The following is a 57,671-nucleotide window of genomic DNA, read 5'->3' on the forward strand; positions in this document are numbered from 1 at the left end:
GCAGCACCCGAGAAACGAGAACGGCACGCCATGTCTGCCTCCCGCGCCCCACTTGCCGCGGCCCCCACGGGGCCAGTATCGGTCCCCGCCGCCGTGCGACACATCGCGGCGAACGATGCAATCACGCCCGTCTGGCAAAATTCACTGGGCGGCACCACCTTTCAGCTCGCGGCTTCGGGCGGTGGACCCGGCGACATCGACCGGTTTGTGAAATGGGTGCCCGCGGGCACGCCCGAGCTCGAACTCGCCGACGAGGCGCAGCGGCTTGCATGGGCGCGTGCCCACGGCGCTCGCGTGCCCGAGGTCATCGATTACGCGTCAAGCGATGCCGGATCCTGGCTGGTCACTCGCGCCGTCGGTGACGGCGCTCCGGGCCCGGCACAATTCGCTGCACAATCCGCGGTGTCGGACCGGTGGCGCGATTCTCCGCGACGGGCGGCCCGCGTCCTGGGTGAGGGGTTGCGGGAGCTGCACGAGCGACTCCCCGTTGCGGAGTGCCCGTTCAGCTGGTCCGTCGAGGACCGTTTGGAACAGGTGCACGAACGCTTTCGCAGGGGCGACGGGCCTGAAACCTGGTCACCCGAGTACCGCGGGCTGTCCCCGGAGCACGCGTTTGCGCTGCTCGCCGATGCGCCGCCGATGACCAGCCCGGTCGTATGCCACGGAGATGCGTGCGCCCCCAACACGTTGCTAACGCACACGGGCGGCTTCGCGGCGCACGTCGATCTGGGCGAGTTGGGTGTCGCAGACCCCTGGGCTGATCTCGCGATCGCAGCCTGGAGCACGGAATGGAATTTCGGGCCCGGATTCGAGGCCGAGGTGTACGCGGGCTATGGGGTGGCTCCGGATCACGATCGCATCGCGTACTACCGTCTGCTCTGGGACCTGAGCTGACGGGGTTCCGTCACCAGGTAATCGGCACCGTCTCGCCGATGAGGCAGATGTTGTTCTCGGGACCGACTGCGGCGGCCGTTTCTGCAACAAAGCTGCGGTCCGAGGTCACCACCTGACCGAGCAGGCAGTTCTCCCCCAGCAGTACTGAGACAAAAATGTTGTCGGCCTCGAGCCCGGTCTCAGAACGGTCGAAGCTCACCTGCATCAATGATTTGTCGAACCCGGCATCTATGACGGCGCGCGACACGGGCTCGCCCTTGATCGCTCCCTCACCTGCGGTATAGCCGCGCAGCACCTCGGTGAAGTACGGCAGGTTTTCTTCTGCGGTACCTCCGGCGATCAGCTCAGGCGCGACCTCGGGGATGGCGGGAGCCTCGCGCTGCGGAATCTCGGGAGTCGGCCCCTCAAGGATGGCGCATCCCGAGAGCGCGAGGGTACTGAGGGCAAGCACGGCGAGGGCGGCGGCTCGCGGCCAGCGCCGGGGCGTCGACGATGCGATGCGATAAGTCACGGGAGCCAGTCTATGCAGGGTCTCCTGTGCCTTCCGCCGCGACTCGTCCACAGGTCACCAATTTCAGCCATTTCCCAATTTCATCCACAGATTCGCTTTTCCAGCCCCGAACGGGACGCCTCTGGCTCAGGCTGGGGGTGAGCGGAGAACCCGGCACACGCACGGCCCGGGTTTTCCGCTCACCGGGCCGCTGCTGGGTGTCCCGGATCAACAATGATCGCAAGGGAGCGATAGTCATGCACACTCAAGTCTGCGTTGTTGGCACGGTGGCCACCGACCCCAAACTCACCAAGTCCGCAGGGCGAGCCGCATTCTGCTCGTTCAGATTGGCCTGCAACGAGCGTCGGTACGACACGGAGAAGCAAGATTGGGTGGATTCGGACACGAATTGGTACACAATCAATTCGTTTCGCGGGCTCGCTGATCATGCGGTGGCCTCGTTCGCCAAGGGTGACCGAGTGATGGTCACCGGCCGGCTTCGCGTACGTGATTGGACGAACGGCGAGAAGACCGGCACCTCGACCGTCGTTGAGGCCGAAGCGCTCGGACATGATCTGCGCTGGGGCACGAGCGTGTTCACTAAGTTGACCGTCGCGCAGTCGCCGGAGGAGTCCGATCCGCAGCCGACATCAGAGACTGGTGACGGGGCCGACGCTGAGCAAGTAGACACCGAACAAAGCGTCGCGTTCGACGCTGCGGCGCCCAGCGGCAGTGCATTCGGTGCGGACGGCTTCACCCCGGAACAGGCGTACTCGGCCGCTTAGTCAGTCGTGAGCCACGCCAGACGTGGCGTGGCGAGGCGAGGCGAGGCGAGCGCAGCCTACACGTCGAGGTACGTTGCGAACTTCGCTCGGATCTTGTTGACCTTGGGCACCGCGACGGCGAGGCAGTAGCCCTGGGTCGGATTCTTCGCGAAGAAATCCTGGTGCTGTTCTTCGGCCGGGTAAACCGTGCCGAGCGGCTGCACAGTGGTCACGATGTCGCCGGGCCACCAGTCCCGGGCTCGTTCTAGGGCCGCCTCAAACAGGGTGCGCTGCTCTTCGTCGGCGTAGAACATGGCCGACCGATATTGGGTGCCCACATCGTTGCCCTGCCGGTTGAGCTGGGTGGGATCGTGCATCGTGAAGAACGCATCGAGAATGATCTCGGTGGGCACCACGTCGTCGTCGAAGGTGACGGCCACCGCCTCGGCGTGACCGGTATGGCCGGTGCAGACCGACGCATAGCTGGGGTCGGTCGTGCTGCCGCCGGTGTAGCACGAGAGCACGTCACTCACCCCACGCAGCGCTCGGTATGCCGCGTCCAGACACCAAAAGCAGCCGCCCGCCAAAACAAATGTGTGCTTCATCGTGTTTCCTTCCACCACAGATCATCGGGCGACACCGGGGGCCTGCGCTTGTGTTCGCTCCCCAGGTATCGTCGCTCTACGTTTTCACGGGTCTCGCCCGACACCGGGTCACCCTGCAAGTACGCATCGAGCTCGGGGTAGCTCACTCCCAGGCTGTCCTCGTCCGACTGCCCCGGCTGATCGTCGAGCAGGTCGGCGGTCGGTACTTTCTCCCACAGGCGATCCGGTGCGCCGAGCTCTCGCAAGAGCGCGGCACCCTGCCCCTTGGTGAGTCCCGCGAGCGGGATCAGGTCGGCAGCCCCGTCACCGAACTTCGTGAAGAAGCCGGTGACTGCCTCCGCGGCGTGATCCGTGCCGACGACAAGCAGCCCACGGTCGCCAGCAATCGCGTACTGCGCGATCATGCGCATGCGCGCCTTCACGTTTCCCCGATTGAAGTCGCTGAGGTTGCCTCCGCGGGCATCGACGGCTCCCGAGGTGGCCACCGAGGTGGCAAGCGCGTCGGTGGCCGGCGCAATGTCGACGGTGAAGCTCTCGTCGGGCGCGATGAATTCGAGCGCGAGCTGGGCGTCGTCCTCGTCGTGCTGCACGCCGTGCGGCAACCGCACCGCCACGAAGGTGGCGTCGTGCCCGGCCGCGCGCAGCCGCTCGACGGCGAGCTGCACGAGACGGCCCGCGAGTGAGGAGTCCTGGCCACCCGAGATGCCCAGCACGAAGCCGCGCACGCCCGGGATACTCTGGGCGTAGTCACACAGAAAAGTCACTCTGCGTTCGATCTCGGCGGCCGGGTCGATGCTCGCCCGTACGCCGAGAGTGTTCATGATGTCCTGCTGCCGCGTAGTCACGATTCTCACTCTACTCCCGGTGCGGCAAAACCGGCCGGGAGCGGCGCGAGCGAAGCACGCAGCGGTGTGTGCGGCACAGAGCTGCAGCACACACCGCTACCACCACCGCACCGCGCACATCGCTACGCGATGAGCTCCGCGAGCGGCAGCAGGCAGCGCGGCCCGAGGAGCCCTTTAAGCTCGCCGAAGAGATCGCCCGTGATGCGCACCTGCAGCGGCACTTCAAACACGCGCACCGACGTCGAGGTCAGCAGGTTCAGCCGCACCTCGCTGTCGCCGCGGTGACGGGCGAGGGTGCGCTTGAGTTCCTCCATCAGATCTTCGGTGGCCTTCGTGTCCGACAGCGTCAACGTGAGCATGGTGGCGTCGTCGTGCACCGCGGCATCGATGGGACGCACACCGTAGGCGTGCATCGACATGCCGTCGTCGCGGGATTTCAGCTTGCCCCGCAGCGCGACGATGGTGTCGGCCTGCAGCAGGCTGCCAAACTCCTGGTACGACTTGCCCATGAACAGCGCCTGAATCTCGCCCGAGAAGTCCTCGACCGTGGCCATGCCGTAGAGATTGCCCGACTTCGCCGTGCGGTGCTCAACACTCGTGAGCAGGCCCGCGACCGTCACAATCTCGCCGTCCATCGCGGCAGCGGCATCGGGGTTCGTGATCTGGGCAACGGTGGCCGAGGCCTCCTTGGCGATCGCCTGCTCAAGGCCGCGCAGCGGATGGTCAGAGACGTACAGTCCGAGCATCTCGCGCTCGAAAGCCAGCTTGTCCTTCTTCGTCCACTCCGGGCGATCGGGCACCTGCGAAACCGGCTCGGGCTCGCCACTCTCCTCTGCAACCTCCGCGAAGAGGCTGTCAAAGTCGAAGCCGACGTTGCCCTTTTCAGCATCGCGCTTCTCCTTGACGGCGCTCTCAATGGCGGGCTCGTGAATCTCGACGAGCGCGCGCCGCGTACCGCCGAGCCCGTCGAACGCGCCAGCCTTGATCAGCGACTCGATCGTGCGTTTGTTGAGCGCCGGGATCGCAACCTTTTTGAGGAAGTCGTGGAAGCTTTCAAACGCGCCGTCGGCCTCGCGCGCGTTGCGAATCGCCTCGACCACGTGTGTCCCGACGTTGCGGATCGCGCCCAGCCCGAAGCGGATGTCCTCCCCCACCGCCGAGAAGTCGGCGAATGAGTCGTTGACGGCGGGCGGCAGCACCTTGATGCCCATGTGGCGGCACTCGTTGAGGTACAGCGCAAGCTTGTCCTTGGAGTCACCCACACTCGTGAGCAGCGCCGCCATGTACTCGGCCGGGTAGTGGGCCTTGAGGTAGGCGGTCCAGTAGCTAATCACGCCGTACGCTGCCGAGTGGGCCTTGTTAAACGCGTAGTCCGAGAACGGCAGCAGAATTTCCCACAGCGCCTTCACGGCGGCGTCGGAGAAGCCCCGCTCGTGCATACCCCCGGCGAAGCCTTCGTACTGCTTGTCGAGCTCCGACTTCTTCTTCTTACCCATGGCGCGGCGCAAAATATCGGCCTGGCCCAGCGAGAAGCCGGCCACCTTCTGGGCAATCGACATCACCTGCTCCTGGTAAATGATGAGGCCGTAGGTGGTGCTGAGGACTTCCTTGAGCGGTTCCTCAAGCTCCGGGTGAATCGGCGTGATCGGCTGCAGCCCGTTCTTACGCAGCGCATAGTTTGTATGTGAGTCGGCACCCATGGGGCCCGGTCGGTACAGCGCCAGCACAGCCGAAATATCCTCGAAGTTGTCAGGCTTCATGAGGCGCAAGAGGCCACGCATGGGGCCGCCGTCGAGCTGGAACACGCCCAGCGTGTCGCCACGAGCGAGCAGCTCATAAGAGGGGGCATCATCGAGTTCGAGCCGCTCGAGATCGAGCTCGATGCCCTTATTGAGACGAATGTTCTCGAGCGCATCAGAAATGATCGTCAGGTTGCGCAAGCCCAGGAAGTCCATCTTGATCAGGCCCAGGTTTTCACACGTGGGGTAATCAAACTGGGTGACGATCTGGCCGTCCTGCTCACGCTTCATGAGCGGGATAATGTCGATGAGCGGGTCGCTCGACATGATGACGCCGGCGGCGTGCACGCCCCACTGACGCTTCAGTCCCTCGAGACCGAGCGCGGTGTCGTAGACCTGCTTCGCCTCGGGGTCGGTGTCAATGACGGCGCGGAACTCGGCCGCTTCCTTGTATCGAGCATGCTTCGGGTCGGTAATCCCCGAGAGCGGGATGTCCTTGGCCATCACGGCCGGGGGCATCGCCTTCGTGAGCTTCTCACCCATCCCAAATGGGAACCCGAGCACCCGCGACGCATCCTTCAGCGCCTGCTTCGACTTAATCGTGCCGTAGGTCACAATCTGCGCCACGCGCTCGTCGCCGTACTTGTCGGTCACATACTTGATGACCTCGCCGCGGCGACGATCATCGAAGTCGACATCGAAGTCGGGCATGGAGACACGATCGGGGTTGAGGAAGCGCTCGAAGATGAGGCCGTGCTGCAGCGGGTCGAGGTCGGTGATGCGCATGGCGTATGCAACCATCGATCCGGCGCCCGAACCGCGGCCCGGGCCGACGCGAATGCCGTTCTCCTTCGACCAGTTGATGAAGTCGGCCACGACGAGGAAGTAGCCGGGGAACCCCATCTGGGTGATCACGCCGATCTCGTACTCGGCCTGCTTGCGCACGTCGTCGGGGATGCCGCGCGGGTAGCGGTAGTGCAGCCCCTTCTCGACCTCCTTGACGAACCAGCTGTCCTCGCTCTCCCCGGCGGGTACCGGGTAGCGCGGCATGTAGTTGGCCGAGGTGTTGAACTCGACGTCGCAGCGCTCAGCAATGAGCAACGTGTTATCGCAGGCCTCGGGAAGCTCACGGAAGATATGCCGCATTTCTGCGGCGCTCTTGAGGTAGTAGCCGGATCCACTGAACTGGAATCGGTTGGGGTCGTCGAGGCGAGAACCCGACTGCACGCACAGCAGCGCCGAGTGTGCTTCAGCGTCGGCCTCGTGCACGTAATGCAGGTCGTTGGTCGCGACGAGCGGGATCTTGAGATCCTTCGCGATGTCGAGCAGGTCCTTCTTGACCCGGCGCTCGATGTCGAGGCCGTGGTCCATAATCTCGCAGTAAAAGTTCTCTTTACCGAATAGGTCCTGGAACTCGGCGGCCGCCTCGCGGGCCTCCTTCAACTGGCCCAGGCGTATGCGGGTTTGGATCTCGCCCGAGGGGCAACCCGTCGTCGCGATGAGGCCCTTGCTGTAAGTCTGCAGCAGTTCGCGGTCCATGCGGGGCTTGAAGTATTGCCCCTCCATCGAGGCGAGGCTCGAGAGGCGAAACAGGTTGTGCATGCCCTGCGTCGTCTCGCTCAGCAGCGTCATGTGAGTGTACGCGCCACCACCGGAGACGTCGTCGCCACCACCGGAGCCCCAGCGCACGCGCGAGCGATCACCGCGGTGCGTGCCCGGGGTGACATATGCCTCGATGCCAATAATCGGCTTCACGCCGTTATCTTGCGCGGTGCGCCAGAAGTCGAACGCCCCGAAAATATTGCCGTGGTCGGTCATTGCGACCGCAGGCATGCCCTGGGCGGCAGTCGCCTTCATGAGCTGCCCGACGCGTGCTGCGCCGTCCAGCATCGAATACTCGCTGTGCACGTGCAGGTGCACGAAGCCGTCATCAACCGCCACTACTTGAGCCCCTCTCGCCGATACTCCAGGGTACCGCGAGCACGCTGTCAACACGCGCCAAGTGTCGAGCTTCGCGCCCGGATCCAGGGGGTGATTCCGGATCCGGACACTCAAGTTACATTAGGCGTCGAGAATGTCGAGCGCGTGCTGCAAGTCGGCGGGATACACGCTTTCGTACTCCACGAGCGCTCCCGTGCCGGGGTGCCGGAAGCCCAGGCGCATGGCGTGCAGCCACTGCCGGGTAAGCCCAAGGCGCTCGGTCAGCTTCGGGTCTGCACCGTACATCGCATCGCCGACACAGGGGTGTCGCTGCGCCGACATGTGCACGCGAATCTGGTGCGTGCGGCCGGTCTCGAGCTGGACTTCGAGCAGTGTCGCGTAGGGAAACGCCTCGAGCGTTTCGTAGTGCGTGATCGAGTGCTTGCCGTCGCTGACGACCGCAAACTTCCATTCGTGGCCGGGGTGACGGCCAATCGCGCCCTCGATCGTGCCCGCGAACGGGTCGGGGTGTCCCTGGACGACCGTGTGATAAATCTTGTCGACCTCGCGCGCCTTGAACGCGCGCTTGAGGGCCGAGTATGCGCGCTCGCTCTTCGCGACGACCATCAGGCCGCTCGTGCCGGCGTCAAGCCGGTGCACGATGCCCTGGCGCTCGGGCGGGCCCGAGGTGGCGATCCGGAACCCGGCCCCGGCGAGTGCGCCGAGCACGGTCGGACCATCCCAACCCAGCGAGGGGTGCGCTGCCACACCCGCGGGCTTATCGATGACGACGATGTCTTCGTCGTCATGCACGATGCCGAGTTCGGGGAGGTGCACGGGGACCACTTCGGGGCCGCGCTTTTCTTCCCACGACACCTCGAGCCAGCTGCCGGCCGAGAGCCGGTCTGACTTCGCGAGTTCGCGACCATCGAGCAGAACTCCGCCCGCCTGCACGATCTCGACCGCGAAGCTTCGCGAGAAGCCGAGCAGTTTGGCGAGGGCGGCGTCCGCGCGTTCTCCCGCGAGTCCGTCGGGGACGGGGAGGCTACGGTGTTGCATGAGTTCCTTCTGGAAATTCGCCTGCATCGTCGCCCGTGTGTACGGATTCAGAAGACTTCTTACGACCCGACCCATTGATGGGAATATCCACGAGCGTGATCACGATGAAGAGGATCATGCCGGTAACAATTGCAATGTCAGCAATGTTGTAAATCGCCTCGGGGAACCACAGCCACATCCACGGTGTCGAGATGTAGTCGATGACGTGGCCCTCGGGGAAGCCGGGTGCGCGCGTCAGGCGATCAGTCAGGTTTCCGAGGACGCCGCCGAGCAACAGTCCCAGAAACACCGCCCACGGCACCGAGCGAAGCCGACGCAGCTGCGTCAGGATGACGACGACCACCGCGGCCGCCAGGATCGTGAAGATCCAGGTTGACCCGCTGGCCATCGAGAACGCTGCGCCGGGGTTGCGCACAAAATGCCACCGCAAAAAATCGCCGAGCACGGGCACGGTCTGCCCCTCGACGAGGTTTGCGACGACCCAGTTCTTCGCGAGCTGGTCAGCGAGAAGCACTCCACCCGCTATCGCGACGAGAACGAGCGGAACCGCCCATCCTCGCCACGACCGCGTGGTCGGCTGAGTTTCGGTCACTCTCCGGGCTACTGCAGGCCCTCGGGAGCACCCGCGGGCTCGGGCGAGCCGTCAAGGCCGCGCAGCTGTGACTGAATGTACGAACGCAGGGTCGAGCGGTACTCGCCCTCGAACTGACGCAGATCCTTGATCTTGAACTGCAGGTCGCTACGCTCGTCGCCGAGCACGCGCAGCTCTTCAGCGCGCTGCTCCTGTGCGTCCTGCACGAGCTGCTTGGCCGTACGCTCGGCGTCACCGATCATCTGGTCGCGCTTGCCCTCGGCCTCGTTGATGAGGCGATCACGGGTGGTCTCACCCTCGTGCACGTGCTTGTCGTGCAGCTCGAGCGCGAGCTGCAGCATGGCGCTCGACTTGATGGCGTCGGGCTGAGCCGGGGCTACCTCTGCTGCCGGGACGGGAGCCGCGACGACAGGAGCTTCGACTACAATGGTCTGCTCGGAAGCCTCGACGGCGGGGGCCGAGTTGCCACCCTCGCACTCGGCCAGCTTCGCGGTCAGCTCGGCGATTTCTTGCTTGAGCGCCGACGTTTCTTCGTCGTGCTCGCGCAGCATCTCAACGATCTGATCGAGGAAATCATCGACCTGGTCGAGATCGTAGCCGTCGCGGAACTTGGTAATCGTGAATTTCTGATTCACGACATCTTCTGGAGTCAAGGCCATCGTTACGTCTCTTTCGATTCGGGACCACCCGCGTGGTCTAAAACTACGCTAGCAAACAAAACACCGATTGCGTACGGTGCGCTATCAGAAGCCTGGGATGATCGCGAGCAAAATCCAGCAGCACACGAGCGTGAGGATCCAGCCCAGATCAATGGCGATCTGCCCGATCCTAATGGGAGGCAGCAGCTTACGGAACATCTTAATCGGTGGATCTGTAAGACTGAAGACGAGTTCCACCGCCACTGCCAGACCGTTGCGCGGCCTGAAGTCCCGTTTGAACACCATCACCCAGTCGATGATGAGCCGCGCCCAGAGCACCAAGATGTACAGGCGGATAGCCAACCGAATGATGGTGGTTATCGCGTAAATTACCTCCACAGATTACGCCGTGGGGGTCACGAAGAACGAGCCGTTCTCATCGCGAACGGTCTCCTCCCCCGCAATTTCGATGTGCTCGGGCGTGAGCAGAAACACCTTGCTCGTGACGCGTTCGATGCGTCCGTGCAACCCCAGGGTGAGGCCGCTCGCAAAGTCAATGAGGCGCTTCGCGTCGCCCTCGACCATGGCCGAAAGGTTCATGATGACGGGGACTCCCTCGCGAAAGTTTTCAGCGATCACCGTAGCGTCGCTGTATGCGGTGGGCCGCATCGTGAAAATCTCACTGAGCGGCTGCGGAGCGGCCTGGCGTGTTGGGGTGACCCGGCGCAGCGGTGTCACCGCTGCGGCGCGCGGCTGTGCCGGGCGCGCTGCCTCGGCAGCGGGATTCGAGACCGCCGCGGGCGTCGTGGCGCGCTGCACCGGCGCAGCGGCGTTCTGCTCCTCGAGGTCCTCCTCAGCGAGGCCAAGGAACACCATGGTCTTCTTTAGGGGGTTACTCATTTTTATCTCCCAACGGTGCGATGGTTCGAGACTACCGGGGCTCCGGTCGTTTCCCTGTGATTGCGCTGCCGATCCTCAGGTGTGTCGCTCCGGCTGCGATAGCCTCGGCGAAGTCGTGGGTCATTCCGGCAGAGATGTCCGTGGCGGCGGGGTCGATCGCGCGCACCTGCGCGGAATAATCGGCGAGCCGCGCAAAGGCGCGCGCCGGTTCTTCCTCAAGCGGCGCAACGGCCATGACGCCTCGCAGTCGCAGCGCGGGCGCGGCGGCGACGCGCTCAGCGAGCCGTTCGAGCTCTGCGGGGGCGACCCCACCTCGACCCGGATCGTCGGTCATATTCACCTGAACGAAGGCGTCAATAGCTCGGTCGCCCTCGGCGAGCGCGTCGACCAGCCGCTCGCGGTCGATCGAGTGGATCGCGCTCGCGTAGCGTGCCGCCTGACGCGCCTTCTTCGTCTGCAACTGGCCGATGAAGTGCCAGTTCAGGTCCAGATCGGTCAACTCGGCGGCCTTGTCCTGCGCCTCCTGATGCCGGTTTTCACCCACATCACGCACACCCAGGGCGGCGAGTTCGCGCACCAAGCTTGCGGGATGAAACTTGGTCACGACAATGAGCGTGGTGCTCTCTGGCTTACGATCTGCGGCGCGACATGCCTCAGCAATGTCGCTCCGGATCTGCGCAAGCCGATCACCCAGCCCCGGGTATGCGGGCGAAACCAGTTCGGTCATCGCTGGCTTACCTCAGGAATTCGGGGATGTCGAGATCGTCGTCGTCATCGCCGTCAAACGCGGGGTCGGGCAGCTGGGCCTCGACGGGCGGGTTCGACAGCACCTCACCGAACTGGCCGGTTGCGGGCGCCTTGGCATCACTGTCGCGCTGCTGGCTCGCCTTAAACCCGGGGAAGCCGAGTCCGGTTGCCTCGCTACCGACCGCGGCCGGCACATCCTCGAGACGCTCGACGTGGCTGCCGCGGCGACCACGCTCGGGCACTGCCACGGGCTGGGGCGATCCGTCATCATCAAACCCTGCGGCGATGACGGTGACGCGCACCTCGTCGCCCAGGGTGTCATCGATGACGGTTCCGAAGATGATGTTGGCTTCGGGGTGTACGACGTCTTGCACGAGGGTCGAAGCCTCGTAGATCTCACTCAGCGCGAGGTTGGAGGAGCCCTGAATCGAGAGCAGAACGCCGTGCGCGCCCTCGACCGAGGCCTCAAGCAGCGGCGAGGCAACAGCGAGCTCGGCCGCCTTGATCGCGCGGTCTGCACCGCGCGCCGAGCCGATACCCATGAGAGCCGAGCCCGCACCCTGCATCACTGACTTCACGTCGGCGAAGTCCAGGTTGATGAGACCGGGAGTGGTAATGAGGTCGGTGATACCCGAGACACCCGCAAGCAGCACCTGGTCTGCCGCGGCAAACGCTTCGATCATGCTAATGCCCGGCTCACTGATGTCGAGCAGTCGGTCGTTGGGAACCACGATGAGCGTGTCGACCGCCTCGCGCAGCGTGTGCACGCCCGCGTCGGCCTGTGCCGCACGGCGCTTGCCCTCAAAGCTGAAGGGGCGAGTGACGACACCGATGGTCAGCGCGCCAATCGACTTTGCGATCCGGGCCACCACGGGCGCGGCGCCAGTACCGGTGCCTCCGCCCTCACCTGCGGTCACGAAGACCATGTCGGCGCCCGCGAGCGCCTCCTCAATCTCCTCCGCGTGGTCCTCTGCCGCGCGGCGACCCACCTCAGGGTCGGCGCCGGCGCCGAGGCCGCGGGTAAGTTCGCGCCCGACGTCGAGCTTGACATCGGCGTCGCTCGCGAGGAGCGCCTGAGCGTCGGTGTTGACGGCGATGAATTCAACGCCGCGCAGGCCGAGCTCGATCATGCGGTTGACGGCGTTCACGCCGCCGCCACCCACACCGACGACCTTGATCACCGCGAGGTAGTTCTGGTTCGCTGACACGTGAATCCCCTCCAACCCTCAACCTCAACCTGAAGTTCAGAGTTAGTATAGCCGTATACGTTTCTGGCCTAACGGTATGGCTTTCCGCCGCTCCACCGCTCCAGACACGCCGCGACGCGTGACATTATCGAGACTTTTAGGCCCAAGCTCACTGAAACACGGGCGCGTCTGGCGACGAGACGTCAATGCGCTCGAGTGGCCGCTCCCCCAGCGCCGACAGCATCGACTGCAGCACGACCGACTTTCGCGCGATATCGACGTCGCCACCCCACAGCACCTGAAGCCCGTTATCGAGGGTCAGTGTGACATCCTGGGCGCTCGTCGCGGTCACCCCGGCCACACGGGCGCGTAGCTCCTGTGGCATGTCGCGCACCGTGCGAGCCGCGGACGCAAACGCTGGCGAGGCGAGGTCGGCGACCGATCCCGTGCCGACCGGCACGCCGGCGGGCGCCGCGTCTCCCGCACCAACACGCACCCCGGCTGCGTCAAACTGCTCGAACGTTCCGTTGCGTTCGATCGCGATGACCGGCACGCGCTCGGCGATCTGCACGACCAGGGTGTGGGGCGGGATCCGCTCGACCTGGTAGCGCTGGATGAGCGGAAACACCTCGAGGGCGCGATGCACCTGGGTGTCCTCAACGAGCGCGAGGGGCACGCCTTCAAACCGCTGGAGTGCGCGCACGAGTTCGTCCTCGGGAACGGCCTGCGCCCCCTCGATCCGCACATCGCGCACGGCGGTGAGCGGGGTGAATGCGGTTACCGCGACAAACATCGCCAGGGCTAGGACTGCACCCCCGGCGATCAGCCAGCCGCGGCGCTGCCTGCGCAACTGGGCGGCGAAGCGAAGCCGCTCGCCACGCTCGCGGCGACGCCGTGAGTTCGCGGCCCGCCGTACCCGGCGGTCGGCGGCACGCACCGGGTCCTTCGGCGCCCCCACCCCGGCCCAGGCGAGTGCGCGCGTCATCGCGGCGCGCGGCACCGCCAAAGCGTTGCCCGCCGATTTGGCGTTTGCGGCGCCCGCGAGCGCGGCATCGTCAATAACGTCGGTGAGTTGCACGTCGGGGTCGTGAGCGGGGGCACCAAACCCCTCGGGCAAACTGCCCGCCACTGCGCCTGCTGCCGCGTCCGCCGTCGGATCGACGCGAAGCGCACGCGCGATGCGTGCCGCCGGATCAATCCGGGGCACCGAGTTGCCGCGCGGTGCTGAATCAGCCTGCGATGCCTGATCAGCACGATGCGCCGGATCGACCCGCGAGGCAGCCTCGGGCTCGGGGGCGTGATCGGCCTCGCGGTCGAAGCCGCCCGGGCGTTTCACGCGCCCTCGGGCTCAAATCGCGCGCGTAGCGCCTCGACCACCTGCGGAATGATGCGGTAGACCGAACCACAGCTCATCGTGACCATAACATCGCCGGGGCGCGCGATCTGCGCGAGGTACGCGGCTGCGTCGTCCCACTCGGGGACGTAGGCCACGTGATCCGGGTTGGCAAAGTCATTCGAGACGAGAGCGCCGGTGATGCCCTCGACCGGGTCCTCGCGCGCGCCGTCAACGGCGAGCACGACCGTATGGTCTGCGCCGGCCTCGAGCGCCTCGGCGAACTCGCGGTGGAAGAGGCTCGTGCGGCTGTACAGGTGCGGCTGGTGAATCGCGATCAAGCGCCCCTCGCCCACGACCGCGCGGGCACCACTGAGCAGCGCCGCGACCTCGGTCGGGTGGTGTGCGTAGTCGTCGTAGACGCGCACGCCAGCGACGTCTGCGTGAAACTCGAAACGGCGCTTGGTGCCGCCGAACTCTGCGATGGCGGCGAGGGCTTGGCCCGCGTCGAACCCGAGGCCCGTCAGCACGGCGAGCGCGCCCACCGCGTTGATCGCGTTGTACCGGCCGTACACGGACAGCTGCGCTTCGTGGCGCTCGAGCTCGCCCCCGGCGCCCACGAGCTCGACCGTGAACTTCACGGGGCCCGAGTCGTCCACGGCGACCAGGCGCACGTCGGCTGTTGGGTCCTCGCCAAAGGTGCGCACGGGAACCTTTGTGCCCTTCGCCCGCAGCGCCGCGAGCACTTCCTGCGCGCCCGGATCGTCGCTCGAGATCACGATCTGCTCGCGCGCGCCCTCGGCAAAGTCAACGAAAGCCTGCATGAACGCTTCGCGCGAGCCGTAAAAGTCGAGGTGCTCGGGGTCGACGTTCGTGATGAGCGCGATCGACGTGTCGTACAGCAGAAAGGACTTGTCGGATTCGTCTGCTTCGATCACGAACAGATCGTCGGTGCCCGGCCCCGCCGAGACGCCGAGGCTCTCGATGATGCCGCCGTTCACGAACGAGGGGTCGGCGCCCGCGCCGAGCAGACCCGTCACGACGAGTCCGGTCGAGGTGGTCTTGCCGTGGGCCCCGGCGACGGAGACGACGCGCTTGCCCCTGGCGAGCCAGGCGAGCGCCTGCGAGCGGTGCAGCACGGGCAGCCCGTGGGCGAGCGCGTACTGGTACTCGGGGTTGTCCTGCCACAGCGCGCCCGTGACGACGAGTGAGTCTGCGTCGTCGACGTGGGCGGCGTCGTGCCCGATGAACACCTTGATGCCAATGGCTTCGAGTGCTTCGGTCGAGTAGTTGGCGCTGCGGTCAGAGCCCGTAACGGTGACGCCGGCCTGGTGCATCATGCGGGCGATGCCGCTCATGCCCGAGCCGCCGATCCCAACGAAGTGCACCCGACCAAGTTCGTCGGGAATTTCCATTTCGAGATCGGGGTAGATCATGTGCGCTCCTAGCGGGTCGGCTGACACTCCAGCGTACCGCGCTCACCCCGCGAGTCCGTTCAGCCACGGGCAGATTTGTCCCGCTAGCCGCGAACCGCCTCGTGCACCAGGGCGAGCAGCCGCTCGGTGCCGTCGAGCGATCCCGCGCCGCGGGCACGCTCGGCCATCTGGGCGAGCTTCGCGTCGTCGGTCACGAGCGGGATCAGGGTGTTGCGCACCCAGGCCGGCGTGAGCTCGTCGTCCTCCACGAGCAGCGCACCCCCAGCTTCGACGACGCTCGCCGCGTTGAAGCGCTGCTCGCCGTTGCCGTGGCTGTAGGGCACGAACACCGCGGGCACACCGAGACCGGCCAGCTCGCTCACGGTCGTGGATCCGGCGCGAGACACGGCGAGATCGCAGGCCGCCAGCGCGAGATCCATGCGGTCGCAGTACTCCAGCACCCGGTACCCATCGACCCCGGGGTCCTCGATCTCGGTTAGGCCACCCCAGATATGCAGCACCTGCAGCCCCGCGCTCGTCAGCTCGCGCGCCGAGCCAGAGATGCCGCGATTGATCGCGCGGGCGCCGAGCGAGCCGCCCGTCACGAGCAGCGTGCGCTTCGCCGGGTTGAGCCCGAAGTGCTCCCGCGCGCTTGCCGCGAGCCCGGCGCGATCGAGCCCGGTAATCTCGGGGCGCAACGGCATGCCGGTCACTCGCGCGTGCCGGATCGGGGTGCCCGGGAACGTGACGCCCACGTACCGGGTGGACCGGGCGCCCAGCTTGTTGGCGAGGCCCGGCTTCGCGTTGGCCTCGTGGATCACCACGGGCGTGCCTTCCTTGGCGCCCGCACGATAGGCGGGGGCGGCGGCATAGCCGCCGACGCCCACGACTACGTCGATGTTTCGTTCCCGAATGAGCGCGCGTGCCTGGCGCACCGCGCGTGCGAACCGGGCTGGAAACTTGAGCGCTGCCGCGTTGGGGCGGCGCGGAAACGGCAGCCGTTCAATCGTCACGAGTTCAAAGCCGCGTTCGGGAACGAGCCGGGCCTCGAGCCCCTCGCGCGTGCCGAGCACGGTGATGGTGGCATCGGGTTCGGTCGCGCGGATCAGATCAGCGAGCGCGAGCAGCGGGTTCACGTGACCCGCGGTGCCACCGCCAGCGAGCAGGTAGTTCGTCATCGGGCCGTTAGGTCCTTCCGTTGGTCTGAGCGAGCTCGTCCTGATACACAGCGGCATCACGAGCGATTGAAATAACAACGCCGATGGCGATGAGACACGCGATCAGCGCGGTGCCACCGGCGCTGATGAGGGGCAGCGGGACGCCCAGTACCGGGAACACCCCGATCACAACACCAATGTTTACGAACGCCTGGCCGACGATCCACACGAGGATGCCGCCGACGACGGCCTTGCCGAACCGGTCGCGTGCGCGAGCGATGACCCGCAGCATCACCACGGTGAGGGCCACGAACAGCACGATCACGAGCATCGCACCGATCAGCCCGAGTTCCTCGCCAATAATCGCGAAGATGTAGTCGTTGTCTGCCGCGGGCAGCCACGACCATTTGGCCTTGGAACCGCCGAGCCCCACCCCGAACACGCCACCGCCCGCGAGGGCCCAGAGCCCGTGCAGGGGCTGCCAGCCGAGTCCACTGTAGTCGGCGTTGCCGCCAGCGTGCCCGAGCAGGCGCTCCATCCGGTTGGAGCTCGTGACCACGAACAAGATGACGCCGAGCAGGCCTCCCGCGGCGACGACGCCGAGCGACTTGCCACTGATCCCACCGAAGAACAACGCGCCGATGACGATGCCCGCCATGATGAGCACGGTGCCGAGATCGCGGCCCGCGAGCACGATTCCGAGCACCACGAGGGCACCCGGAACCACCACGGGGATCAGCTCGTGTTTCATCTGGTGCAGCAGTGGCTCCTTGCGCTGCAACACCGCGCCGATCCAGACGATAAGCGCAAGCTTGAGCGCTTCAGAGGGCTGACCGCTAATCGAGCCGATCTGCACCCAGTTTCGGTTGCCGTACTCCTCAATGCCGAGCGGGGTGAATACCAGCAGCTGGAGCACAATTCCAAGCCCGAGAAATCCCCAGGCCCACTTCTTCCAGAACGAGATGGGCAACGCCGCGGCGAGCAGCATCATCGGCAACCCGATCAGGGCGAAGGTGGCCTGCTTCCAGAACCCGCCGAAGAATCCCTGATCGCTGAGATACGAGGTGATCGACGACGAGGACAGCACCATGATGAGGCCAATGCCCACGAGCAGCAGTGTGAGCCCGTAGAGCGCAGCCACCGTCCGGTCGGAGCCGGGCTTGAGCGCCGCACCCAGATGGATGCGCGCGCGCCAGCCGGCGGACTCCGTGGTCGACATGACGAACTATCCCAGGGCGCGCACGGCAGCTTGGAAGCTGTTGCCGCGCGCCGCGTAGTCGGTGAACTGGTCCATTGAGGCTGCCGCCGGCGAGAGCAGCACGATGTCACCGGGCTCAGCGAGCTTGGCAGCTGCCTGCACTGCGGCGGTCATCACCGGGTCCCCGGAGGGCTCGGTGATCTCAACCACCGGCTTCTGCCCGAGGTGCCGGGCAAGCGCCGCGAGCACCTCGTCGCGTTCGGCCCCAATGACGACGGCCCCGCGCAGGCGATGCGCGTGTGTCGCGACCAGCGCGTCAATGTCGACGCCCTTGAGCAAGCCGCCCACGATCCAGACGACGCCCTCGTGGGCGCGCAGCGACGCGTCGGCGGCATGCGCATTCGTCGCCTTCGAGTCGTCGATGTAGGTCACACCGGCGACCTCGCCGAGCCGCTCGGCGCGGTGCTGGTCGGGGGTGAAGCTCAAGATGGCGCTGGCGATCTCGGCGGGCTCGGCACCGCGTGCACGCGCGAGCGCGCTGGCGGCAAGCATGTTCTGCACCATGTGCGGCTGGGCGATGTGTCTGCCCGCAAGCTCTTCGAGCGTCACCAATTCGAAGGCCTCCTCGCGTCGTTCTGCGTGGTAGCCGCGGTCGAGGAGAATACCGTCGACGACGCCGAACCCGCTGATCGGCGGGGCGTCGAGGCCAAAGCTAATGGCACGCGCGCCGTCGATGACGTCGGCATTCTCGACCATGCGTTCGGTCTCGGCATCGGCGCGGTTGTACACGCACGCCACCTGCGTGTGTTCGTACACGCGAGCCTTAGCGGCCCAGTACGCTTCGGCGCTGCCGTGCCAGTCGAGGTGATCGTCTGCAAAGTTCAGGCAGGCGCTCGCGTAGGGAGAAATCTCGCCCATGCGCTCCAGCTGAAAGCTTGAGAGCTCGACGACCAGCACGTCGTACCCCTGAGGGTCGCGCAGGGCGTCAAGGATCGGGGTTCCGATGTTGCCCGCGGGGGTCACCCGCAACCCGGCCGCCTGCAGCATATGTGCGGTGAGCTGGGTGGTGGTGGTCTTGCCGTTCGTGCCCGTGATGCAGATCCAATCCGCCACGCGCGCGGTCTTGTCCCGCAGGCGCCAACCGAGCTCGATGTCACCCCACACAGGCGCACCACGCTCGATCGCCCACGAGGTGAGCGGGTGGTCCGGGCGGTAGCCCGGCGACACGATGACCAGCTCCGGATCAAACGCCCGCAGGTCGGCGAGCTGTGCCTCGTTGTCGCTGGCGACGAAGCGTTCAGCTCCGATTACGTCGAGCAGCCGTTCGCGATCGGAATCGGGAGCGCCATAGATCACGCGTACCCGCGCACCGAGCTCGACCAGGGTGTCTGCGACCGAGAACCCGGTCACCCCCAGGCCGAGTACAGCAACGCGCAGCTCGCTCCAGTCGTGGTGCCAGCTGGTGAGCTGCGCCACGCGCTCCCGCGTCACGTCAGAGAAGGGAATTTGCGATGTCATATTGTGCTCCATCACTGCTGCAGCAGCCATTCAGCGTAGAAGGCGCCCACGCCGACCACGACAAAGAGTCCGGCGATCATCCAGAAGCGCACGACCACCGTCACCTCGGCCCATCCCTTGAGCTCGAAGTGGTGGTGGATCGGGCTCATCAAGAAGATGCGACGACCTTTGGTGAGTTTGAAGTAGATGCGCTGCGTAATCACGGAGCCCGCTTCGATGATAAAGAGGCCGCCGATGAGCAGCAGCAGCAGCTCCGTCTTCGTCAGGATTGCAAGCGCGGCGATCGCGCCGCCGATCGCCATCGATCCGGTGTCGCCCATGAACACCTGGGCGGGGTTCGTGTTCCACCACAGGAACCCGGCGAGCCCGCCGAGGAATGCCGCCGCGATGACCGCGAGGTCCATCGGGTCGCGCACCTCGTAGCAGCCCGCCTCGTAGGCGGTCGCGAAACAGCTCTGGGCCGCCTGCCAGAACCCGATAACAAGGTAGGCACCGAACGCGAAGATCGCGGCTCCAGTGGCGAGACCATCCAAGCCGTCGGTGACGTTGACCGCGTTGGTCGTCGATGTCACGATCACCATGATCCAGATGATGAAGAGCGTGATTCCGACAATGGGACCCAGCACCATGAAGTCGATGGACAGGTCACGGAACGCCGAGATGTGCGTGGAGACCGGAGTCACTCCTGCGTCATTCGCAAACTGGATGCCGAGCAGTGCGAAAGCCACGGCGATCGCCACCTGGCCCACGATCTTGGCCCAGCCGTTGAGGCCAGCCGAGTTCTGCTGCCGCGCCTTCATGAAGTCGTCAAGGAAGCCGACCAGGCCCGCGCCGACCGCCATCAAGATGACGAGCAACGCTGACGGAGTGGGGGTCTCCCCCATCACGAACTTGCCGACGAAGTACGCCAGCACTGATCCGGAGAGAAAAATCAGGCCGCCCATCGTGGGCGTTCCCCGCTTGACCTCGTGGTTCTTGGGGCCGTCGACGCGAATCGGCTGACCCCACTTGAGCCGGTTGAAGCCGCGCACAAAGAGCGGCGTCAGCAGCAGCGAGTACAGCAGGGAGAAGCCACCCGCGATTAGTAGCGCGATCATGCGTAGGTCTCCCCCAGTCGGTCACCCAGGCGTTGGAGGCCCGCGGCGTTTGATGATTTCACGATAACCGTGTCGTCGGCGCGCAGCGAGCTGCTGAGGTAGTCAAAGGCTTCGTCCTGGGTCTCGAAGAACACGCTTTCGCCGTCCCACGAACCCTCGTTGATGGCGCTGATGTGCAGGTGGCGGGCTTCCTTCCCCACCACCACCAGCTCCGAGATGCGCAGGCGAACCGCCTGCAGCCCCACCTGGATGTGCTCCTGGATCGTGTACTCGCCCAGCTCACTCATGGCACCCAGCACGGCCACCGTGCGGCCCTCGGGCTTGCGGATCTGTGCGAGCGTGCGTAGGGCGGCGCTCATCGAATCCGGGCTCGCGTTGTATGCATCGTTGATGATTGTGATGCCGTCGCGCCCGCCCAGCACCTCCATGCGACCTGGCGCCGCAAGCGTCGCAGCCTCGAGCGCCGCAACGATGTCTGCCAGCGACAGCCCCAGCTCGGTGCCGACGGCAGCCGCGGCGAGGGCGTTCATAACGTGGTGCTCTCCGAGCACTCGGAAGAAGACGGGCTGGCTCTCGCCGGCGATGTTCAGGGTGAAGCGGGTGCCCGCGGCCGACGAATCGATGTCGGTGGCGCGCACCTCGGCCTCGGGGTGCAGCCCAAACCAGCGCACGCGGGCGCTCGTGAGCTCCGCCATCTTGGCGACGCGCGGATCATCGCGATTGAGCACTGCCACAGCCGTCTCGGGCAGGTCGCGCACCATTTCGCTCTTGGTGCGGAACGTCGCGTCGATGCCGCCAAACTCACCGGCGTGCGCCAGCCCCACCGACAGCACGACCCCGATCTGGGGCGGCGCCATGGCCGTGAGCCTGGCAATCTCGCCCTCGGCGCTCGCTCCCATTTCGGCGACGAGCGTGCGCGTGTCAGCATCGACGCGGAGCATCGTGAGCGGGCCGCCGACCTCGTTGTTAAAGGATTTCGCCGAGGCGACCGTTGCACCCACGCGCTCGGCCATGACCGCGACGAGATTCTTCGTGGTGGTCTTGCCGTTGGAGCCCGTGATCCCGACGATCGTGAGATCGCCCGCCTCGCGGACGCGTCGCACGACCTCGGTGGCGAGTGCGCCGAGCGCCTCCGTGGCCTCAGCCACGACAATCTGCGGCACGCGCGAGTCCACCTCGCGTTCGACCACGAGGAGCGCTGCCCCCGCGTCGACGGCCTTGCCCGCGAACAGGTGCCCGTCGGTGTCTTCGCCGCGACGGGCGAAGAAGATGTTGCCCTCGGTGACCTCCCGCGAGTCGGTCTGCGACTCCCCGCTCACGACAGTTGCGGGGGTTGCCCCACTGTCACCCGCGATCAGTCGTCCATCGATCGCTTCAGCGATCTCCTGAAGCGTAAGTTGAATCACTTGAGCAGTCCTGCCTCGCGGAGTGCCGCGCGTACCTCGTCGCGGGCCGAATACGGTAGTTTCTGGCCCGCTACTTCTTGATAGTCCTCGTGTCCGGGACCGGCATACAGGATAACGTCGTCGGGCCCCGCGAGCGAAATGGCGAGCCGCACAGCCGCACGGGGATCTCCCTCTTCGATGATCTCCGCGCGGTGCGCGGTGCGCGCGCCCGCAATGAGCTGGGCCCGGATCGCCTCCGGTGGTTCTGAGCGGGGGTGGTAATCACACACGATGAGCGTGTCGGATCCTGCGGCGGCAATGCGCCCCATCTCCTCACGCTTCGTGGTGTCCCGGTCGCCGTCGGCGCCAAACATGAAGATCACCTTGCCCGGGGCCACCTCCCCAAGCGCGTCGAGCATCGCCTCGAAGGCTCCGGGGGTGTGCCCGTAGTCGACGAAGAAGCGCGGTCCCGTGCTCTCGGGCGTCGTCATCTCCTCGAGACGGCCGGGAATGTACACCGGGATCCGGCCCTTGGCCAGCCCCGCCTCGATCTGTGCGAGCGGCACTCCGGCCTCGTGCAGCATGATGAGCGCGAGGGCCGCGTTCTCGGCCATGAACTTACCGAACAGCGGCACGCTGCCGCGGAAGTGGGCACCGCTCGGGCCCTGCAGCACAAACGACACCGCATCAAGCGTCTCCCGCGTGACCGCGAGGTGCCAGTCGGCCTCCTGGCCAAACTCGGTGGCGAGCTTGGTCACGGGGATCTGTGACTCCCTGGCGAGGCGCTGGCCGTAGGGCGAATCAACGACCACGACGCCACGCTTCGCGTGTTCGGGAGTGAAGAGCGCGAGCTTCGCGGCAAAGTAGGTCTCGAGGTCGCCGAACTCGTCGAGGTGGTCCTGCGAGAAGTTGTTGAAGGCCACGACGTCAAAGTGCACGCCGTCAAGTCGATGCCGCACGACCGCCTGCGCGGAGACCTCGATGGCCACTGCGTTGACATCGCGCTCGGCCATGCGACCCAAGAGGCCGTGCAGCTCACACGACTCGGGGCTCGTCAGGTCTGCAGGTATGACCTCGTCGCCGACACGGCGCTCTGCGGTCGAGCTCAGCCCGGGCACGAGGCCCGCCGCGCGCATCAGTTCCGCGAGTACATAGACCACGCTGGTCTTGCCGTTGGTGCCGGTGATGCCAAACACGCTGCCCGGATAGTTGTCCGTGCCGTAAACGACGGCAGAGACGTAGCCCATAATTTCGCGGGGATGGCGCTCCGTCACGAGCACTGGAAGTGCCACGCCAGCAGCGAGCTCTGCGCCACGGGCGTCGGTGAGCATGGCCACCGCGCCGCTGTCGGCTGCGGCCTGAGCAAACTCGGCACCGTGGCGGTTCGCGCCCGGCATCCCGATGTACAAATCGCCCTCGCGCACGTCGCGAGAGTTGAGCGAGACGCCCGTGGCGGTGGTGCTCATCCACGCCGTGTCGGCTGGGCCGCGCAGCTCGAAGCGCTGCGCCAAGTCCCCAAGGGGAACGGGCGACGGTTCGTGCGGTCGGATACTGAGCGCGTTACTCACGAAGGTGTGCCTCCTGCAGGCTGAATCAATACTCCGTGGGAAGGGGAGTGAACTCCCCTGTGGAGGGCGGGATTTGGAACGTTCGAATAGTGGCCTCGGCCACTTCTCGGAAAGTGGTGAGCGCTGCGACGCCTCCGTCGCCAGCGGTGGGGTACGCAATCGATGTTACCGCGACGTACTGGGGATCGTCGGCAGGAAAGACCCCGGCGAAGCTGTGGACAAAGTCGCCGCGGTACCCGCCCTGGCCGTCCGACTGCTCGGCGGTGCCCGTTTTGCCCGCGATCCGGTAGCCCGGTATTGCCACGATGTCGTGGAACCAGCCCTGGTCAACCACGGTTTCGAGCATCTGCATCACCTGGGCGGACGTGTCCTTACTGACGGCGGTCACGGTATCTGGCGCATCCGGTGTGGTGAGTTTGCCGTCGGCGGCTTCGCAGCCCTTCACCAGCGTCGGGGGCACCCGCACGCCTCCGTTCGCAATCGCCTGGTAGGCGCCCGCGGTCTGCACAATGGTGGAGGAAAGGCCCTGGCCGAAGGTGGTGTTGTAGGAGGTTTGGCGGTCCCACTGGTCGGGTGGATAAAGGAGTCCGGTGTCTTCCACCGGGAGCCCCGCAGTGGTGCCGACACCGATGCCGAAGCGCTGCAGGTAGTCATAACGAACGTCTGCGCTCAGCTGTGTGCCCAGCATCGCGGTGCCCACGTTCGAGGACTGCGTCAGGATCCCGGTGAGCGTCCACGGCATGGGTGCGTGCGAGAACGAGTCACCAAAGCGGACCCCGGGCTCGGGCTCCAGGTAGTCGGGCGTCATGTTCTGGGTCGCGGGCGAGGCAATGCCCTGGTCGATGAGCGACGCCGCGGTGATCATCTTAAAGGTCGAGCCCGGCTCATACGGGGCCACAAAGGATCGCGCCTCGCGCTTCGCGGGATCGGAGGCGTCAACGTCGTTGGGGTCTACCGAACCGTCCTCAGCCACCGCGACGAGCTCCCCGGTCTTCACATTCATGACCACGGTGAGTCCCCAGGCGGCGCCCACGTCCTGCACCTGCGCGTTGATCGACTGCTGCGCTTCCCACTGCAGGTCGCGGTCAATCGTGAGTTCGACGTCGCCGCCGTTGACGGCCTTGCGGGTCACCACCACGCTTCCCGGCAGGGCGACGCCGTCGGCACTTCGCTCGTAGGTTTCCATGCCGTCGATACCGGTGAGGCAGTCCGTCTGGGAAACCTCGATGCCGGCCTGCGGTACCTGATCCACGCCTGAGAACCCGATGAGATTGCCGGCCACCGCCCCGTTCGGATAGGTGCGTTTGTGGTTGTACTCGAACGTTACCCACGGGATGTTGAGTGCCTTGAGCTTGTTGAGCTGCACCAGATCGATTGAGCGCTTGACGGAGGCGAAGTCCGACTTCTTGTCTTTGGCAAGCGCGTCGTCGACGATCTTCTGAATCTCAGCGGCGGATTGCCCCGTCACTTTGCCGATCTGCGCGAACGCCTCGGCGGTCGTGACCTCGATCGTGCCTGCGCCGCGTTCAATATCGGGGCCCCAGAACACGCCCCCGTTGAGGGTGGTGTTCTTAGGCGACAGATTGACGTCGTACCGCTCATCAGTCGTGGCGAGCACGACCCCGTTGCGGTCAACAATGTCGCCTCGCAGGCTGGGAACGGTGACCGGAACAGCACGCTTTGCGAGCGCATCTGAATTGAGTTCAGCGGCCGAGGCCACCTGCACGTCGACGAGGCGTACCAAGAACACCAGGCTCATGATGATGATGATCCCGAGTGCTACCGTGCGGCGCAGCCGATTGCCGCGTGCGCTCAGCATCCCGTTGTTCCCATTCGTGCGTCTCCTAGTGGGTGTTCGGGGCAGGCAACTTGCCCTTCCACCGTACTGGCGCGGCACTCGATGCAGCCTGAGTATTCGCGCCTCGGGGCACGAGGAGGCCCTCAGCGTCTACGACGGGCATTGCGTCGAGGGAGGAGTTAGGAACGATGTTGCCGCGCGGGTCGCTCGTCACCGATTCCAGGGCCCCGAGCACGACACCATCGCTCAGCCGGAGGGTAGCGGGACGAGCGTTCTGCACCATCCCCAGCGCGGCGGCGTTCTCAGCAAGGTTCTGGGGCGAGGAGAGCTTGCCGACGTTCTGCGACAGCACGCGCTCCACGCGGCTCAGATCCCGCTGCTCCACCTCAAGTGCGCGCGCCTCGTACGCCCCCTGAGAGATGGCGATACTGAGGCCCAGCTGTGTCGCGAGAATCACGAGAACCACGCCCACTGCGACGAGGGAAGCCACGACCGGGCTGCGGCCCAGCTTGCGTCGCGCGGCGGGTGCAAGCCGCAAGTGGCGCGGCTGTGACTGCTCGTCACTCAGCGGTCCCGGCGAGACCGAACTGGAAATGCGCTGGATCGTGGCGGTCTGCGCACTCATTGGGTGTCCCGCAGCCGCTCTGCGGCGCGCAGCCGGACAGGGATGGCGCGCGGGTTGCGGGCGCGCTCTTCTTCGTTCGCAAGCTCGGCACCGCGGGTGAGGAGCTTAAACTCGGGTCGATGCTCGGGGAGCTCAACCGGCAGCCCGGCTGGAGCGGTGGACTTGCTGCGCCGCACGAGCTCACGCTTGATCGCACGGTCCTCGAGGGACTGGTACGACATTACGACCGCCCGCCCGCCGACCTTGAGGGCCCCCAGTGCCGCGGGAATTGCGCGCTCAAGCACCGTGAGTTCGCCGTTGATCTCGATCCGGAGCGCTTGAAACACGCGCTTCGCCGGGTGACGCTGGTCGCGCACTGCCGCGGGGGTGGCCTCTTGGAGCACATCGACCAGCTGGCCGCTCCGTGTGATCGGCTGCTCGTTCCGTGCCGCGATGATGGCGCGGGCGTATCTGCCGGCAAGGGGTTCCTCGCCGTAGCGCTCAAAGATCGCGCGGAGGCGTCCTTCGCTCGCGCTCGCGATCACATCGGCGGCTGTTTCACCACGCGTCTGATCCATGCGCATATCGAGCGGTGCATCTTGAGCGTATGCGAAGCCCCGGTCGGCATCGTCCAGCTGCAGCGAGGACACGCCCAGGTCGAAGAGCACGCCGTCGACTCGGGGGAAACCCGCGTCTGCGACCGCTTCTGCGATCTCGTCGTACACGGCGTGCACGCGAATCGCACGGTCGCCAAAGCGTTTCAGTCGCTCCCCCGCAAGCCCGAGGGCCTCGGTGTCGCGGTCAAGCCCGATAAGGGTCAGGCCGGGGTGCGCCGCCAACAGAGCCTCGCTGTGCCCGCCCATTCCGAGGGTGGCGTCAACGACCACCGCGCCGTCGCGCGAGGCGACCGGAGCGAGCAGCTCGAGGCACCGCTCGAGTAGTACGGGAGTGTGCAGCGCACTCGGATCCCTAGTTTCGTGTGTGGTCATGTGGTCCCGGGCTAGAACAGTCCCGGAATCACCTCCTCCTCGATCGCGGCGAATGCCGCCTCTTGCTCACTCAGGTATCGCTGCCAGGCTTCGGCATCCCAAATTTCGGCTCGGGATCCCGCTCCGATCACGGCGAGCTCGCGGTCAAGCCCTGCGTACTCACGCAGCGCTTGCGGAATAGTGACTCGGTGCTGCTTGTCTGGTGTCTCGGCGTGAGCACCAGAAAGGAACACGCGCATGTAGTCGCGCACCTGCTTCGAGGAAACAGGTGCAAGTCGCACACGCTCGTGCATTTCTGCGAAGTCGCCCTCGCTAAACACGTAGAGACAGCGTTCCTGACCACGGGTGATCACGAGCCCCTCGGCGAGTTCCCCGCGAAACTTCGCGGGGAGTATCAGTCGCCCTTTCTCGTCGAGCCGGGGCGTAAAGGTTCCAAGTAACACGGATCCTCCCATCGGCTCGACTTGGATTCACACATTACTCCACTTTCATCCACTTCACGCCAAATTTCACCAACATTCGCACACTATCGCGCGCGCGGCCGCGCAAAGCGGCCGCATGCCGCCTCACTGGCCGCCCCGGATTCACCCCAACTTCCGCATAATTCAGCGGATCACGTACGAAACAAGGGCTCGGGGAGGGAAAGGGAGCGCCAGGGACACGCGAGTGGAGGAAGACCCGTGCCGGTGCAGCCCCGCCGACAATTCAATGCACACGCGAGTTTTGGGCACGAAAAAGGGCCGCGGTGCAGTGCACCGCGACCCTTAAGCCTTCGTCTTCGAGGAGTACTCGCTCAGCGACCGTCTAGCGGTCGCCCTCCATTCGCTCATCCCAGCGTCGCTCCATGCGCTCACTGAATGACTCGCGCGGAGTACGCTCCTTGTGCGAGCCGCCCGATTTCCCGGTCGGCCGCGCAGAGGGCTCAGCTGAGTCAGCCGCGCCCGGGGTGAACATCAGCAACACCCCTCCCAGCATCGCTGCAAAGCCGATGAGCCCGAGCCACAGCTGCTGTGCAGCGACTCCTCCCACCAGCACACCAATGCCCACTAGCGCGAGGATGATGCCCAGCACTAGCGATCGATAATTCACTCGGCGACGACTGCCCGAGGCCGTTTGCATAACGTCGGCCTCGCTTTGATAGAGCCCTCGCTCCATCTCGTCAAGCAGCCGCTGCTCGTGTTCTGACAGCGCCATGACGACCCTCCCGACCGTGACAATATTTTCTATGTACAGTCTACGTTGCTCGCGCCGAAGTAGGCTAGCTGCGTGCACGAAACGACTCGACTCGCAGGGCTTCTTCAGGAGCGCATTAACGACACGCTGGAGCAACATCGCGTAGCTCTCGCCCCTCTCGGCCCAGATGCCGCCGCCATGCTCGATGAGGCATCTCAATTTTTGCAGGGCGGCAAGCGGTTCCGCGCCCAGTTTGCACTCCTCGGCTACCGTGCCGTACAGCCGCTCGATGTTGCCGGCGAGGTGGACGCCGAGTTCGGTGCAATTCTCGATGCGGCCTGTGCTCTCGAGCTGTTTCACGCCGCGGCGCTCATTCACGATGACATCATTGACCGCTCGGACACGCGACGCGGTCGTCCGTCAACCCACCGCAGCTTTGCGGCCCGCCACCGGGACGGGGGCCTCAGGGGCGATCCCGATCACTTCGGCGTCGCCTCAGCGCTACTCGTCGGCGACCTGCTGCAGTCGTGGGCCGACGAGCTCATGCAGGCCGCCTGCGCAGCCGTCGACCGGGAGCGCGGCGACCGCGCGCGCACCCACTTCAACAGAATGCGCAGCGAGGTAGCGCTCGGCCAGTACCTCGATGTGCTGGAAGAGCAGCAGCCCAGCTTTGCTGACCACAACGAGCAGCTCGAACGCTCCACTCGGGTGCTGGTGTACAAGTCTGCGAAGTATAGTGTCGAGGCCCCGATGCTCGTGGGTGCCGCTCTCGCGGGCGCGCAGGCCGAGCACGAGGCACCCCTGGCCGCCTTCGGCTTACCGGTGGGCGTAGCGTTCCAGCTGCGCGACGATCTCCTGGGCGTGTTTGGCAATGAGCAGGTGACCGGCAAGCCCTCGGGCGACGATCTTATTGAGGGCAAGCGCACGGTGCTCGTGACGCTAACCCGTGACACGCTGCCACAGACACAGCGCAACATCTTTGATGACATGCTCGGCACCGACCTCGACGAGGAGGAGGTGCGCATGCTGCAGCGCACGATTCGCGACAGCGGTGCCGTCGAAGAGCTCGAAACCATGATTACGCGCAACGTCGATCGCGCGGTGACCGCTCTCAAGGGCGCGCCGATCCGGCCCGATGCCGCGCACCTCCTGGCGCAGCTGGCCGAGCGCGCTGCGCAGCGCAGCGCCTAGCTCGCCCAGCAAAAACACCGCGCAGCAACATAAAACGCCCGGGCTCTGGAATTTTCCAGAGCCCGGGCGTGATCCGGATCGCGGCGGAGTCTAGAAGGCGAGAGCCTGGGTGGCGCGGCGAACGGCGGCCTTGTGGCCGCGCAGCAGTGAGTCGATCGGGCGTTCGCCGAGTTCCTCGTTGTTGCTCATGATCCAGTCGAACGCCTGCTCTTCTGAGAGGCCCGCGTCCAGCAGCACCAGAATGGTGCCGCGCAGGGCAGGCAGCGGTTCGTTGCCCTGTACGAACACAGCGGGGACGCTGAGCACGCCGTTGACGCGCACCGCTGCGAGGTAGTGATCCTCGATCAGGCGGTGGATTCGGCCGGGGGAAGCGTCGAAGAGCTCCACCAGATCGGCGATGGTGAGCATTTCGGTTTCTGAAGCGTTGCTGTCTGACACGCCCCCAACTCTGCCAGGGCGGGCGTACCCGCGCAATCGGCAGGCCGAAAAGATCCGCTGAGAATGTCCGATTCCGATGGGCTGCGGCGCGCGCCGGGCGCGAGGTCAAGTTTGTTTCGTAGACTCTTGGGGTGACCCAAGCGCCTACCGACCCGATGATCGGGCACACGCTCGACGGCCGTTACGCGATCCGGTCGCGCATCGCCCGTGGCGGCATGGCGATGGTGTACCTCGCCAATGACCTGCGGTTGGAGCGTCGCGTCGCGGTCAAGATCATGCACGCGCACCTCGCCGACGACGAAAACTTTCGGCGCCGCTTCGATCAGGAGGCCCGCAGCGCGGCGCGGCTGTCCCACCCGAATCTGGTGAATGTCTTCGACCAGGGTTTCGACGCCGATCGCAACTATCTCGTGATGGAGTATCTGCCCAGCATCACGCTGCGCGATCTCCTCAAGCAGCAGCACTCGCTCACGCGCGAGCAGACGCTCGAAATCAGTGAAGCAATTCTCGCGGGACTGTCGGCCGCACATCACGCGGGCATTGTGCACCGCGATCTGAAGCCCGAGAACGTACTACTTGCCGACGACGGGCGCATCAAGCTGGGCGACTTCGGCCTGGCCCGGTCGGTGAGTGCCAACACCACAACGGGGCAGGCGCTGCTCGGCACGATTGCGTATCTCTCCCCCGAGCTCGTCACGCGCGGCATCGCGGGCGCGCGTAGCGACCTCTACGCGTTCGGCATCATGCTGTACGAAATGCTCACGGGGGTGCAACCGTTCACGGGCGAGCAGCCCATGCAGATCGCCTACCAGCATGCGCACTCCGATGTGCCGGTGCCCTCGCTCGTGAGCGATGAGTCCACTCCCGAGCTCGATGACTTTGTGCGGTGGCTGACTCGGCGCGACCCCGAGGACCGTCCCCTCGACGCGGGTGCCGCACTCGTGCAGGTGCGCGCCATTATTGACGGCACGGCGACGGCAATCGCGCCCCCCGCCGCCACGACGGTGCTTCCCAGCCTCGCCGCAACCACGAGGTTCACCCCCTCGACGGCGGTGCTGGACGACGCTCAACTCGATGCGCTCGCCGGAAGCCCCGGTGACACCACCACGCTTGATGCTGGCGAGTCCGAAGCCGCCGAGACCCCCATCGACCGCGCTGCCGACGCCGCGCACCGCCGCAAGCGACGCGGCCTGTGGCTCGCGGCGATCGCGGTGGTCGCGATCGCCTTGGCTGCTGGCGCGGGCTGGTGGTTTGGGCAGGGACCCGGATCCCAGGCCACGGTGCCCGATGTGGCCGGCGCGAGCATCGAGGAAGCCCTCACCACCCTGAGCGCCATGGATCTGACGGGCGAGGTCACCCAGTGCTCGAGCCTCGATATCGAGGTGGGTTTGGCGGTGAATACCGATCCCGAGGCCGGATCGCGGGTCGACCGGGGCACTACCGTGCAGCTGTGCGAATCCTCGGGGCCCGAGTTGTTGAGCGTCCCCACCCTGGTCGGGTTGTCACAGGACGATGCTCAGACCGAGATCGAGCGCGCTCGCTTCACCTTCGGCTCGGTGGTAGAGGAACGCTTCTCAAGCGAGGAGGCGGGCCTCGTGCTCGCGGCCCTCGGTGAGAACGGTGAACCGCTCGGTGAGACGTACCCCGAACAGGGCACAGTGGACCTCGTCGTCTCGGCGGGTGCACTCCCCGATGTGGTCGGCCAGAAGCAGGGCAAGGCCACGGCGACACTCAAGTCCGCCGGGCTCATCGTCGACGAGGCACAGATCGGTGAGGCTCACGACCCCGAGATCCCCAAGGGCAGCGTGATCGCGGTCGTGTACACGACCGACCCGGTGCGCCCCGGCGACACCGTCGGGCTGACCGTGTCGATCGGCCCCGAGCTGTTCCCTGTGCCGGACGTCGCAGGGATGGGTTTGCAGGAGGCGATGGATGCGCTCGCGGCGGCGGGCTTCGCCCCAACCACCCTCGTGCCCGATGCCCTACGCAACCTGGCGAAGGCGACCGGCACCGACCCGGAGGCCGGCGCCGAGCTCCCCGCGGGCGCCGAGATTCGCGTCAAGAGCACCATCTCGCTCTAGCGTGGCGCACCCGTCACGGCCACCACCCGTAGGCTCCTGTCACCGAGGAACACAAAAGCGGCGAGGGGTGTGCCCCTGCCGCCCGCGCTTCGGGGCCGCGTGGCGCGAAGCGACACGCGGGGGTACCCCGTTCTTAAGCGGGCGGCGGGGGCACACCCCTCGCCGCGTCCAGCCGGTGCAGACGATCTAGCGCGTCTGCTTGAGCTCCTGAGCGACCTGGAAGGCCAGCTCGAGCGACTGCATGTGGTTGAGGCGCGGGTCACACAGCGACTCGTAGCGGTTCTCCAGCGCCTCTTCGTCAATGTTCTCCGAGCCGCCGAGGCACTCGGTGACATCGTCACCGGTGAGCTCCACGTGGATGCCGCCGGGGAACGTGCCCACCGCGCGGTGCGCCTCGAAGAAGCCCATGAGCTCGTCCATCACGTCGTCGAAACGACGCGACTTGTAGCCGTTGGCAGTCGTGATGCCGTTGCCGTGCATCGGGTCGGTGACCCACAGCGGGGTCGCCCCCGCGTCGCGCACACCCTCGAGCAGGCCCGGGAGCACGTCGCGGATCTTGCCAGCACCCATGCGCGTGATGAAGGTCAGGCGGCCCGGCGTGCGCTCGGGGTCGAGCTTGTCGATGAGACGCAGCGCGTCGTCCACCTTCGTTGTCGGCCCGAGCTTGACCCCGATCGGGTTCTGCACGTGCGACAGGAACTCAACGTGTGCGCCGTCGATGTCGCGGGTGCGCTCGCCGATCCACAGCATGTGGCCGGAGGTGTCGTACAGGTTGCCGGTACGCGAGTCGATGCGCGTCAGGGGCCGCTCGTAGTCGAGCAGCAGCGCCTCGTGGCTGACGTAGAACTCGGTCTGCGTGAGCGCCGAGTGATCGACACCGCACGCATCCATGAACTTGAGGGCGCGGTCGATCTCGGCGGCAAGCGACTCGTAGCGGCTTCGTGCGGGGTTTGATACGAAGCCCTTGTTCCATTCGTGCACCTGGCGCAGGTCAGCGAAGCCGCCCTGCGTGAACGCGCGAATGAGGTTCAGCGTCGAAGCCGACACGTGGTAGCCCTGCACGAGGCGCTCGGGGTTGGGAGTGCGCGACTCGGGCGTGAAATCGTAGCCGTTGACGATGTCGCCACGGTACGCGGGCAGTGTGACGCCCTCACGGGTCTCCGTGTCGCTGGAGCGCGGCTTTGCGAACTGGCCGGCCATGCGACCCACCTTGATGACGGGCATCGAGGCACCGTAGGTGAGCACAACCGCCATCTGCAGCATCGTCTTCACACGGTCGCGAATCTTGTCGGCCGTCGCGGCGTCAAAGGTCTCGGCGCAGTCGCCGCCCTGCAGCAGAAAGGCCTTACCCTGTGCCGCGGCGGCAAGCCGCTCACGCAACTGGTCAGCCTCGCCCGCGAACACGAGCGGGGGCTGCGTTGCGAGTGAAGCCGATGCGGCACTCGCTGCTGCCTGATCCGGCCAACTCGGCTGCTGCTTGGCGTCGAGCACGCGATACGCATCAAGCTCGGCAAATACCTGTTCAGCAGTCTTTGTGGCTTGGCTCGTCATATCTACGTCCTCTACGTTGTGGAAAAGGCGTGGCAATCACTCGCCACGCCTCATCCAGCTTACTACTTGTGCTGTGGAGATTAGCCGCGTGCGCGTACGCTCGACGCGTACACGTCGACGTACTTTTGCCCGCTAAGCTTCTGAATTTCCAACATGATTTCATCGGTCACGCTGCGCAGCACGAAACGGTCTGCACTCATGCCACTGAAGCGGCTGAAATCGAGTGGCTTGCCAATGACCGTGCCGATCCGGCGAATGCGCGGGATCTTGACACCGATCGGCATGGCTTTCTCCGTGTCGATCATAACCACGGGAACGACGGTCGCGCCCGACTCGAGCACGAGTCGGGCGACGCCCGTGCGGCCGCGATAGAGCTGCCCGTCGGGGCTGCGCGTACCCTCGGGATAGATGCCGAGCACGTCGCCGCGATCGAGCACCGAGAGTCCCGTGGTGAGCGAGGCCTCAGAAGCCTTGCCGCCGGATCGGTCGATGGGCAGCTGCCCCACGCCCAGCATGAAGTTCTTGACGAGCCACCCCTTCACCCCTTTGCCGGTGAAGTAGTCGCTCTTGGCGAGAAAATAGACGCGCCGATCAACCATTACGGGCATAAAGAATGAGTCAATCACCGAAAGGTGGTTGCCAACGAGAATCACGGGCCCGGTCGCGGGGAGGTTCTCGGAACCTTCCACCCAGGGGCGATAGATCGTCTTCAAGAGCGGCCCGATAATCAGGTGTTTGAAAATCCAGTAGAGCACGGGGTGAGGTTTCCTCTCGTCATTCTCAGAATAGCCGAGCCGAGTCGCAACGTCGGTATGCGCGGCGGTGCGTATACTCTGGAACCACACCTGGGCGGCATCTTTCGCCGCACGCCTACGACCTGTGAAGGTATCAAAGGAGCTGCCGTGAAACAGTCAGAAACTCCCATCCTGATCCCCGCGATCCCCGCCGACAACATCACTGATCTGCTCGAACAGCGGGTGGCAAAGACGCCAGACCGCATACTTTTTGCTCTTCCCGAGGGGGACGGCTGGCGCGATCTGAGCGCGACCGACTTTCACCGAGACGTCATAGCCCTCGCGAAGGGCTTCGCCGCGGCCGGGATCGCCCCGGGAGATCGCGTCGCGTTCATGTGCACCACGCGCTTCGAGTGGACACTCGTGGACTTCGCGCTGCTGTATGCGGGGGCCGTCATGGTGCCCGTCTACGAAACCTCGTCACCGATGCAGATCCACTGGATCCTCGAAGACTCGGGTGCGCGCGCCATGATGACTGAAACCGCCGATCACGCCAAACGGTTCGAGGAGGTGCGTGGCGACGTCGCTTCGATCGAGCTCGCATGGCGCCTCGACACTGGCGCACTCGCGGAGCTTCGCACGAGCGGTGCCGGTATTGCTGACGAGGAGATCGAGCGTCGCCGGTCGATTGCGGTCGGCAGCGACATGGCCACGATTATCTACACCTCGGGTTCGACCGGTCGCCCCAAGGGCTGCGTGCTCACCCACTCAAACTTTGTTGATCTGTCGCGCAACTCTGCGGCCGCGCTCGACGAGGTCGTGCAGGAGCCCGGCGCATCGACGCTGCTGTTTGTGACGCTTGCACACGTGTTTGCGCGGTTCATTTCGATTCTCGCGGTGCACTCGGGCGTACGTGTGGGCCACCAAGGAGACACTTCGAAGTTGCTGCCCGCGCTCGGGTCGTTCAATCCGTCGTTCCTGCTCGCTGTGCCGCGCGTGTTCGAGAAGGTCTACAACTCTGCTGAGCAAAGCACCGAGGCGGAGGGCAAGGGCAACATCTTCCGCAAGGCGGCAAAGGTCGCGGTCGCGCATTCCGAGGCGCTCGACGCGGGCAAGGTGCCGTTCATGCTGGGCCTGCAGTTCAAGATCTTTGACAAGCTGGTCTACGCGAAGCTGCGCCAGAAGCTCGGCGGCCGCGTGAAGTACGCCGTTTCGGGCTCGGCGCCGCTGAGCCACTACCTCGGTCATTTCTACCGCAGCCTCGGCGTCAAGATTCTCGAGGGCTATGGCCTCACCGAGACCACCGCCCCGGTCACGGTCAACCTGCCCAACAAGTTTAAAATCGGCACCGTCGGACCGGCGCTCCCCGGTCACACCGTGCGCATTGCAGAGGACGGCGAGATCCAGGTCAAGGGCATCGACGTCTTTAAGGAGTACTGGAACAACCCTGCGGCGACCAAGGAGACGTTCACCGAGGACGGCTTCTTCGCGACCGGCGACCTCGGCTCGCTCGACGCAGACGGCTACCTCACGATCACGGGCCGCAAGAAGGAGATCATCGTGACGGCGGGCGGTAAGAACGTCGCCCCCGCCGCGCTCGAGGATCCAATTCGGTCGAACACGATCATCGGTCAGGTTGTCGTGGTCGGTGACCAGAAGCCATTTATTTCAGCGCTCATCACCCTGGATCCCGAGATGCTGCCGGTGTGGCTGAACAACGCGGGCGAAGACCCGACGATGTCGTTGTCGGAGGCAGCTAGCCACCCGAAGGTGCTCGCCGAGGTGCAGTCGGCGATCGACGCGGGCAATCGCTACGTGTCGCGTGCAGAGTCCATTCGCAAGTTCGTGATTCTGCCGCTCGAGTTCACCGAGGACAACGGCCACCTCACCCCGAAGATGAGCATTCGCCGCGCCAACATCCTGCGCGACTTCTCAAGCGAGATTGCCGAGCTCTACGGCGATAACCCGCAAACCGAGCTGACGAACGTCTCGTCATAACCGGTGAGCATGCCGCAGCAGCCTGGCCCGCATTCCCCGCTCCCGCGATGGGTTATTCCCACCGCGGTGGCGGGGGCCGTGCTGTCCTTTGTGCTACTGCTGGGCTTTGCCGGCTCGCTGTTGTGGCTGACCGTTCAGGCCCCACTGCTCGTGGCGGCGGCTGCCGGGCAGAGCGAGGTTCGTTCAGGGACTGACCCCGGCGCGCCAGACGACTCCGAGTCTCGCCTGCTACCGCCCGACGGTGAGTTCGTGCCCGACTCCCCCGCCTCCGGAGGGCCTGCCGTCGAACTTCAACAGCTGGCCGACGGATACCTGGAGGCGCAGCGCGACGGCACGATCTATGACCTCGTGCCGGGTGGCGAGCAGGTCGACCCGGCGTACATTGGCGCGTTTCTCTACGCCCTCACGGACCTCAAATCCGCATCGCGGTTTGGCGGCACCCCGGCGGAGCTCGAGGAGTTGCTTGCGAAGGCGCAGGCCTACGAGCAGCGTTTCCTCGCGGGTGAGGACCTCGGCACAAGCGTGAAGATCACGCGCGGTGACGGGAGCATCTTCGAGTCGGACGGGAAGTACCGCCTCATCGGCTGAGCAGACACCAGCTCCAGCTGAACCTCGCTAGATCCACCCCTGTTGCCAGGCCTGGTCGGCGGCCTCGTGCCGCGAGCTCGCCCCGAGCTTCGCCATGGCGGACGATAGATAGTTGCGCACGGTGCCGGGCGAGAGAAACAGCTGCTCGGCGATCTCCTGCACACTCTTGGTCGACCTACTCGAGCGCAGCGCGTCGAGCTCTCGGTCCGTGAGCGGGCAACGCTCTGCCGTGAGCGCCGCCGCCGCGATCTCCGGGTCAATGTAGCGCTTACCCGCGGCAACGTCGCGAATCACGTTCGCCAGCTCTCCAGCGGGGGTCGACTTCGGTACGAAGCCCGCGACCTGCTCGGCGAGCGCACGGCGCAGCACCCCGGGGCGTGCGTGCCGCGTCACGATGATGATGCGCGGGCTACCGTGCTCAAGAATCGCTTTGGCTGCGTCGAGCCCATCGGCCTGCGGCATCTCGAGGTCGAGCAGGCAGATGTCGGGCTGCACCTCACGCGCCAGTTCTGCCGCGGTCACGCCATTGTCTGCGCTCGCGACCACCTCGATGTCGGGCTCGAGCCCGAGCAGCGCCTCGAGGGCCCCTCGAATCAGGTGTTCGTCGTCGGCAATGAGCAGTCGAATCTTGCTCGTCTGGTCGTTCATGCGTTCACTCCTCCGAGCGTCGATACGTTCGTCACGCGGGCCGGAACTCGCACGCGCAGGCTAAATTCGTCGGCCCGTAACTCGTGGCTCAGCGTGCCGCCAATCTCCTCGACGCGGCTCGTGAGCCCGGCGAGACCCGACCCGGCGAGGCCCGATCCGGCGGTGGCTGATCCGGATCCCATGGCGCCGTTGTTCGTGAGCTCGAGCTCGCAGGCACCGTTGGTGTGGCGTAGCGTTATCGCGGCGCGCGAGGCGTTGCTGTGACGCAGGATGTTCGTGGTGCCCTCGCGCACCGTGAGCGCCAGGGCGCGCTGCACGCGCGCATCGGACGGTGCCGACTCCAGTTGCAGGGTGCATTCGGTGCCCGCGAGGCTGAGCACCTCGCGGGCGTTCTCGAGCTCGTCCTCGAGCGCCACCTCGCGCAGCCCGGCTACGAGGGATCGGGTCTCTTCGAGCGCCTGCTTGGCGATCAACCGGATCTCGTGGACCTGCGCGGCAGCCGCCGCGGGGTCGAGGTCAAGCATGCGTTCGGCGAGCTCGGACTTGAGGGCGATGACCTGCAGGTGGTGCCCTTGAATGTCGTGGAGGTCGGAGGCGAAGCGCAGCCGCTCCTGCGCGACCGCGAGTTCTGCGGCGACTCGCCGGCTCTCGTCGAGCCGGGTCACCACGCCCCACCACCACAGGCTCGCACGCAGCATGAACGGCATTGCGGCCGAATACACCGCCACCAGCCACAGGTTGCTGCCGTACATGTTGTCGGGAATGGTGAAGCCCGCGGGCCAGTGCACCACGATGGGGGCGAGCGTGATCGCTGCGGCGAGCGCGATGAGCAGCCACTGACGTGACTTGGGGGCGAAACAGGTCAGGAGTGAGCCAGCGAGCCAGAGCGGGATCGCCGCCAGCAGGCTCGAGGCGGGCTGCGTGAAGCCGATGACCCAGGCGAGCATCGCGGGGGCGACGAGCGCGGCAAACCAAGCGTTTCCTGGTGAGGCCTGCAGGCGAAGGAACCAGCAAAATCGAATCTGTACCGCCGACGCGACGAGGACTGCCAGCACCAGTACCAACGCTGCCGCGCTACCCGTGGCACGGTACGCCGCCGTCAGGTCGAGCACGAGCAGCGCGTCGATCACAACGAAGAAGAACACGATCGACCCGAGGGTGAACGCCCAGGTCGCATTGACCCCGGCGTCGGGCCCGGCGGCTTGCGGTTCGCGTGCCGCGGATTCAGGCGACACGGTTCCAGGTGCAGAGCGTTCATGTGCAGAGGGGCTGGCCATTTCACCCAGTCTAGGCCAGCCTCCCAAACCGACACCCGTGACAAATGTCACGAGAATTCAGTGCGTGAGCGCACGCGGAGTCATGACACTGCGGCACTACTCGGCCCGGTTGATTCCCGAGAAACTTGAATCATCACCGCGGCACTCCGCCCGACCTGCCCCACCATCGAAAGGCCCATCATGATTGACGCACTGCAGAACTTCACCACTTCGCTCCCCGAGTTCTTCCAGTGGTTCGGCGTGCTGCTCATCTCGGCCATTCCATTTGTCGAGTCCTACTTCGGCTCGGCCATCGGCGTGATCGCCGGCATCAACCCCATCGTGGCGGTGGGCGCCGCGATCGTCGGCAATATCCTTTCGATGCTCGCCTTCGTGCTGAGTTCACACAGCGTGCGCACCAAGGTCCAGGCCCGGGCAGGCGCTGTCCAGGCGGGCGATCTGAAGCCGCTGTCGCCGCGCCGCGAGAAGCTGCGCGAGCGCTTCGACCGCTGGGGCGTTCCCGGAGTGAGCCTGCTGGGTCAGCTCTTGCTGCCGAGCCAGATCACGTCGGCGGCCATGGTCTCCTTTGGCGCGTCAAAGAACACGGTGATCCTGTGGCAGGTCATTTCGATCATTCTCTGGGGTACCGTGTTCGGCACGCTGGCAGCGCTCGGCGTCACGGTCATCGGCTAGCCGGCCCGGAGTTGAGCGCGGTGCTCGGGTCGGCGCATACACTTGCCGCATGACCACCGCGCTCACCCCATCCGAGCTCCTGCAGCTGCGCATGCGTGCGCAGCTGCTTTCGCGTTCCCGTGAGGCCTCCGGTGCCTCCAGCGGGCTGGGCGCGTTAGCCACTGCTGATCCGGATCCCGGTCAGTTCAGCGGACCACAGCGCATTGCCGCGGTCACGAGACACATGCTTGCACTCCAAGGGCAGGATTGGCCGTCGTCCCGCTGGGCGCTCGGGGTGCGAGCCCCCGGCACGGGTGTCGCTGACGTCCACGCGGCGTTTGACGAGGGGTTGATCGTAAGGTCGTGGCCAATGCGCGGCACGGTGCACGTGGTCGCGGCGGAGGACATCGGGTGGATGCAGGAGCTCACCTCGGCGCGGGTGCTACGCGGCGCGGCAAAGCGGCGAGAGTTCCTGGGCCTCGATGACGCTACGCTTGAGCGCGTCGTCGAGGCGTCGCTCACCGCGCTCGCGGGTGGCGCGAGACTCACCCGCGAGGAGCTTTCGGACGCGTGGACGGCGGCTGGGATCGAGTGGCAGAGCAGCTGGCGATATCATCTCGTGTGGTGGCTGTGTCAGAACGGTCTCGCGGTGCTGGGACCGGTGTCGCAAGCAGGCGCCGCCCGCGAAACTGCCTCGAGCGAGCCGCTCATTGTGCGCGCCGAAGATTGGATCAGCGCACCCCGTCGGCTGAGCGGCGACGAGGCCTTGTGCGAGCTCGCGGCCCGGTACGCGGCCGCCCGTGGCCCGGTGACGGCAAAAGACTTGGCCTGGTGGGCTGGCCTCACGATGGGCGACAGCAAGCGAGGGTTGGCGCTCGCAGCTGAGTCTGGAGCCCTCCAGCAGGTCGCGGTGGCAGGATCCCTCGCACCGCACTGGTGTGCCGGGGAACTCTTGGGCGGCGCAGTGGGCGTGGGTTCCGACCCTGACGCCGTCCCCAGCTCCAGCCTGCTGCTCCCCGCGTTCGACGAGCATCTTCTGGGATATACGGATCGCTCGCCGCAACTGGACCCCGCACACTTCGATCGCATCGTACCCGGCCGCAACGGGGTATTCCGTGCCACGGTGGTCGCTGGCGGCCCCGCATCGCGTGGGGTGGTGCACGGCACATGGCAGCGAGCCCGCAGCTCCGGCTCCAACGGTACCTCGGCCCGCATCGTCGCGACTCCGATGCCGGGCTGCGAGCTCCTACCCGAAGATCTCACTGAGCCGGTTACACAGTGGGCGCAATTTCACGGGTTCGCCGGGGCGAGCGCCGAAGTCGTCTGAGCGAATCGGGCACGACACCGCTTTACTGCGCGTTACCGTGCGTTCTGCAGGTAGGTGAGTACCGCGAGCACGCGCCGGTGCTCAGAACCCGAGTACTGCAGCTCGAGCTTCTGAAACACCGAGGTGACGTGCTTCTCCACCGCCCCCGTACCGACGAACAGACGCTCGGCGATGCCCGTGTTCGTGCGCCCCTCGGCCATCAGACCCAAAACCTCGCGCTCGCGCGGGGTGAGCGTTGCCAGCGGGTGGGCCCGCTGGGTGAGCATCTCGCGCACAACCTGCGGGTCGAGCACGGTGCCGCCCGCACGTACCCGGGCCACCGCATCCTCGAGCTCTGCAAGCAAGGCCACCCGGTCCTTGAGTAGATAGCCCAGGCCGCCCGTCACACCGTCGCCGGGGCTCGCGGCCACGAGCTCGCGCGTGTAGCTGCCCTCGACGTACTGGCTCAGCAGCAGTATCCCGACGGAGGGGGCGCGCCGACGCAGCTCGAGGGCGGCCTGCACCCACTCGTCGCGAAACGTGGGTGGCATACGCACGTCGAACACGACGAGCTCGGGCCGCGTCGCGTCAAGCTCGTCGAGCAGCGAGATGGCGTCGCCGTAAACGCCGACGACGTCACACCCGGCTTCTTGAAACAGCCGCACGAGTCCCTCGCGCAAAAGCAGCGAGTCTTCGGCAATGACGAGCCTGAGCGGAGATGCGATGTCTGCAGTCACTCGTCTACGCTACCCCGCTGTCAGCGGAATGCGAGCGGTGACCGTCGTGGGCCCGCCCACCGGGCTGTCGAATTCTAAGGTGCCGCCGAGTCCGTGCAGTCGCTCGGCGAGTCCCGCGAGCCCATGGCCGTCACGGAACACCGCCCCGCCTTTCCCCGTGTCCTGCACGCGCAGCACGAGTTCGGTGTCGCTCGGCGCCTCGAGGTGCACTGTGACCGTCTGCGCGTCCGAGTGTTTCGCCGCGTTCGTGAGCAGCTCCGCTGCCACAAAATAGGTGCTGCGCTCAATCTCGGGCGCAAATTCCCTTCCCTCATCGATCGTGACGTCGAGCATCACCGGGACGGGGCTGCGCTCGGCGAGCGAAGTGAGGCCTGCGATCAGGCCGCGATCCTGCAGGATCGGCGGGGCGAAGCCGCGCGACAGCGCACGAAGTTCCTCGAGCGCGTCGTGGGCCTGCGTGCGCGCCTCTGCGAGCATCTCGCCCGCGGCCTGCGGGTCACGCTCGAGTCGGCGCTCTGCCGCGGCAAGGTCCATCTGCAGCCGGACGAGCCGCTGCTGCGGGCCGTCGTGGATGTCGCGCTCGAGCCTGCGCAGCGACCGGTCCTCGGCCTGCACCGCAGCCCCGCGCGACGCGGCGAGCGCCGCGACCTCCTCGCGCAGCAGCGCGGTGCGCCCTGGGCTGAGCAGCGCGGCCGCGGCGGCCCAGTGCGCAAGGGTCAGGCTGCGGGTCACCAGCGGCAGCGTGACGAGCGCGACCACGCCCACCACGAAGTACAGCACGTTCTCACCGACCACGGGATCAATGACCCAGGTGTTTCCGGGGAACGAGGCGTCAAGAATCACGCGGTGCAGCAAGATGTTCTCACCCGTCATCGGAATGAAGCGGATCCAGAACCAGTACGTGGTGCCACTGAGTCCCAGCACGGCCCAGGTCAGCGCCACACTCCAACTCACGATGGCGAGCACGGGCTGCACGAGCCCCGCGTGCAGCAAGTACCGCTACGACGCGCCGTCGCGCAGCGGCGTGAGCGTGCGAGAGATGAACCCCCGCGCGGGGTCGGGCACGGGCCACACCGGCGAGGCGATCGCGGGCCGACCCGCGCGCCGCAGCCGTTCGCGTTCCAACCGCCCGAATGCGCGGGCCGCGAGTAGCGCGCCGACGAGCACGAAGAGGCCGACGGTAAACACTACAAGCGAGACGCCGAGTGCCACAAGCGTGATGAACACGGTCATGCCCGCCATCGCGATCGGCAGCCCGAGTAACAGGTATCCCAGTTCCCCGGGCATGCGTCGCCACAGGTCAACGATCAGCGACGGGCGTGAAGAGACTTCGTTCATGCTTCAATTCTTTCGGCCGGCGTGGGAGCAAGAAAGCCCGCAGACCCCCCGAATCCGGCCGGGGGTTATCCCCCGGCCGCGGGGCCTGCGGGCGCCTTCTCGCTAGAACCAGGTCGAGGTGCGGATCTGGCGCATCGCCTCGCCACGCGCCTCGCGGTCGAGCCTTGAGATGTAGAGCTTGCCGTCGAGGTGATCGCATTCGTGCTGCAGGGCCTGCGCCAGCAGGCCCGATCCGGAGATCACGACCTCACGGCCATCGAGATCGATGCCGCGTACGGTCGCTCGCGGGTACCGCAAGACGTCGAACCACAGGTCGGGCACCGACAGGCAGCCCTCGCCCGTGGGCACGGGCTCCCCCGCAAGCTCGACGATCTCGGGGTTGAGCACGTAGCTCACCTCGCCGTCAATGTGCAGGCTAAACGCCCGCTGGTGGTACCCAATCTGCGTGGAGGCGAGCCCCGCGCGGCCGTCAAATGCGACGGTGTCGCACAGGTCGGCCACGAGGGCGCGCACTCCATCATCGATGGTTTCGATCGGCTCGCACGCTGTGCGCAGCACCGGATCACCGAACAGTCGAATATCTCGAATCGCCATAGCTTCCGAGCTTAGCGCCTAGCCGATCACCGCGATGAGATCGCCCGATTCGAGGCCACGGGTGCCCGTGAACACGAGGCGTTCGATCGTGCCAGCCACCTGCGAGGTGATCGCGGCCTCCATCTTCATCGCCTCGATCGTCGCGATCGGCTGACCGACCTCGACCTCGTCGCCCACCGAGACGTTCACCGTTACGGTGCCCGAGAACGGGGCCGCCGTGTGGCCGGGCAAGGTGCGGTCGGCCTTTTCGGCCGCGGGCGTCTGCACCGCGGCCGAGTCGTCCTTTACGTAGACCTGCCGCAGCTGACCGTTCATGCGCACCATGACTGTGCGCACACCCTTGTCGTCGGCGGCACCGATGGCTTCGAGGCCCACGTACAGGCTCACGCCCCGCGCCAGCTCGAAGATGCGCTCCGTGCCCGGCTCGAGGCCGTACAGGTAGTCCGCCGTGTCGAGTACCGAGAGGTCGCCGTACTTCTCGCGGACCTCGTCGAACTGGGCCGTGGGGCCGGGGAACAGCAGACGGTTCAGCGTGGCCTGGCGCGTCGCGCCCGGTGCGAGCAGCAGCGCCTCGTCTGCGGTACTTACCGGCGCCACCTCACGGTTCACTTGCCGCCCCGCGAGGACCTTGGAGCGGAACGGCTCGGGCCAGCCGCCCGGAATCTCGCCGAGCTCGCCCGCGAGGAAGCCGACGACCGAATCAGGCACGTCATAGCTGCCCGGGTTCGCCTCGAAGTCGGCCGGGTCGGCGTCAACGGCGGCGAGGTGCAGGGCCAGGTCGCCCACGACCTTGGAGGACGGCGTCACCTTGGGAATACGTCCGAGGATCCGGTCGGCCGCCGCGTACATGTCCTCGATCTTCTCGAAGTTCTCCGACAGTCCCAGCGCGATCGCCTGCTGGCGCAGGTTGGACAGCTGGCCGCCGGGGATCTCGTGCGTGTACACGCGCCCCGTGGGCGACGGCAGGCCCGATTCGAAGGGCTTGTACAGCGACCGCACCGCGTCCCAGTACGGCTCGAGCGCAAACACGGCGTCCTGCGAGATGCCCGTGTCGCGATCGGTGTCGGCGAGTGCCGCCACGAGCGCCGACATCGACGGCTGGCTCGTCGTGCCCGACATCGGGGCCGAGGCGACATCGACGGCGTCGACGCCCGCGTTCGAAGCCGCGAGCAGGGTTGCGAGCTGGCCACCCGGGGTGTCGTGCGTGTGCAAGTGCACCGGCAGATCGAATCGTTCACGCAGCGCGGTCACGAGCGTCGCGGCGGCCTGCGGGCGCAGCAGCCCTGCCATGTCCTTAATCGCGAGCACGTGCGCGCCAGCCTCGACGATCTCGTCGGCGAGGCGCAGGTAGTAGTCGAGTGTGTACTTCGTCTCGGCCGGGCTGGCGAGGTTGCCCGTGTAGGCCATCGCGACCTCGGCGACCGCCGTACCGGTTTCGCGCACCGCGTCGATCGCGACGCGCATCTGGTTGACGTCATTGAGCGCGTCAAAGATGCGGAACACGTCGACACCGGTCTGCGCTGCCTCGGCGACGAAGCCGCGCGCCACACTCGCCGGGTACGGGGTGTACCCGACGGTGTTCTGGCCGCGCAGCAGCATCTGGATCGGAATGTTCGGCATGGCCTCGCGCAGCGTGGCGAGTCGCTCCCACGGGTCCTCCCCCAGGAATCGCAGCGCGACATCGTACGTCGCGCCACCCCAGGCCTCCACCGACCACAGCTCGGGCGTCATACGCGCCACGTACGGTGCAACGCGGGCGAGGTCCCGGGTGCGCACGCGCGTCGCGAGGAGCGACTGATGCGCGTCACGGAACGTGGTCTCGGTGACGGCGAGCGCACGCTGCTTGCGCAGCGCCTGCGCGTAGCCTTCGGGGCCTAGTTCGAGGAGCTGCTGACGGGCGCCCGCGGGGGCAGCGGCAGCCAGGTCAATCTGGGGCAGCTTCGACGCCGGATCGATGTGCACCGGGCGTACGCCGTTGGGCTGGTTCACCGTCACATTCGCGACGTGCTGCAGCATGCGGGTTGCGCGATCCTTGGGCTTGTTCATCGCGAGCAGCTCGGGGCGCTCCTCGATGAACGCGGTCGATACGTCACCGGCTTGGAAAGCCGGATCGGCGAGCACGGCCTGCAGAAACGGGATGTTCGTGGAGACGCCGCGGATGCGGAACTCGGCGAGCGCACGCAATTCGCGCGCCACGGCATCACCAAAGGTGCGGCCTCGGCAGGTGAGCTTCGCGAGCATCGAATCGAAGTGGGGACTGATCTGCGCACCCACGTCGATCGTGCCGCCGTCGAGGCGCACGCCGCCGCCGCCCGGCGAACGATATGCCGTGATCCGGCCCAGGTCGGGGCGGAACCCGTTGGCGGGGTCCTCCGTCGTGATGCGGCACTGCAGCGCGACACCGCGCAGCTGGATGCGATCTTGCGTGAGCTCGAGCTCTGCGAGTGTGGAGCCCGATGCGATGAGCATCTGTGCGCGCACGAGGTCGATGTCGGTGACCTCTTCGGTGACCGTGTGCTCTACCTGGATGCGCGGGTTCATCTCGATGAAGACGTGCTGGCCTTTGCGCTCACCCTCGGTGTCGAGGAGAAACTCGACGGTGCCGGCGTTCTCGTAGCCAATCGACTTCGCGAATGCGACGGCGTCGCGCGTGAGTGCGTCGCGCGTGGCCTGGTCGAGGTTGGGGGCGGGTGCAATCTCCACGACCTTCTGGTGGCGACGCTGCACCGAGCAGTCGCGCTCGAACAGGTGCACGGTGGCACCCGTCTTATCGGCGAGCACCTGCACCTCGATGTGGCGCGGGCGCAGCACGGCCTGTTCGATGAACATGGTGGCGTCACCAAACGCGTTCTCGGCCTCGTGCATCGCCGACACGAGCGCCTCGCGCAGATCCTCGGCACGCTCCACGCGGCGCATGCCGCGACCGCCGCCGCCGGCGACTGCCTTCGCGAACAGCGGGTACCCAATCTCCGCGGCGCCCGCGATCAGCGCGTCGAGGTCGGTCGACGGGGGTGTCGACTGCAGCACGGGAACGCCGGCAGCAATCGCGTGCTGCTTCGCGGCGACCTTGTTGCCCGCCATCTCGAGCGCGAGGCGGCCGGGGCCAATGAACCGGATCCCCGCGGCATCTGCGGCGGCAGCGAGCTCGGGGTTCTCAGAAAGGAAACCGTAGCCGGGGTAAATCGCGTCTGCGCCGGACTCCTGTGCGACGCGAACAATCTCGTCAACGCTGAGGTAGGCACGCACGGGGTGCCCCACCTCGCCGATGAGGTACGCCTCGTCGGCCTTCAGCCGGTGCAGCGAGTTTCGGTCTTCGTAGGGGAACACGGCCACCGTGAGCGCGCCAAGTTCGTGAGCCGCGCGGAATGCGCGGATAGCGATCTCGCCCCGGTTCGCAACAAGTACCTTCTTGAACATGCGAAAAACTCCTCTGTTTTACTTCTTCGTCTTCGGCTGCCCAGGCCAGTGAACTTGTTCGATATCAAGATACATGTTCCGCGCAGATCCACCGACATGTACGGCGATCCCTGCGGCATCTTTTCACCCGAGGCATGCCACGCCGCAGATTCTGCAGCTCTTTGGCGGGGCGAATCGACTACACTCATGACGTGCATGTATTGAGTGTGAGCTCCCTTAAGGGCGGCGTCGGCAAAACCACTGTGACGCTCGGCCTTGCGTCCGCTGCGTTTTCACGCGGCCTTCGAACCCTGGTCGTTGACTTCGACCCGCAGTCCGACGTGTCGACCGGCCTAGCCGTCAATCCCGAGGGTTTTGCCAACGTCGCAGACGTTTTGGAGAGCCCCAAGGAGAAGACTGTGCGCGCCGCAATCGCACACAGCGGCTGGAACGACTACCACGAGGGCGGCGTCATCGACCTCATGGTCGGCAGCCCCTCCTCCATCAACTTTGACGGCCCGCACCCGTCGACGCGCGACATCTGGAAGCTTGAGGAAGCGCTCGCGATCCTCGAGACCGAGTATGACCTCGTGCTCATCGATTGCGCCCCCTCTCTGAATGCACTGACCCGCACCGCCTGGGCCGCGAGCGACCGAGTACTGGTCGTCGCCGAGCCCAGCCTGTTCGCGGTCGCCGCAACGGACCGTGCACTGCGCGCCATCGAGGAGATTCGCCGCGGAGTCAGCCCCCGCCTCCAGCCACTGGGCATTCTGATCAACCGCACCCAGCCCCAGTCGCCTGAGCACCAGTTCCGCATTCGTGAGCTGCGCGAGATGTTTGGACCGCTCGTGCTCAACCCCCAGCTGCCCGAGCGCACCTCGCTGCAGCAGGCCACCGGTGCCGCGAAGCCCGTGCACATGTGGCCCGGCGAGGCCTCGCAGGAGATGGCCGCCAACTTTGACACGATCCTCGACCGTGTGCTGCGCTCGGCAAACATGAATACCGACCGCTAAACACAGCACTGCACACACAGAAATGCCCCGCTTCTCCGAGAGAGAGGCGGGGCATTTCTGTGTGTGGCTGAAGCCGCGAAAGGCGAAAGGCCTAGGACGTTTTCTTCTTGCTCGTGCGGCGGTGCGCCAACTCGTCCACGTGGCTGATCGATTCGCCCACCTCGCGGTGCTCGTCCATATCGATGAGCGACGACTCGACCTCGCGCAGCACCTTACCCACGGCGATGCCGAACACGCCCTGCCCGCGGCTGACCAGGTCGATCACCTCGTCGCTCGACGTGCACAGGTACACGCTTGCCCCGTCGCTCATCAGCGTCGTCTGTGACAGATCGTGCACGCCAGCCTCGTGCAGCTGCGCGATAGCGGTGCGAATCTGCTGCAGCGAGATTCCCGTGTCCAGCAGGCGTTTGACGAGCTTCAGCACGAGGATGTCGCGAAACCCGTAGAGTCGCTGTGATCCGGATCCCTGGGCACTGCGCACGGTGGGCTCGACGAGCCCCGTGCGTGCCCAGTAATCGAGCTGGCGATAGCTAATTCCGGCGGCGCGGGCAGCGGTGTTGCCCTTGTAACCGTTCGCGTTGGGGCGGGGCAGTCCGTCGTCAAAGAGCAGATCAGGTGCGATCGAGCTTGGCTGCGCGTGCGTATCGCGCGGCTCAGAGTTCTCCATCACGTCCCTTTCCCTCGTCGACACCACGGTGGCCCCGAACTCACACAACGCTACCCACCAGACACCCCCGAGGCAACGACCTCCGCACCCCAGTTTGTGCGTGTCGGCGAACGGCCGCGGGAGAGCGTTGAGTTGGTGCGGTTTGGCTGCCGATTAGCTCGCGCCGAACCGGCGGCGCAACACGCCGGAGCGCACCGTGTCGAGATGCGCGGCGAGCTCGAGAGAGTCTTCGACACCGCGCGGGGTCGCGCTTTTCACGCCGCGGCTCGTGACCGCGTGAGCAATGAGCTCGGCCTCGCGCTCGGCCGCAACCCGCAGCGCCCGCAGATGCTGCGGGGTGATGCCGCACTCGGCGAGATGCAGAAGCGACGTGAGCTGCGGTGCTGCGTCGCGAGGAAACACCTCAGCGGCGGGCATGAGTCCCGCCGCAATGGTCTCGCCCAAGAATCGTTTGGAGGCGCCCGTGATCCGGCACAGCTCCTCGCCGCTCAGTACCCGACGCGGCGTGAAGATGCTGGAGACGCTGCGCGGAGCGGCCCCGGGAATCACGGGGTCGCGGCCCGCGTCGACCTCCTCGAGCACCTCCGCGATGACCTTGAGCGGCAGGTAGTGATCGCGCTGCAGCGACAGGATCATGCGCAGGCGCTCAATGTGTGACTGTGCGAACTTGCGATAACCCGACTTCGTGCGCTCGGGCGTGACAAGCCCCTGCTCTTCGAGGAAGCGCAGCTTGGACGGGGTGAGATCCGAAAAGTCGTCGTGGAGCAGGGAGAGCACCTGGCCGATGCTCAGCAGCTCACGCGACGACCTCGCGGGTTGGGGTGAAGCCACCCTAGACGCTCTCGAGATCGAACCGCGAGGCGAAGAAGGTGAAGCGGTACTTGCCAATCTGCACCTCTGCGCCGTCGGTGAGCTCGAGCTCACCGTCGATGCGCGAACCATTGCAGAAGGTGCCGTTCAATGACCCGCGATCTACCACTGAGAACGTCGTGCCGTTGCGGCGAAACTCTGAGTGGCGGCGCGACACGGTGACGTCGTCCAGAAAGATGTCGACTGCGGGGTGGCGGCCAGCGATCGTGAGATCGCGGTCGAGCAGAAATCTCGCTCCCAAATCGGGTCCGCGCCGCACGACTAGCAGTGCCGCACCCGAGGGCAGCGACTCAACGGCTTCCCGTTCGTCTACCGAAAGATCCGTCGCGTGGGATCGGATCATGGCACCCAGGTCATCGCGAAACTGCTGGGTAGCGCGCGCCTCAGTGTGGTCGGATCGCCGGGGATGAAATTCAGCGTTCATGTCCCACTCACTTCCAAACTCGTGACGGTTGGGCTTGCGCCCTTGATGTTCTTCTACGCTATCGCAGCGGGCTGCGCTTATGCACCTCGTGCCCCGGATTCGGGCTGAGAAAATGGGGCCGCGCGTGGCGGTGTCACCATTCCGACTCGTGACGTTCCAAGAAGGCATACACCTCGTTGGTGTCCACGCCGGGGAAGGTGCCCGTAGGAAGCGCCGCCAGCAGGCTCGTGGGGGTCGAGGCCTCGGGCCACGCGGAGGCCTCCCACTTGCGGGTGAGGTCTCCTGATGCGCGCCGGCAGCAGCGGTCGTCGGGGCAGTTCGAGCTCGTGCGGTTGGGGGTCTCGCGGCCGCGGAACCACCTCACGTCCTCGAATTTTACGCCCACACTCACCGAGTACAGCCCCTCCTTGGCCTTCTCAACGCGGGACGTGCACCAGTAGGTGCCGCCCGCAGCCATGTCGGTGTACTGGTACCAGGGGTTAAACCGGTCGGGCTGGTCGAACACGGTGCGCGCGGTCCAGTTACGGCAGACGTAGGCTCCCTCGAAGTTGCCAAGCGCATCAGATGGAAACCGTACGCCATCGTTTTCGTACGCCTTAATGAGGGTGCCTGACTCGTGGGCCTTCATGAAGTGCACCCGCAGGTCGAGCTTTTCGGTGGCGAGGTTTGTGAACCGGTGAGCGGCCATCTCGTACGACACACCAAACGCGTCGCGCAGATCCTCCATCGAAATGTGGCGCTCGCTCTTGGCCGTGCGCAGATGGTCGGCGGCCGCGTCCTCAGGCAGCAGCACTGCTCCAGCAAGATAGTTTGCTTCCACTCGCTGGCGCAGAAACTCACCGTAGTTGCGCGGCTCCTCGTGCCCGCACACCACGCTCGCGATCGCCCGCAGCACCGGCGCCCGAGCATCACGCGACGGCAGGTTCGCCCCCAGGTAGATGCGCCCATTCCTGCGGTCAATCACCGAGCGCGTGGAGTGTGGAATATCCGACACGTAGTGCAGGCTGAATCCGAGTTTGGCGGCGATGTTTGAGATTGCCTGCTGGGAGACGGGCCCACCCGCGTACCCGACCGTCCCCAGCAGCCCCTGGGCTGCTCGCTCGAGATCCGGATAGTAGTTGCCCACGACCCGCATCTCGCCGCGCAGTTCGGTGTTGGCCCGCCGCGCTTCCTCGGGGGTCGCGGCCCGCTCGCGGTGCAATCGCTCGACCTCCTGGTGCAGCCCGTGCAGCGCCTGCAGTGTTTCGTCGCTGGTGGCCTTGGACACGCGGATGGGGGCGAGCCCCAGCGACCTGAACACTGCGCCGCGCTGTGCCCGCTCGACGGCGATCTCGAGCGCGGCTCGCTCGCTCGGGGCCTCCTCGACGAGCAGTTCGTCCACGGTTGAGCCGAGCGCCAACGCGATCGCGCGCAGGAGCGGCAACCTCGGCTCGCGCTTGCCGTTCTCGATCCCCGAGAGCTGCGAGGGCGCGCGATCCACCGCCGCTGCGAGCTGTTCGAGGGTCATTCCGAGCTTGGTGCGGCGCTCGCGGACCCGCCGCCCCAGCGTCAATGCATCGCCCGCGTCACTCGTCACTGGCTCGTACACCCCGGTTAGCGCTGTCATGCCTCCATGCTGCCAGGTCCTCGTTTTTCTGACAAGTAGAAATATCGCGAATCTTCACCCCCAATTTGGCGCGTGGGGCGCCCTGTTCCTCCCCCATCATGGAACTACACCGCAACATTCACCCCACACGTTTCGCATCACACCCAAAGGAAGACATCATGACCATGACGCAGGCGGCCCCGCAGTCCACCCGATTCGCCGCCCCAGCCCCGAGCCCGAGCATCGAGATTCTCGGACGGCCGTTCCATCGCAGCGACGAGATCCTCACCCCCGAGGCGCTCGCGTTCCTCACCGAGCTGCACAGTCGCTTTGCCACCACGCGCCATGAGCGCCTTGCCGATCGTCAGCGCCGCCGCTACGAGATCGGCAATGGCCGCGACCCCAAGTTTCGCGCCGACACCCGCCACATTCGCGAAGATGCGAACTGGCGCGTAGCCGGCCCCGGCCCCGGCCTCGAGGACCGCCGCGTCGAGATTACCGGCCCGACCGACCCCAAGATGACCATCAACGCCCTCAACTCGGGTGCCCGCGTGTGGCTTGCCGACCAGGAGGATGCCACGAGCCCGACCTGGACGAATGTCATCGGCGGCCAACTGTCCTTGTTTGACGCAATTCGCGAGCAGCTCGAGTACACGAGCCCCGAGGGCAAACAGTACCGAGTCACTGCTGAGCACACGCCAACGATCGTGATGCGCCCCCGCGGCTGGCACCTCGTTGAGAAGCACCTGCGCTTCGTCGATGCGCAGGGGCAGGCCGGCGCGGCCTCCGCCAGCCTCGTCGATTTCGGCCTCTACGCGTTCCACAACGCCCGCGAACTCGTCGCACGCGGCCGCGGCCCTTACTTCTACATCGCCAAGATCGAGTCGAGCGAAGAAGCCAAGCTGTGGGACGACATCTTCACCTACACCGAACAGGCCCTCGGCCTCGCGCACGGTACGATCCGTGCGACGGTGCTCATCGAGACCCTGCCCGCCGCGTTCGAGATGGAAGAGATCCTCTACGTCATGCGCGACCACATCGCGGGACTCAACGCGGGCCGCTGGGACTACATTTTCTCGATCATCAAGAACTACCGTGGCCGCGGCGCCCGGTTCGTGATGCCGGATCGCAGTGAGGTCACCATGACGGTGCCCTTCATGCGCGCCTACACCGAACTGCTCGTGAAGACGTGCCACAAGCGCGGCGCGCACGCCATCGGCGGCATGAGCGCATTCATCCCGAACCGCCGCGACCCCGAGGTCACGGCCCGCGCCGAGGAGAAGGTGCGTGCCGACAAGAGCCGCGAGGCCGCCGACGGTTTCGACGGCACTTGGGTCGCTCACCCCGACCTCATCGGGGTGGCGCAGGCAGAGTTCGACGCGGTGCTGGGCGATCGCCCCAACCAGGTCGACCGCCAGCGTGAAGACGTCAACGTGACGGCCGCTCAGCTGCTCGATGTGCACATCGGCCGCGACATCACCGAGGCTGGCGTGCGCGAGAACGTGTCGATCGGCCTGCGCTACATCGAGGCCTGGCTGCGCGGCCACGGTGCTGTCGCGATCGACAATCTCATGGAGGATGCCGCCACAGCCGAGATCAGCCGCTCGCAGATCTGGCAGTGGATCCATCAGGATCAGCGCACCGCAGAGGGCACCCGCATCACGGCTTCGTGGGTGGCCGAGCTGGTCGCCGAGGCCGTGGCCGGATTCGACCGGCGCGAGGGTGACCGCTTCGAGGACGCGGTTGACCTGTTCTCGGACGTCGCACTCGGCGATCAGTTCCCCACTTTCCTCACCGTGCCCGCCTACAGCAGGTATCTCATAGACGCATAAGCGGCTGGAGAGAGGCACAATGCCCCGGATCACATCAGTGATCCGGGGCATTGTGCCTCTCGGGCGAACGGCAGCGCCGCTAGCGGTAGAGCGTATCGCTGCGGTCGATCGCGGGGCCGAGCTCATCGAGCACCATCGTGGCGTCGTCGACCTGTCCGGCGCGGTACGCCGCGCGACCCACCATGTGGGCCGCCACGGGCGCGGTGAGCGATTGGAACACAAATACCGGCACGAGCGCCGCGAGAGTCGCAAATGACCGCTGGTCAAGCGCCACGGCGGTAATCGTCAGCAACAGACCGAAGATTTGAGGCTTGGTGGCGGCGTGCAGCCGGGTCAGCGCGTCGGGAAACCGCATGAGCCCAATCCCGGCAGCGACAGACAGCACCGCAGCGAGCACGACGCACACGAGCGCGGTCACATCCATGATGTTCGCGAGCACGCTGCCGTCACGCAGCGCCTCGGCGACCTCGGCCTCAAACATTGTTCCCCGTCTCGGGCTGGGCGACCGGCGTGACGCGTTGCCTGCGCACGTATCGTGCAACCACGATCGTGGCGAACGTGGCCGTGGCCGCGATGGCGGTCATGAGGGGAATGGAGTCGGTGTGCCCGCGTACGACCATGTCGAGGCCGAGAGCCAGCATTAGCGTGGTCAGCAAGACGTCAGAGGCGATCATGCGATCGAGGAGCGTGGGCCCCGCGATGATGCGCACGACCGTCAACATCGCGGTGATAGAGAGCCCGACTCCCGCTGTGATCGCGAGCACCAGCAGTGTGAGGCTCATCCCTGGCTCCCCTCGTGTTCGGTTTCGTTCGCCGGCCGAAGGGTGCCAAAGGTGCGCACGAGCAGCCGCTCGATGCGCAGCACCTCGCGCCGCATGGCGGTAATCTCGCGCTGGCTCGGGGTGTTCAGCACGTGCAGGTACAACACGGACTCGTAGCGGTCAACATCGGCGACGAACGATCCGGGAATCAGCGAAATCGTCAGACCCACCGTCGTGAGGATGAAGTCAGATTTGGTGTGTAGTCGCACCCCAATGATCGCCACCGGTGGAGTGGGGCCCGGGCGCACAGCGAGCCAGGCGACCTGCCACGAAGCTTTGGCGACGTGCCACAGAAAGTACACCAGGTAATGCAGGCCGTGCAAGACATGGATCCGACCCGCAAGTTCGACGGGCGGCAGGTAGAAGACACGCATCACGACGATCGCGACGATCACGCCGCTCACGATCGACAGGGGTGACAGTTCACCCCACATCAAGGCCCACAGCGCGACGAGTCCGATCATGAGCGGCCACTCGTGGACGCGCACCGCGCGCTCGAGACGTCGAAGCTCACTCATCTGCACCTCCTGCGGGTTCCGTCTGGCCGCTCCCCCCGCCACCTTGACCGGGGGTATCCCCGAGCACCAGGCCGACCAGCTTGCTGGGCTCTGCCATTGTCTCACCCGCGCGGGTCGCGTAGGCATACAGCGGGCCCGCGAACACGGTGAGCGCGATGCTGACGGCGACCATGCCGGTCGTGGCCGTCAGCATAAGCTTCGGAATGTCCTTGCGATCCTGCAGTGGGCCGGCATCGGGGGCATCCTGCAGCTTCTCGATCATCGCGTCCTCGCGGGCGCGCAGCACCATGGCCTCGGTGTTGGGGGTGACCGTCTTGGCGGCCAGCGTGCGCCGAGGCCGCCAGAAGGCCAGCACCCAGGCACGGGCCAGCGCATACAGCGTGAGTAGCGAGACGAGCGCCCCGACCCCCATCAGCCAGTAGGCGCCAGGGCTTGCCAGGTCGGCGGCGGAGGTGAAGAGGCCCACCTTGCCGATGAATCCCGAGAAGGGCGGGATGCCCCCCAGGTTCAGCATGGGAATGAAGAACAGCACCGCGATGATCGGTGAGCGTCGCATGAGACCGCCGAGCTCGGCAAGAGACGTTGTGCCGCCCTCGCGCTCGATCAACCCCACCGCGAGGAACAGGGTCGTCTGGACGATGATGTGGTGCGCGATGTAGTAGATCGTGGCGGCGAATCCGGCCGCATTCGCCATGCTGATGCCGAAGATCATGTAACCGATGTGGCTAATGAGCGTGAATGACAACAGCCGCTTCACGTCGAGTTGTGACACCGCTCCCAGGATCCCGACGATGAGCGTGAGCCCGGCGACCACCATGAGCACAGGGTCGACGCTGGACTGCGGAAACAGCTGGGTCTGACTTCGAATGATGGCGTACACGCCCACCTTGGTCAGCAGACCGGCAAATACCGCGGTGACGGGGGCGGGGGCCGTGGGGTAAGAATCGGGCAGCCAGAAGGACAGCGGGAAGACCGCGGCCTTGATGCCGAAGGCGATCAACAGCGCCAGGTTGAGTAGCAGCTGCAACTCGCTCGGCAGCTCGGCGATCCGCACCGTGAGCTGCGCCATGTTGACCGTGCCCGTGGCACCGTAGATCAGGCCGATCGTGGCGAGGAACAGGAGCGAAGACACGAGCGAGACGACGACGTACGTAACGCCCGCGCGAATGCGCTGCGCTGTTCCCCCTAGCGTGATGAGCACGTAGCTCGCTACGAGCAAGATCTCGAATCCCACGTAGAGGTTGAACAGGTCGCCCGCGACGAACGCGTTAAACACACCAGCGCCCAGCACCAGGTAGGTCGGGTAGTAAATGGAGACGGGCGTCTCATCGTCACCGTCTGCGAGACCCTGCCCGATGGAGAAGAGGAACACCCCCAGCAGCACAATCGCCGAGACGGTGAGCATCAGCGCCGAAACACGGTCGACTACGAGCGCGATACCGAACGGGGCGGCCCAGCCACCGACCTCCATCACGAGCGTGCCCTGTGTGTCCACGACCCACATCAGGGTGCCCGAGATGGCAACGGCGGCGATCAGCGCGGTGAGCGTGATGCCCTGCTGCAGACGCCGGCGCCCGGGCAGGGCGAGCGTGATCGCCGCAGCCACGAGCGGCACAAGGACAATCATAGGGACGAGCGCGGTCATGAGCGTGCCTTCCCTGCTGACGGCCCGGCTTCATAGCCGGATGTGTCGGAGTCGTCAGAAATGTCGTTGTCGTCTGAGGTCTCAGGCGTCTCGGCCACGTCCTCATCGGTGACCTCGTCGGTCGCAAGCGCTTCGGTCGAGCCCAGATCGAGATCGGACTCGTCATCGCGCACGACATCGCTGCGGTCTTGCGCGAGCCGCCAGGAGCGGTAGATCAGCGCCAGCAGGAAGGCGCTGACCCCGAACGTGATCACGATTGCGGTGAGGATAAACGCCTGCGGCAAGGGATCGCTCATGTCGCCATCACCCCCACCGACAATGGGGGCGCGGCCAAATGATCCGGACATCAGAAAGATAAGCAGATTCACGCCGTTACCCACGAGCAGAAAGCCCAGCAGAATGCGGGTCAGGGTGCGGTCGAGCATGAGGTAAATGCCGCAGGAGATCAGAGTCACCATTACAAGTACCAGTATCAGTGGCGTGGTCACGATGTCTTCGCCTCCTCCTGTTGCGCCGCAGCGTTATCAATTTCTTCGTGCACGTCGATTTCGGAGCCGAGGCTGCGCAGCACGTCGAGCACGAGCCCGAATACGACCAGATAGACGCCCACGTCAAAGAGCGTGGAGGTCACGAGCGGGATCGAGCCGAACCAGCCCAAGTCGATGTCAATCCATGACGAGGCGAGGGCCGCTTGCCCGAAGAACATGGGCAGCAGCGCCATGCTCAGTGCGAGCGCGAGGCCCGTGCCGAGGATCCGGCCCGCGTCGAGGGGAACCGTGGCGCTGAGTTCGTACCGGCCGCCCGCGAGGTAGCGCGCGACGAGCGCGAGGCCCGCCACAAGCCCGCCCGCGAACCCGCCGCCCGGGGAGTTGTGACCGGACAGGAGCAGGAACACCGACAGGATGATCAGGCCGTGGAAGATCAGGCGCACGACGACCTCGAGCAGGATCGACCGGTTCGCGGGATCCAGGGTGCGGCCCGCGAGCAGCCATGAGGTGCGCTTCGCAGGATCGTTGGGGTCGGCAACGCGACGCAGGTTGTCGCGCACCACGGTGCGCGCGTCCCTGCGCGAGATCTTGGGGCGCAGGTCGGCCCGGGTGCTGAGGAACACGAGCGAGGCGACGCCGGTCGCCGCGGCGAGAATCACCGAGAGCTCGCCCATCGTGTCCCAACCGCGAATGTCGACGAGCATCACGTTGACGACATTGCTGCCGTGCCCGCCGAGATACGCGAGCTCTGGGAGTTCGAGGGAGATGGGGTCGGCAACGCGCGCGCCGAGTGAGATCACCGCTGCGCCTCCCAGCGCGAGCCCGGTGCCAATTCCAATCGCGGCACGGGCCCAGCGCGCGGGCCGCTTCACCGTAATGTTGAGTCGCTGTGGCAGGCGCCGAATCACGAGCACGAACGCGATCAGAGTGACCGTTTCGACAAGGGCCTGTGTGAGCGCGAGATCGGGGGCGCCGTGGGTGGCGAAGAGCGCTGCCATCCCGTAACCGGTGACGCCCACAAGCACGACGGCCTGGAACCGTGTGCGGGCGCGCAGCGCGAAGCACGCGGCCACGATCATCAGAATCGCAATCGGCAACTGCGCGGGCGACGTGATCAGTGCGTACTCACCGGGCCAGATGTCGGCCCACAGCACAACACCCCCGATGGTACCGGCCGCAACGATCAGAATGACCGAGAGGTAGAAGGGCAGGGAGCCGCGCTGCGTGATGGACGTGGTGCGCACGGCGATCGTGTCGACCCACTGGGTGATGGCCCAGTAGACGTGGGCTGCGGTGAAGCGCTCGGGAGGAGCCGGCAGCGGACGTGAGCGCCGTGCGAGGAGGACGAAAAGCAGCAACCCGCCCGCAATGGCAACTGCCGAGGCAGCAAGGGCCGGCGTCCAGCCGTGCCACAGCGCCAGGGACTCGGCATCGCTGGGCCAGCCGGCGGTGAGTAGCGCGTCCAGCCAGGGTGCGCAGACGCCCAGCGCGAGCGCGAGTGCCGCGAATATTGCCGGAGCGACATAAATACCACGGGGTTGTGCGTGCAGGATGGGCGAGGCTGTGGCCCCGCGCTTCGTAAAGAAGGCCCCCCAGTAGAAGCGGCCCATGTATGCCACGGTGAGGATGCTGCCAGCGAGCGCGACCCAGAACGCCGTGAGCGCG

At 65.9% G+C, this 57,671-nt stretch carries 54 protein-coding genes (1 of these 54 only partly in view); 10 read left to right on the forward strand and 44 right to left on the reverse strand.

Annotation, left to right across the window (positions count from 1 at the left end):
- The first annotated feature begins 30 nt into the window (after positions 1–30).
- Positions 31–894 (forward strand): aminoglycoside 3'-phosphotransferase, encoded by an 864-nt coding sequence (locus tag C795_RS0114365; protein WP_017794445.1) that lies wholly within the window; start codon positions 31–33, stop codon positions 892–894.
- Positions 895–904: 10 nt separating this feature from the next.
- Here C795_RS0114365 and C795_RS0114370 read toward each other — a convergent pair whose 3' ends face one another.
- Positions 905–1,405, reverse strand: coding sequence for a DUF6993 domain-containing protein (locus tag C795_RS0114370; protein WP_017794446.1), 501 nt, complete (start codon positions 1,403–1,405; stop codon positions 905–907).
- Positions 1,406–1,641: 236 nt separating this feature from the next.
- Between C795_RS0114370 and C795_RS0114375 the strand changes: the two genes are divergently transcribed.
- Positions 1,642–2,169, forward strand: coding sequence for a single-stranded DNA-binding protein (locus C795_RS0114375; RefSeq protein WP_017794447.1), 528 nt, complete (start codon positions 1,642–1,644; stop codon positions 2,167–2,169).
- Between the two features lie 56 nt (positions 2,170–2,225).
- Here the strand turns inward: C795_RS0114375 and msrA are convergent, their stop codons facing one another.
- From msrA to C795_RS0114490, 23 genes are all read right to left on the reverse strand, one after another.
- Complete coding sequence (gene msrA / locus C795_RS0114380; RefSeq protein WP_017794448.1) at positions 2,226–2,753, reverse strand: peptide-methionine (S)-S-oxide reductase MsrA; 528 nt, start codon at positions 2,751–2,753, stop codon at positions 2,226–2,228.
- Positions 2,750–3,598: an ammonia-dependent NAD(+) synthetase gene (gene nadE / locus C795_RS0114385; RefSeq protein WP_017794449.1), complete on the reverse strand. Its 849-nt coding sequence runs from the start codon at positions 3,596–3,598 to the stop codon at positions 2,750–2,752. Before nadE ends, msrA begins: the two co-directional genes overlap by 4 nt.
- A gap of 122 nt (positions 3,599–3,720) precedes the next feature.
- Positions 3,721–7,227 carry a DNA polymerase III subunit alpha gene (dnaE, locus tag C795_RS0114390; RefSeq protein WP_051053830.1) on the reverse strand — a complete coding sequence of 1,169 codons (3,507 nt, stop codon included), beginning with the start codon at positions 7,225–7,227 and terminating at the stop codon, positions 3,721–3,723.
- A 171-nt stretch (positions 7,228–7,398) separates the two neighbouring features.
- Entirely contained in the window at positions 7,399–8,316 is a 918-nt protein-coding gene (locus tag C795_RS0114395; protein ID WP_017794451.1) for an RluA family pseudouridine synthase, read from the reverse strand.
- Positions 8,303–8,908, reverse strand: a complete 606-nt coding sequence (lspA, locus tag C795_RS0114400) for a signal peptidase II (RefSeq protein ID WP_017794452.1) — start codon at positions 8,906–8,908, stop codon at positions 8,303–8,305. Before lspA ends, C795_RS0114395 begins: the two co-directional genes overlap by 14 nt.
- Before the next feature lie 8 nt (positions 8,909–8,916).
- Positions 8,917–9,567 (reverse strand): DivIVA domain-containing protein, encoded by a 651-nt coding sequence (locus C795_RS0114405; protein WP_017794453.1) that lies wholly within the window; start codon positions 9,565–9,567, stop codon positions 8,917–8,919.
- An 84-nt stretch (positions 9,568–9,651) separates the two neighbouring features.
- Positions 9,652–9,945 carry a YggT family protein gene (locus tag C795_RS0114410; RefSeq protein WP_017794454.1) on the reverse strand — a complete coding sequence of 98 codons (294 nt, stop codon included), beginning with the start codon at positions 9,943–9,945 and terminating at the stop codon, positions 9,652–9,654.
- A gap of 3 nt (positions 9,946–9,948) precedes the next feature.
- Entirely contained in the window at positions 9,949–10,446 is a 498-nt protein-coding gene (locus C795_RS0114415) for a cell division protein SepF (RefSeq protein WP_026139715.1), read from the reverse strand.
- A gap of 31 nt (positions 10,447–10,477) precedes the next feature.
- Complete coding sequence (locus C795_RS0114420; RefSeq protein WP_017794456.1) at positions 10,478–11,173, reverse strand: YggS family pyridoxal phosphate-dependent enzyme; 696 nt, start codon at positions 11,171–11,173, stop codon at positions 10,478–10,480.
- Positions 11,174–11,180: 7 nt separating this feature from the next.
- Complete coding sequence (gene ftsZ / locus C795_RS0114425) at positions 11,181–12,401, reverse strand: cell division protein FtsZ (protein WP_017794457.1); 1,221 nt, start codon at positions 12,399–12,401, stop codon at positions 11,181–11,183.
- Positions 12,402–12,549: 148 nt separating this feature from the next.
- Entirely contained in the window at positions 12,550–13,716 is a 1,167-nt protein-coding gene (locus tag C795_RS16715) for an FtsQ-type POTRA domain-containing protein (protein WP_017794458.1), read from the reverse strand.
- Entirely contained in the window at positions 13,713–15,149 is a 1,437-nt protein-coding gene (gene murC, locus C795_RS0114435) for a UDP-N-acetylmuramate--L-alanine ligase (protein ID WP_017794459.1), read from the reverse strand. The genes C795_RS16715 and murC overlap by 4 nt, the downstream gene beginning before the upstream one ends.
- Positions 15,150–15,232: 83 nt before the next feature.
- Complete coding sequence (locus C795_RS0114440; protein WP_017794460.1) at positions 15,233–16,306, reverse strand: UDP-N-acetylglucosamine--N-acetylmuramyl-(pentapeptide) pyrophosphoryl-undecaprenol N-acetylglucosamine transferase; 1,074 nt, start codon at positions 16,304–16,306, stop codon at positions 15,233–15,235.
- A gap of 7 nt (positions 16,307–16,313) precedes the next feature.
- Positions 16,314–17,504: an FtsW/RodA/SpoVE family cell cycle protein gene (locus C795_RS0114445; protein ID WP_017794461.1), complete on the reverse strand. Its 1,191-nt coding sequence runs from the start codon at positions 17,502–17,504 to the stop codon at positions 16,314–16,316.
- Between the two features lie 6 nt (positions 17,505–17,510).
- Entirely contained in the window at positions 17,511–19,001 is a 1,491-nt protein-coding gene (murD, locus tag C795_RS0114450) for a UDP-N-acetylmuramoyl-L-alanine--D-glutamate ligase (RefSeq protein WP_017794462.1), read from the reverse strand.
- 11 nt (positions 19,002–19,012) lie between these two features.
- Entirely contained in the window at positions 19,013–20,098 is a 1,086-nt protein-coding gene (gene mraY / locus C795_RS0114455; protein WP_017794463.1) for a phospho-N-acetylmuramoyl-pentapeptide-transferase, read from the reverse strand.
- Positions 20,095–21,504, reverse strand: coding sequence for a UDP-N-acetylmuramoyl-tripeptide--D-alanyl-D-alanine ligase (locus C795_RS0114460; RefSeq protein WP_017794464.1), 1,410 nt, complete (start codon positions 21,502–21,504; stop codon positions 20,095–20,097). The genes mraY and C795_RS0114460 overlap by 4 nt, the downstream gene beginning before the upstream one ends.
- On the reverse strand, positions 21,501–22,949 hold the full coding sequence (locus C795_RS0114465; RefSeq protein ID WP_157487167.1) for a Mur ligase family protein: 1,449 nt from the start codon (positions 22,947–22,949) through the stop codon (positions 21,501–21,503). Before C795_RS0114465 ends, C795_RS0114460 begins: the two co-directional genes overlap by 4 nt.
- Before the next feature lie 127 nt (positions 22,950–23,076).
- On the reverse strand, positions 23,077–24,870 hold the full coding sequence (locus C795_RS0114470; RefSeq protein ID WP_017794466.1) for a peptidoglycan D,D-transpeptidase FtsI family protein: 1,794 nt from the start codon (positions 24,868–24,870) through the stop codon (positions 23,077–23,079).
- A gap of 25 nt (positions 24,871–24,895) precedes the next feature.
- Entirely contained in the window at positions 24,896–25,474 is a 579-nt protein-coding gene (locus C795_RS0114475) for a hypothetical protein (protein WP_017794467.1), read from the reverse strand.
- Positions 25,471–26,442, reverse strand: coding sequence for a 16S rRNA (cytosine(1402)-N(4))-methyltransferase RsmH (gene rsmH, locus C795_RS0114480; RefSeq protein ID WP_017794468.1), 972 nt, complete (start codon positions 26,440–26,442; stop codon positions 25,471–25,473). The genes C795_RS0114475 and rsmH overlap by 4 nt, the downstream gene beginning before the upstream one ends.
- Before the next feature lie 11 nt (positions 26,443–26,453).
- The gene (mraZ, locus tag C795_RS0114485) at positions 26,454–26,885 is read right to left on the reverse strand and encodes a division/cell wall cluster transcriptional repressor MraZ (RefSeq protein WP_026139716.1); all 432 of its coding nucleotides are present in this window, start codon (positions 26,883–26,885) and stop codon (positions 26,454–26,456) included.
- Between the two features lie 361 nt (positions 26,886–27,246).
- A complete protein-coding gene (locus C795_RS0114490; RefSeq protein WP_017794470.1) occupies positions 27,247–27,636 on the reverse strand; it encodes a DUF3040 domain-containing protein in 390 nt (129 codons plus the stop codon).
- A gap of 72 nt (positions 27,637–27,708) precedes the next feature.
- Here C795_RS0114490 and C795_RS0114495 point away from each other — a divergent pair, with 72 nt between their 5' ends.
- Positions 27,709–28,806 (forward strand): polyprenyl synthetase family protein, encoded by a 1,098-nt coding sequence (locus C795_RS0114495; protein WP_017794471.1) that lies wholly within the window; start codon positions 27,709–27,711, stop codon positions 28,804–28,806.
- Between the two features lie 90 nt (positions 28,807–28,896).
- On the opposite strand, the gene C795_RS0114500 is transcribed toward C795_RS0114495, so the two are convergent.
- On the reverse strand, positions 28,897–29,244 hold the full coding sequence (locus C795_RS0114500; protein ID WP_017794472.1) for an Rv2175c family DNA-binding protein: 348 nt from the start codon (positions 29,242–29,244) through the stop codon (positions 28,897–28,899).
- Positions 29,245–29,399: 155 nt separating this feature from the next.
- Between C795_RS0114500 and pknB the strand changes: the two genes are divergently transcribed.
- Positions 29,400–31,325, forward strand: a complete 1,926-nt coding sequence (gene pknB, locus C795_RS0114505) for a Stk1 family PASTA domain-containing Ser/Thr kinase (protein ID WP_017794473.1) — start codon at positions 29,400–29,402, stop codon at positions 31,323–31,325.
- Positions 31,326–31,511: 186 nt separating this feature from the next.
- On the opposite strand, the gene C795_RS0114510 is transcribed toward pknB, so the two are convergent.
- Together C795_RS0114510 and C795_RS0114515 are read right to left on the reverse strand one after the other, a co-directional pair.
- Positions 31,512–32,876: a class II 3-deoxy-7-phosphoheptulonate synthase gene (locus C795_RS0114510; RefSeq protein WP_017794474.1), complete on the reverse strand. Its 1,365-nt coding sequence runs from the start codon at positions 32,874–32,876 to the stop codon at positions 31,512–31,514.
- Between the two features lie 80 nt (positions 32,877–32,956).
- Complete coding sequence (locus C795_RS0114515) at positions 32,957–33,631, reverse strand: lysophospholipid acyltransferase family protein (protein WP_017794475.1); 675 nt, start codon at positions 33,629–33,631, stop codon at positions 32,957–32,959.
- A 147-nt stretch (positions 33,632–33,778) separates the two neighbouring features.
- Here C795_RS0114515 and C795_RS0114520 point away from each other — a divergent pair, with 147 nt between their 5' ends.
- Both C795_RS0114520 and C795_RS0114525 read left to right on the forward strand, forming a co-directional pair.
- Complete coding sequence (locus C795_RS0114520) at positions 33,779–35,608, forward strand: AMP-dependent synthetase/ligase (protein ID WP_017794476.1); 1,830 nt, start codon at positions 33,779–33,781, stop codon at positions 35,606–35,608.
- A gap of 9 nt (positions 35,609–35,617) precedes the next feature.
- On the forward strand, positions 35,618–36,196 hold the full coding sequence (locus C795_RS0114525; RefSeq protein WP_017794477.1) for a hypothetical protein: 579 nt from the start codon (positions 35,618–35,620) through the stop codon (positions 36,194–36,196).
- 27 nt (positions 36,197–36,223) lie between these two features.
- On the opposite strand, the gene C795_RS0114530 is transcribed toward C795_RS0114525, so the two are convergent.
- Together C795_RS0114530 and C795_RS16205 are read right to left on the reverse strand one after the other, a co-directional pair.
- Complete coding sequence (locus C795_RS0114530; protein WP_017794478.1) at positions 36,224–36,844, reverse strand: response regulator transcription factor; 621 nt, start codon at positions 36,842–36,844, stop codon at positions 36,224–36,226.
- Positions 36,841–38,121, reverse strand: coding sequence for a sensor histidine kinase (locus tag C795_RS16205; RefSeq protein ID WP_083879341.1), 1,281 nt, complete (start codon positions 38,119–38,121; stop codon positions 36,841–36,843). The genes C795_RS0114530 and C795_RS16205 overlap by 4 nt, the downstream gene beginning before the upstream one ends.
- A gap of 180 nt (positions 38,122–38,301) precedes the next feature.
- Between C795_RS16205 and C795_RS0114540 the strand changes: the two genes are divergently transcribed.
- Positions 38,302–38,793 (forward strand): hypothetical protein, encoded by a 492-nt coding sequence (locus tag C795_RS0114540; RefSeq protein WP_017794480.1) that lies wholly within the window; start codon positions 38,302–38,304, stop codon positions 38,791–38,793.
- Positions 38,794–38,842: 49 nt separating this feature from the next.
- On the forward strand, positions 38,843–40,099 hold the full coding sequence (locus C795_RS0114545) for a winged helix DNA-binding domain-containing protein (protein WP_017794481.1): 1,257 nt from the start codon (positions 38,843–38,845) through the stop codon (positions 40,097–40,099).
- 32 nt (positions 40,100–40,131) lie between these two features.
- Here C795_RS0114545 and C795_RS0114550 read toward each other — a convergent pair whose 3' ends face one another.
- From C795_RS0114550 to C795_RS0114565, 5 genes are all read right to left on the reverse strand, one after another.
- The gene (locus tag C795_RS0114550) at positions 40,132–40,815 is read right to left on the reverse strand and encodes a LuxR C-terminal-related transcriptional regulator (protein WP_017794482.1); all 684 of its coding nucleotides are present in this window, start codon (positions 40,813–40,815) and stop codon (positions 40,132–40,134) included.
- Positions 40,816–40,824: 9 nt separating this feature from the next.
- A complete protein-coding gene (locus C795_RS16360; RefSeq protein WP_017794483.1) occupies positions 40,825–41,808 on the reverse strand; it encodes a sensor histidine kinase in 984 nt (327 codons plus the stop codon).
- Positions 41,809–41,814: 6 nt separating this feature from the next.
- Entirely contained in the window at positions 41,815–42,153 is a 339-nt protein-coding gene (locus tag C795_RS17635) for a sensor domain-containing protein (protein WP_017794484.1), read from the reverse strand.
- Between the two features lie 102 nt (positions 42,154–42,255).
- Positions 42,256–42,747, reverse strand: coding sequence for a peptide deformylase (gene def, locus C795_RS0114560; protein ID WP_017794485.1), 492 nt, complete (start codon positions 42,745–42,747; stop codon positions 42,256–42,258).
- 18 nt (positions 42,748–42,765) lie between these two features.
- Complete coding sequence (locus tag C795_RS0114565; protein ID WP_017794486.1) at positions 42,766–46,164, reverse strand: pyruvate carboxylase; 3,399 nt, start codon at positions 46,162–46,164, stop codon at positions 42,766–42,768.
- Positions 46,165–46,355: 191 nt separating this feature from the next.
- Between C795_RS0114565 and C795_RS0114570 the strand changes: the two genes are divergently transcribed.
- Positions 46,356–47,156: a ParA family protein gene (locus C795_RS0114570; protein WP_026139719.1), complete on the forward strand. Its 801-nt coding sequence runs from the start codon at positions 46,356–46,358 to the stop codon at positions 47,154–47,156.
- A gap of 91 nt (positions 47,157–47,247) precedes the next feature.
- On the opposite strand, the gene C795_RS0114575 is transcribed toward C795_RS0114570, so the two are convergent.
- The 4 genes from C795_RS0114575 to C795_RS0114590 all read right to left on the reverse strand — a co-directional run bounded on the left by C795_RS0114575 (position 47,248) and on the right by C795_RS0114590 (position 50,723).
- Complete coding sequence (locus tag C795_RS0114575) at positions 47,248–47,823, reverse strand: MerR family transcriptional regulator (RefSeq protein ID WP_017794488.1); 576 nt, start codon at positions 47,821–47,823, stop codon at positions 47,248–47,250.
- A 153-nt stretch (positions 47,824–47,976) separates the two neighbouring features.
- Positions 47,977–48,654, reverse strand: coding sequence for a transcriptional regulator FtsR (gene ftsR, locus C795_RS0114580; protein ID WP_017794489.1), 678 nt, complete (start codon positions 48,652–48,654; stop codon positions 47,977–47,979).
- A 1-nt stretch (position 48,655) separates the two neighbouring features.
- The gene (locus C795_RS0114585) at positions 48,656–49,117 is read right to left on the reverse strand and encodes an FHA domain-containing protein (protein WP_017794490.1); all 462 of its coding nucleotides are present in this window, start codon (positions 49,115–49,117) and stop codon (positions 48,656–48,658) included.
- Positions 49,118–49,250: 133 nt separating this feature from the next.
- Positions 49,251–50,723 carry an XRE family transcriptional regulator gene (locus C795_RS0114590; RefSeq protein ID WP_017794491.1) on the reverse strand — a complete coding sequence of 491 codons (1,473 nt, stop codon included), beginning with the start codon at positions 50,721–50,723 and terminating at the stop codon, positions 49,251–49,253.
- Positions 50,724–50,881: 158 nt separating this feature from the next.
- Here C795_RS0114590 and aceB point away from each other — a divergent pair, with 158 nt between their 5' ends.
- Positions 50,882–52,534: a malate synthase A gene (gene aceB / locus C795_RS0114595; RefSeq protein ID WP_017794492.1), complete on the forward strand. Its 1,653-nt coding sequence runs from the start codon at positions 50,882–50,884 to the stop codon at positions 52,532–52,534.
- 79 nt (positions 52,535–52,613) lie between these two features.
- Here the strand turns inward: aceB and mnhG are convergent, their stop codons facing one another.
- The 6 genes in view from mnhG to C795_RS0114625 are tightly spaced (each overlapping or abutting the next) and all read right to left on the reverse strand, a layout consistent with a single transcriptional unit that may run on beyond the window.
- A complete protein-coding gene (mnhG, locus tag C795_RS0114600) occupies positions 52,614–53,015 on the reverse strand; it encodes a monovalent cation/H(+) antiporter subunit G (protein WP_017794493.1) in 402 nt (133 codons plus the stop codon).
- A complete protein-coding gene (locus C795_RS0114605) occupies positions 53,008–53,316 on the reverse strand; it encodes a monovalent cation/H+ antiporter complex subunit F (RefSeq protein WP_017794494.1) in 309 nt (102 codons plus the stop codon). Before C795_RS0114605 ends, mnhG begins: the two co-directional genes overlap by 8 nt.
- A complete protein-coding gene (locus C795_RS0114610) occupies positions 53,313–53,873 on the reverse strand; it encodes a Na+/H+ antiporter subunit E (RefSeq protein ID WP_017794495.1) in 561 nt (186 codons plus the stop codon). The genes C795_RS0114605 and C795_RS0114610 overlap by 4 nt, the downstream gene beginning before the upstream one ends.
- Positions 53,866–55,518, reverse strand: coding sequence for a Na+/H+ antiporter subunit D (locus C795_RS0114615; RefSeq protein ID WP_017794496.1), 1,653 nt, complete (start codon positions 55,516–55,518; stop codon positions 53,866–53,868). The genes C795_RS0114610 and C795_RS0114615 overlap by 8 nt, the downstream gene beginning before the upstream one ends.
- Complete coding sequence (locus tag C795_RS0114620; RefSeq protein ID WP_033349868.1) at positions 55,515–56,006, reverse strand: Na(+)/H(+) antiporter subunit C; 492 nt, start codon at positions 56,004–56,006, stop codon at positions 55,515–55,517. Before C795_RS0114620 ends, C795_RS0114615 begins: the two co-directional genes overlap by 4 nt.
- On the reverse strand, positions 56,003–57,671 hold the 3' portion of the coding sequence (locus C795_RS0114625) for a Na+/H+ antiporter subunit A (RefSeq protein WP_017794498.1). It continues 1,208 nt past the right edge of the window; the window shows 1,669 of its 2,877 coding nt (coding positions 1,209–2,877); the start codon falls outside the window, past its right edge — the gene reads right to left on this strand; it ends in the stop codon at positions 56,003–56,005. The genes C795_RS0114620 and C795_RS0114625 overlap by 4 nt, the downstream gene beginning before the upstream one ends.

It is taken from the genome of Leucobacter salsicius M1-8 (genome assembly GCF_000350525.1).
In the GTDB taxonomy this organism is placed as follows: domain Bacteria; phylum Actinomycetota; class Actinomycetes; order Actinomycetales; family Microbacteriaceae; genus Leucobacter; species Leucobacter salsicius.

Coding starts and splice junctions, on each gene's coding strand:
- C795_RS0114365 (WP_017794445.1), top strand. CDS start 31: ATGTCTGCCTCCCGCGCCCCACTTGCCGCGGCCCCCACGGGGCCAGTA.
- C795_RS0114375 (WP_017794447.1), top strand. CDS start 1,642: ATGCACACTCAAGTCTGCGTTGTTGGCACGGTGGCCACCGACCCCAAA.
- msrA (WP_017794448.1), bottom strand. CDS start 2,753: ATGAAGCACACATTTGTTTTGGCGGGCGGCTGCTTTTGGTGTCTGGAC.
- dnaE (WP_051053830.1), bottom strand. CDS start 7,227: ATGCTGGACGGCGCAGCACGCGTCGGGCAGCTCATGAAGGCGACTGCC.
- C795_RS0114395 (WP_017794451.1), bottom strand. CDS start 8,316: ATGCAACACCGTAGCCTCCCCGTCCCCGACGGACTCGCGGGAGAACGC.
- C795_RS0114405 (WP_017794453.1), bottom strand. CDS start 9,567: ATGGCCTTGACTCCAGAAGATGTCGTGAATCAGAAATTCACGATTACC.
- C795_RS0114415 (WP_026139715.1), bottom strand. CDS start 10,446: ATGAGTAACCCCCTAAAGAAGACCATGGTGTTCCTTGGCCTCGCTGAG.
- C795_RS0114420 (WP_017794456.1), bottom strand. CDS start 11,173: ATGACCGAACTGGTTTCGCCCGCATACCCGGGGCTGGGTGATCGGCTT.
- murC (WP_017794459.1), bottom strand. CDS start 15,149: ATGATCTACCCCGATCTCGAAATGGAAATTCCCGACGAACTTGGTCGG.
- C795_RS0114440 (WP_017794460.1), bottom strand. CDS start 16,306: ATGACGAACTACCTGCTCGCTGGCGGTGGCACCGCGGGTCACGTGAAC.
- C795_RS0114445 (WP_017794461.1), bottom strand. CDS start 17,504: ATGTCGACCACGGAGTCCGCCGGCTGGCGCGCGCGCATCCATCTGGGT.
- murD (WP_017794462.1), bottom strand. CDS start 19,001: ATGACATCGCAAATTCCCTTCTCTGACGTGACGCGGGAGCGCGTGGCG.
- mraY (WP_017794463.1), bottom strand. CDS start 20,098: ATGATCGCGCTACTAATCGCGGGTGGCTTCTCCCTGCTGTACTCGCTG.
- C795_RS0114465 (WP_157487167.1), bottom strand. CDS start 22,949: ATGAGCACCACCGCCACGGGCGTCTCGCTCAACTCTCGCGACGTGCGC.
- C795_RS0114470 (WP_017794466.1), bottom strand. CDS start 24,870: ATGCTGAGCGCACGCGGCAATCGGCTGCGCCGCACGGTAGCACTCGGG.
- C795_RS0114475 (WP_017794467.1), bottom strand. CDS start 25,474: ATGAGTGCGCAGACCGCCACGATCCAGCGCATTTCCAGTTCGGTCTCG.
- rsmH (WP_017794468.1), bottom strand. CDS start 26,442: ATGACCACACACGAAACTAGGGATCCGAGTGCGCTGCACACTCCCGTA.
- C795_RS0114490 (WP_017794470.1), bottom strand. CDS start 27,636: ATGGCGCTGTCAGAACACGAGCAGCGGCTGCTTGACGAGATGGAGCGA.
- pknB (WP_017794473.1), top strand. CDS start 29,400: ATGATCGGGCACACGCTCGACGGCCGTTACGCGATCCGGTCGCGCATC.
- C795_RS0114510 (WP_017794474.1), bottom strand. CDS start 32,876: ATGACGAGCCAAGCCACAAAGACTGCTGAACAGGTATTTGCCGAGCTT.
- C795_RS0114525 (WP_017794477.1), top strand. CDS start 35,618: ATGCCGCAGCAGCCTGGCCCGCATTCCCCGCTCCCGCGATGGGTTATT.
- C795_RS0114530 (WP_017794478.1), bottom strand. CDS start 36,844: ATGAACGACCAGACGAGCAAGATTCGACTGCTCATTGCCGACGACGAA.
- C795_RS16205 (WP_083879341.1), bottom strand. CDS start 38,121: ATGGCCAGCCCCTCTGCACATGAACGCTCTGCACCTGGAACCGTGTCG.
- C795_RS0114540 (WP_017794480.1), top strand. CDS start 38,302: ATGATTGACGCACTGCAGAACTTCACCACTTCGCTCCCCGAGTTCTTC.
- C795_RS0114545 (WP_017794481.1), top strand. CDS start 38,843: ATGACCACCGCGCTCACCCCATCCGAGCTCCTGCAGCTGCGCATGCGT.
- C795_RS17635 (WP_017794484.1), bottom strand. CDS start 42,153: ATGAACGAAGTCTCTTCACGCCCGTCGCTGATCGTTGACCTGTGGCGA.
- def (WP_017794485.1), bottom strand. CDS start 42,747: ATGGCGATTCGAGATATTCGACTGTTCGGTGATCCGGTGCTGCGCACA.
- C795_RS0114565 (WP_017794486.1), bottom strand. CDS start 46,164: ATGTTCAAGAAGGTACTTGTTGCGAACCGGGGCGAGATCGCTATCCGC.
- C795_RS0114575 (WP_017794488.1), bottom strand. CDS start 47,823: ATGGAGAACTCTGAGCCGCGCGATACGCACGCGCAGCCAAGCTCGATC.
- C795_RS0114585 (WP_017794490.1), bottom strand. CDS start 49,117: ATGAACGCTGAATTTCATCCCCGGCGATCCGACCACACTGAGGCGCGC.
- C795_RS0114590 (WP_017794491.1), bottom strand. CDS start 50,723: ATGACAGCGCTAACCGGGGTGTACGAGCCAGTGACGAGTGACGCGGGC.
- aceB (WP_017794492.1), top strand. CDS start 50,882: ATGACCATGACGCAGGCGGCCCCGCAGTCCACCCGATTCGCCGCCCCA.
- mnhG (WP_017794493.1), bottom strand. CDS start 53,015: ATGTTTGAGGCCGAGGTCGCCGAGGCGCTGCGTGACGGCAGCGTGCTC.
- C795_RS0114605 (WP_017794494.1), bottom strand. CDS start 53,316: ATGAGCCTCACACTGCTGGTGCTCGCGATCACAGCGGGAGTCGGGCTC.
- C795_RS0114610 (WP_017794495.1), bottom strand. CDS start 53,873: ATGAGTGAGCTTCGACGTCTCGAGCGCGCGGTGCGCGTCCACGAGTGG.
- C795_RS0114615 (WP_017794496.1), bottom strand. CDS start 55,518: ATGACCGCGCTCGTCCCTATGATTGTCCTTGTGCCGCTCGTGGCTGCG.